This window comes from Polynucleobacter necessarius (assembly GCF_900096755.1).
Taxonomy (GTDB): domain Bacteria; phylum Pseudomonadota; class Gammaproteobacteria; order Burkholderiales; family Burkholderiaceae; genus Polynucleobacter; species Polynucleobacter necessarius_K.
Genome location: NZ_LT615227.1, coordinates 278,619 through 336,289, shown reverse-complemented (window position 1 = coordinate 336,289; position 57,671 = coordinate 278,619). Strand labels below are relative to the sequence as shown.

Genomic DNA, 57,671 nt, shown 5'->3' with positions numbered 1-57,671 from the left:
GTCCACATAGGTCTGGATGATCGGCATTGCTGCCAACATCTTTGGTGTGATGCCAGCAGCGTCCACATTTCTTGTATTGGCTACCACGTACCAATACCTCTAAGCCTTCATTGCTGAGTTCAATATTGGCGCTTGAGGTGATAGTGACAAAGCGTAAATCATCTTCTAGCGAATGCAAAATTGCAAAGTCCACATCCCCTACTTTGATGGTGAGCTCAGCCTGCAAGGATGAACCCACATTGCCTGCTTCACGTTCAACCTCAATGGCTTTAGTAACCTCTGAACGTATTTCACGAATACGAGCCCACTTGGCTAGCAACTCGTCACCATGGGCAATTTGCGGGAACGCGCTAAATTCTTCCATGAAGATAGATTCAGCAGGCTTGCTTCCTGAGCCATGGGGGAAATCTTTCCATGCTTCTTCTGCGGTAAATGAGAGGAATGGCGACAACCACTTCAATAGATTGCGAGTGATATGGAACAAGGCGTTCTGTGCGGCACGGCGATCAGGTGAGTCTGGAGCGCTGATGTAAAGACGATCTTTGAGGATGTCCAAATAGAAGCCACCCAAGTCTTCGGAGCAGAAAGTGAGCATGCGTGCCACTGCCGGCTGGAATTCATAAGCCTTGTAGTGAGCTTGCACATCGTCTTGTAATTGATTGGCAAGCGCAACGGCATAGCGATCAATCTCAAGCCATTGTTCAGTAGGGATGGTGTGCTTGCTAGGATCAAAATCCGAAAGATTGGCCAGCAAGAAGCGCAGGGTGTTACGAATGCGGCGATAGCTCTCGGTAACGCGCTTGAGAATCTCATCAGAGATTGTCATTTCACCGGAATAGTCGGTAGAGGCAACCCATAAGCGAATGATCTCGGCGCCCAACTTATCTGCAACTTGCTGGGGGGCGATTACGTTACCTACGGACTTGCTCATCTTGCGCCCTTGACCATCGACGGTAAAGCCGTGGGTCAAGAGTGCTTTGTATGGCGGCTTGCCGTCTAGCATGGCGCCAGTGAGTAAAGAGGAGTGGAACCAACCACGGTGTTGGTCTGAACCCTCAAGATATAGATCCGCCAGACGACCATTGGGAGTTTCTGCATCAGCAGTTAGGAGTTCATCACGATGTGAGCCTCGAATGACATGCCAATGGGTTGTGCCAGAGTCAAACCAAACATCCAAGGTGTCACGATTCTTTTCGTATTGCGCAGCTTCTTCGCCAAGCAGATCGGCCACTTCTAATTTTTGCCAAGCTTCAATACCTTCTTTTTCTACGCGCTTAGCGATCTCTTCAAGAAGCTCAACAGTGCGTGGATGTGGCTCACCACTTTCTTTATGTACAAAGAAAGCCATCGGTACGCCCCATTGGCGCTGACGTGACAAAGTCCAGTCAGGACGATTGGCAATCATGCTGTTGAGGCGCTGCTTACCCCAAGCGGGGAAGAACTCGGTACTCTCAATGCCTGCTAGCGCAGTTTCACGCAAGCTTGCTTTGCCATCAGATGGTTTCTTGTCCATGCTGGCAAACCATTGTGAGGTTGCGCGGTAAATGATGGGCGACTTATGACGCCAGCAATGCATGTATGAGTGGGTATAGGTTTTATCGCGCAAGAGGCTGCCAGCTTCACGCATGGCTTCAACAATCTTTGGATTTGCTTTCCAGATATATTCATTGGCAAAGAGCGGTAACCATGATGCATATACGCCATTACCCATCACTGGGTTCAGAATATCTTTATCAGCAAGTTTGTTTGCTTTGCAGGACTTAAAGTCTTCCTCGCCATAAGCAGGCGCAGAGTGAACAATACCTGTTCCGGTATCCAGTGTGACGTATTCCGCTGGATAGATTGGGGAGAGGCGCTCATAGCCTTCATGCAGTGGTGCTAGAGGATGCCAGAACGAAATATTTGCTAGCTGAGCGCCTTGGCAAGTTGCAATCACTTTGCCTTCTAAGTTGTAATCCTGCAAACAAGTTTCTACACGATCTTTAGCAAGGATTAATAACTTATCTCCAATATCTACCAGTGCGTATGTAAGTTCTGGGTGAACGTTCATGGCTTGGTTGGCTGGAATGGTCCAAGGTGTTGTTGTCCAAATGACAATTTGCCCTGGCTTATTCGGAAGCTCAGCCAATCCAAATGCTTTTGCTAACTGAGGGCGCTGCGTATCATCAAACGCAAAACCGACATCTACCGTTGGATCAGTTTTATCTTGATATTCCACTTCAGCTTCGGCAAGAGCGGAGCCGCAATCAAAACACCAGTTCACTGGTTTTAAGCCGCGGAAGACATAACCTTTTTCCCAAATCTTCCCAAGGGCGCGGATTTCATCAGCCTCGTTACGGAAGTTCATGGTGAGGTAGGGGTTATTCCAGTCTCCCAATACCCCTAAACGCTCAAAATCTTTCTTTTGTTTTTCTACTTGGACGTGAGCATACGCACGTGCCTTGGATTGAACCTCTGCAGTCGGTAAATTTTTACCAAATTCTTTTTCAATCTGAATTTCAATCGGCATGCCATGACAATCCCAGCCCGGCACATACACAGAGTCAAAACCCATGAGCCAGCGAGACTTCACAATCATGTCTTTCAGAATCTTATTCACGGCATGACCAATATGAATGTCGCCATTTGCATATGGAGGCCCATCATGCAAAATGAATTTCGGTTGATTGGCATGCGCTGCACGAATCTTTTCGTAAAGCTTATTCTTTTGCCATCCAGCTACCCATTGTGGTTCGCGCTTAGCAAGATCTCCTCGCATTGGAAAGGAGGTATCTAGTAGATTGACGGGATAAGAGTTTTCTTTTTCAGACATAAGCTTTTTTCTGGAAATAATTTCTGGCATGCGCTGCATCTGCTGCAATCGCTTTTGTAAGGGTTTCGAGATCGGAGTACTTTGCCTCGTCACGAATTTTTTCTAATAGTTCTACGGTAATAATTTTTCCGTAAACATCTGCGTTGTAATCAAAGATATGGGTCTCAAGTAGCACCCGGCCTTCATCTTCTACTGTGGGCCTAACACCCAGGCTGGCTACTGCTGGAAGGGGTTTATCGGATAAGCCGAGAACTTGAGCGGTAAAGATGCCAGTACTTGCGGGTTTGCGATGATGTAGATGATTTGCCACTGCTAAGTTCAAAGTAGGGAAGCCAAGTTGACGCCCAAGTTTTTGACCATGAATGACATGGCCGGAGATTCCATACGGGCGACCTAATAATTTTTCAGCCTGCTCCATATCGCCATGAGCAAGTGCTGTACGGAGAGCGGAGCTAGAAATGCGTTCTCCATTTTCAGAGATGGTATGAATACTGGAAACTTCAAATCCATATTTTTCACCGGCCACTTTTAGGTTGGAAAAATTACCCGCACGCTTTGCTCCATAGCAAAAATCATCACCAATCAAAATCCATTTAGCATTTAAACGTTTGACAATAATTTCTGAAACAAACTCTTCTGGCGAGAGTTTCGCAAAAGCGGCGTTGAAATGCTCAACCACGACACGATCAACTCCAAGTTGTGCAAGCGCGGCTAACTTATCGCGCAAGTTCAGAATGCGGGGTGGTGCTTGTTCAGGGGAAAAGAATTCTTTTGGGTGCGGCTCAAAGGTCATAACGCAGCTGACTAGACCTCGTTCTTTGGCGCTATCCACCAGCTGCTTGAGCAGGGCGCGATGACCCCTGTGCACGCCATCGAAATTGCCGATGGTTAGGGCACAAGCTGGCCCTGCAGAAAACTGGGTGGGGCCACGGAATACGTTCACAAAATCGCTCTTTCAGGTAGCCATCAATTATATTGTGGGCATGCCTTCTATCGTCACCTTAATCTCGGGCCGCGGATCTAATTTCGAGGCCATTGTCAAAACAGCTCAAAAAGAGCAATGGCCGGTCACATTTGCCGGGGTCATAGCGAATCACTCAGCGGCTAAGGGCCTTGATTTTGCTCGCTCGCAGGGTATCCCGGCCTTTGCTATTGAGCATAAGGAGCATGCCACTCGCGAATCCTTTGATGCTGCATTAATCCAGCAGACTGATGCTTTAGGGGCTGATTTGGTGGTTCTCGCAGGCTTTATGCGAATTTTGACCCCAAGCTTTATCCGTCATTTTGAGGGGCGTTTAATCAATATCCATCCCGCCCTATTGCCTGCATTCCCCGGTTTGCACACCCATGAGCGTGCCTTAGAGGCTGGTGTGAAGAAGCACGGCGCTACAGTCCATTTTGTGAATGAGGGCGTAGATGAGGGGCCAATTATTTGTCAGGCCTCAGTTCCGGTGTTGGAAGGGGATGATGCGGACACCTTGGCAGCCCGTGTTTTGACGGCTGAGCATCAAATTTACCCGCGGGCCGTAAAATGGTTCCTCGATGGACGATTGCGAATAGAAGGTAATCAAGTGAAGCTACAACCCCCAGAGTCGCAATTTTTTAAATTATGAGTGCAGAACGTCCACCCCGCAGATCTGGCAGCAGACTAGCCCCACACAAAAGTTACGCGACGAAATCGAAAGATCCTTTGCGTCGCCCTGAGCGTCGTATCGCCAGCGGAAATTTAATTGCGCCTGAAGGTCAAAAGAATTTCTCCAATGCAAAAGCATTGCCACAGCATGCGATTCATCTGGAGCGTCTGCTCCCTGAATTGCTGAGTTTTGAACAGCCTGCAGACCGAGTAGTCAGTCGTTATTTCAGAGAAGAGAAGCAACTTGGAAATCGTGACCGTGCTTTGATTGCAGAGAGTGCGTTTGCTATTTTGCGTCGTAAAAACGAGTTCTCTCAATTTGCCTCTAGCGGGGAGGGATCCCAGGCTAGACGCTTAGCCCTATTGGGTTTGCTGTCCGCACTATCTGAGGGTGGACTGGGCTCTGCGAATCGTGCTGAGAGTGCAATTGCTGACTTAGCACATGTGTTGAAGTCTGGTGAATACGAGTGGTTGCAACGTTTTGCAACGGTGGATCCAGCCGCTTTAAATCCTCTCGTGCGCAACAATTTGCCAGAGTGGTTGTGGGATGCGTTTGGTCAATATCCGGGCGAAGACACTCGTGAAGAGCTTGCAAAATCTTTAATGCATCCAGCGCTTTTAGATTTGCGTGCGAACACCATGAAAACCAATCGTGAAGAGTTGCTCGCGCAGATGAATGCATTGGGTGGCCGCTATCAAGCAATTCCAACTCCATACGCGCCGGATGGCGTACGCATCATGGGCAAGCCTGCCTTGCAAAATACTACTGGCTTTAAAGAGGGTATGTTTGAGGTGCAAGATGAAGGCAGTCAATTGTTGGCTTACTTGCTCGCCCCTAAACGTGGCGAGATGGTCGTGGATTTTTGCGCTGGCGCTGGTGGCAAGACTTTGGCTATTGGGGCGTTAATGCGATCCACAGGGCGTTTATACGCTTTGGACACATCTGAGCGTCGCTTGGCAAACTTGAAGCCAAGGCAGGCTCGCAGTGGCCTCTCAAACGTGCACCCAGTTTGGATTGATAGTGAGAATGACACGAAGATCAAGCGCCTGGCCGGGAAGATTGACCGCGTGCTGGTAGATGCCCCTTGCAGTGGCATGGGTACCTTACGCCGCAATCCAGACCTTAAGTGGCGCCAGACCCCAACCGGGGTATTGGAGCTGAATCAGAAGCAGATGAGCATTCTGTCTTCCGCTGCTCGACTATTAAAGCCAGGCGGACGCCTGGTTTACGCCACCTGCAGCCTATTGCCCCAAGAAAATCAGGCAATCGCCGAGGATTTTCTGGCAAAACACCCCCAATTTGAGGCTGTTCCGGCGGCAGAAGTTCTTAAACCATTGTTTCCAAAGGAAAAATTACCTTTGGGATGCAGTCTTGATAATCCTTGGTGGCAGCTATGGCCGCACATTCATGGAACGGATGGTTTCTTCGGGGCTGTTTTTCAAAAGAAAGCTGCAGCCCCTGTGCTCGAATCCGAAAAAAGCGAGGAAAAAGAGACTAAGGTCAAAAACAAGAAGACCCCTACCCTAAAGAACTAAAATAGAATTTTAGACCGCTTTAGTAGGGATTCCCTTTTGAATACAGTTTCAGGCTTTGATTTATTCCTCCACTGGCTTGCCAATGGATATTTGGATTGGGCTTGGTGGAAGATTCTTGCTTTCACCCTCGTGGCTACCCACATCACCATTGCTGCAGTGACCATTTTTTTGCATCGCTGCCAAGCGCACCGCGCTTTGGAACTGCATCCAATCATTTCCCATTTCTTCCGTCTTTGGCTGTGGCTAACCACAGGCATGGTTACCAAGGAATGGGCAGCTATTCATCGCAAGCATCACGCTAAATGCGAAACAGTTGATGACCCGCATAGTCCGCAAGTTTTAGGAATTACAACCGTGCTATCTCGGGGCGCTGAGCTTTATAAAAAAGAAGCTGCCAACCAAGAGACCTTAGATAAGTTTGGACACGGCACTCCGGATGACTGGATTGAGCGCAATGTTTACTCCAAGTTTTCTTGGCAGGGCGTTGCCATCATGCTCATCATTGACGTATTTTTATTCGGCGGCATAGGGCTAACAGTATGGGCTGTGCAAATGCTGTGGATCCCAATCACTGCTGCTGGTGTGATCAATGGCATTGGCCACTACTGGGGTTATCGCAATTTCGATTGTGAAGATGCTTCTACCAATATTTTTCCTTGGGGCATTTTGATTGGTGGTGAAGAATTGCACAACAATCATCACACCTTTGCAACTAGCGCGAAGTTATCAAACAAGTGGTATGAGTTTGACATTGGTTGGATGTATATCCAAATCATGAGCGCAGTGGGTTTAGCTACCGTGAAAAAGACTCCACCTAAACCAGTGTTGAGCGATTTACGTCCTGCAGATCAAACAACACTCGAAGCGATCATTGCAAATCGTTATGAAATCATGGCGCGCTATAGCAAGACCTTGCGCAGCTTGTTCAATAATGAGGTTCAGCATATGCAGGTTTTAGCGGCGCATTTAAAAGATGCGCGCACTTGGTTAAGTAAGGATGAATCTCGCTTAACGGAGCAAGAAAAAGCGAACCTCGAAGAGTTGATGGCGAGTAACGCTCAGTTGCGTAAGATGATCGAGATGCGGCGTGATCTGCAAGCAATCTGGGGCCGCTCTAGCGCCACCAGGGAGCAGTTGGTTTCTCAGTTGCATGCTTGGTGTCAGCGCGCTGAAGATAGCGGCTTAACGAGCTTGCGTGAATTCTCTTTGAGATTACGCCGTTACGCTTAACGAATCCCAAGAAAAATAAATAACAAAAGTTCAAAGAAATTTTTGACAATAAAAAACCCGCTGATGTAGCGGGTTTTTTATTTGCTTGAAGTAAAGATTACTTCAACTTTGTTTCTTTATAAGCAACGTGCTTGCGAATGGTTGGATCGAATTTCATGATCTCCATTTTCTCAGGCTTAGTACGCTTGTTTTTTGAAGTTGTGTAGAAGTGACCAGTACCTGCTGATGACTCTAACTTGATTTTTTCTCTGCCGCCTTTAGCCATTTGTGCGCTCCTTAAATTTCGCCACGTGCACGAAGATCAGACAACACAGCATCGATGCCGTTCTTGTCGATAACGCGCAAACCAGCATTGGTTAAGCGCAAGCTAATCCAACGGCTTTCAGATTCAACCCAGAAACGACGGTTTTGCAAATTCGGCAAAAAGCGACGCTTCGTTTTATTGTTTGCATGGGATACATTGTTGCCAACCATCGGCTTCTTCCCAGTTACTTGGCAAATTTTTGCCATAGCATAACTCCACATTAATTGCGAAAAAAGAAGATTGTATCAGTCCCAGTCTATTTTGGGCTAGCCCTAATTGGCTTTAGTTCTCGACTTCAGGGGAATGGGTGGGTGGAAATGCCTCGAAATTTCGATTAAGTTAGTAATTACTATCATTTTTTGTCAATATTCATAAGGCCGGAGTCTGAAAAAGAGAAAAAACCAGTGCCACTCACAATGCAGTGGTCTAAAAGGGCGATATCAACCAGCTGAAGGGCGTTGATGATGGTTTTAGTAAGTTCTTGGTCTGACTCGCTTGGCAGGGGGTTACCGCTGGGGGGGGTGGTTATGGGCCGCGATAAGGGCGCTGGCATTCCTGGCAAGGGCTTCCTTGAGGATTTCTCGGGGGTAGACCGCCGCCTGTCGAATCGACCCTCTAAAGAGCTCCTGGCACTCAATCAGGTGGAGTCGAGAGTCTAAATAAATAAAGGCAAAGAAATACCTCATGAGGGAGTCGCCCTATTTTTGCCTGCAAAAACTCTCTGACATGGCAGGGCGAGGAAAAGATAGGGTCTTGGGTAAGGCCATCCTCAAGACTGCGTTTAACCAATTCATAAGCCGCTTGAATTTGTGACCACTTAGATAGCCCCATTCCATGTATTCGCGTTAGATCCTCTTGGCCACAAGCCAATAGGCGTGGCAGACTGCCAAAGTGATGCAGTAGATCTTTGGCTAGGGCTACAGCGCTTTTGCCTTTAACGCCCACCCTGAGAAAGATGGCAAGCAGCTCTGCGTCAGAAAGTGCTGTGGCTCCATAAATGCGTAGTTTTTCTCGGGGCTGCTCATTTTTCGGCCACCCCGTAATTGGGGAGTGCACAGCAGGCGCAGGCCTAGATACAATCACCTTATGACCAAGCTTACTGTTTTGCCTAACTCCTACTTGACTCTCAATTACCGGCTCACTTTGCCTAATGGGGAGGATTACATCAATACTTTTATCGATCGTCCTGCGACGGTTCTGATGGGCTCTGGACAATTTGCTCCTTGCTTTGAAAAAGTGTTGCTTGGTCTTGAGGTGGGCGAGAAAAAAAGTGCACTACTTGAGCCCGGGGAGAGCTTTGGTGAGCGCAAAAAAGATTTGGTGCAATGGGTTTCTTTGAAGGCGCTTAAAGAAGGTCGCGATGATGATGTGGAATTTAATCTGGGTGATGTGATTGAATTTAATGCGCCAGGTGGCGCACAGTACGCAGGTGTATTGCAATCGATTGATGATGAGGGCGCATGGTTTGACTTTAATCATCCCTTGGCTGGCATGTCCGTTACATTTGAAGCTCAGATAGTTGCCATTCTTTAAAAGATGAGTCAGACCGACAACGCCGAAATTTTGATGGCTCAGCCCCGTGGATTTTGCGCGGGAGTGGATCGCGCTATCAATATCGTCAATGAGGCGCTTGCCCGCTTTGGCGCCCCCATTTATGTGCGACATGAGATTGTTCACAACGTTTATGTTGTTAATGAATTGCGCGATAAAGGTGCTGTATTTGTTGAAGAGTTGCATAAGGTTCCCAAGGGTGGAATCGTTGTCTTTAGCGCGCATGGTGTTTCTCAAGAAGTCCGTAAGGATGCGCAGGAGCGTGGCTTGCAGGTCTACGACGCCACGTGCCCCTTGGTAACCAAGGTTCATCTTGAGGTTGTCAAGATGTGTAAAGATGGATTTACGGTATTGATGATTGGTCACGCAGGTCATCCTGAAGTAGAGGGGACGATGGGCCAAGTGAAAGAAGGTGTCTTCTTGATTGAGAAATTGAGTGATGTGGATTCCTTGTCTTTCGCAAGCGATGAAAAGATCGCCTTTGTTACCCAAACAACGCTATCAGTTGACGAGACTCGAGAAATTGTTGAGGCGCTCACGAAAAAATTTCCTAATATTGTTCAGCCTCGCAAACAAGATATTTGTTATGCCACCCAAAATCGACAGGATGCTGTGAAATTTATGGCCCCGCAGGTTGAGGTAGTGATTGTGGTGGGGAGTGCGACGAGCTCTAACTCCAATCGTTTGCGTGAATTGTCTGAAAAGCTGGGTGTACCTTCTTATATGGTGGACGCCCCAGAGCAGTTAAAGCCAGAATGGTTCGCTGGTAAGAGGCGTGTTGGTTTAACAGCAGGTGCTTCGGCCTCAGAAAGTTTGGCTCAAGCGATTGTTCAGCGTATCCAAGAGTTTGGCCCAAGGCATGTGCGTGCTTTGGATGGTGTTGTTGAGGATGTTACGTTTTCATTGCCTAAAAATTTAGTTGACTGAAATATTCATTCATAACAGAGGAGCTGTACATGAGTAAATCAAAAGTGATGTTTATGAAGAGCGCTATTGCATTGTCAGTGGCGACTTTAATTTTGGCGGGCTGCGGAAAAGGCGGCGATAAAACTGCTGCAGCTCCTGCCGATGGGGTGGAGGTCAGATTGGTCACGTTGCGCCGCTGACCGGTCCTATTGCCCATTTGGGCAAAGATAACGAGAACGGCGCTCGTTTGGCTATTGAAGAAATTAATAAATCTGGTCTAACCATTGATGGGAAAAAGGTTGTGCTCACATTGGTTCCGGAGGATGACGCAGAAGATCCTAAAACTGCAACCCAGGTTGCGCAAAAATTGGTTGACGCAAAAGTAGTAGGTGTAGTTGGACACTTAAATTCTGGCACTAGCATTCCAGCGTCAAAAATTTATAGCGACGCAGGAATTACTCAGGTATCTCCATCTACAACTAACCCTGATTACACTAAGCAAGGCTTTAAAACTACCTATCGATTGGTTGCTACAGACGCACAGCAAGGCCCGGCGTTGGCTAACTACGTTATCAATACATTAAAGGCAAAAACAGTTGCCATCATTGATGACTCTAGTCAGTATGGCAAAGGTTTGGCTGATGAGTTTGAAAAGACTGTTAAGGCTGCAGGTTTGAAAGTAGTTACACGCGAAGCTAGTAATAATAACAAGGACAAGGCGATTTTGACTAAAGTAAAAGGCAGTAAACCAGATAGATGTCATCATGTATGGCGGGATGGATGCTACTGGCGGCCGGCCCATTAACCAAGCAAGCTGCTGAACTTGGCATTAAGTCAAAGGTAGTTGGTGGTGATGGCATGTGCACCGAGAAGCTCGCTGAGTTGGCTGGTGAGGCGGTCGTCAATGTGACTTGTTCAGAGGCTGGTATGGCGCTATCTAAGATGGCCCGGGGCGCCGACTTCCAGAGGCGTTATAAAGAGCGCTTTAACGCAGACGTTCAAATCTATGCATCGTTTACCTATATGATGCGGTTTACGTACTCCTAGACTCCTCCATGAAGCGTGCCAATTCAACTGATTCGGCAAAGATCTTGACTGCGATGCCAGATACCAAAATGAATGGCTTGGTAGGCAATATTGCTTTTGATGACAAAGGCGATATGAAAGAAGGCGTAATCACACTCTATGACTTCAAAGACAAAAAGAAAAACGTTCTTGATGTCATCAAGATGTAAGACTCCTCTGTAAAAAATAGCGCCGCTTTTGCGGTGCTATTTTTTTATCAAGACTAAATACATTTATTAACCCTAATGGATATCCTTCTACAGCAAATTATTAATGGCTTAGTGCTCGGTAGCATTTACGCCTTAATTGCTTTGGGCTACACCATGGTTTACGGGGTTTTAGGCATTATTAACTTTGCACATGGCGAAGTACTGATGATCGGCGCAATGGTGTCATTGTCATTGCTACGTTTAATTTTGAGTCTGACCAGCGACTTACCTGGCTGGTTGACCTTGTTGATCGTTTTACCTGTCACCATGGCCGTATGCGCGGGCTTGAGCTATTGGATTGAGCGCATCGCTGCTTATCGCCCATTGCGCAATGCGCCTCGCTTGGCCCCTCTAATTTCAGCAATCGGCATGTCTATTTTGTTGCAGACGATTGCCATGATGATTTGGTCGCGTAATCCAATGACCTATCCACAATTGCTGCCATCCAGTCCGATTGATTTATGGGGTAGTGGCGCAACAATTACCGGTAAAGAAATTGTGATCATCATGGTCGCTTTGGCAGTGATGTTGGGTCTATTGTTTCTAGTGGAGAAAACAAAACTGGGCAGAGCAATGCGTGCGACTGCTGAGCAAGCTCAAATTGCTGCGCTGATGGGGGTCAATCCCAATCGCGTTATCTCCATTACCTTCATGTTGGGCGGCGCATTAGCTGGCTTAGCTGGTGTCATGATTGCAAGCAATTATGGCAATGTGCATTTCTATATGGGTTTTATCCCTGGGCTAAAAGCATTTACTGCAGCTGTTCTTGGCGGCATTGGAAATTTACAGGGCGCCATGTTGGGCGGCCTTCTCTTGGGCTTAATTGAGTTATTGGGCGCTGGTTACATTGGCGAACTGACTGGTGGGGTGTTTGGCTCAAACTACCAAGACATCTTTGCCTTTTTAGTATCAATTTTGGTATTGGTCTTAAGGCCAACCGGACTATTAGGCGAGAAGGTTTCTGATCGTGCTTAAGGCGATTCGACTCAACTATCTCAGTAGAGCAAGCTATCTATGGCTTGGCGCCATTGCTTTACTCCTCTTGCCATGGATAGTTGGCACAATTGGCGGGCAACTACTGGGTGAGAGTGCTCGATTTTGCTTTGCTCTACATTGTGTTGGCATTGGGCCTCAATGTTGTGGTGGGCTTCGCAGGTCTTTTGGATTTGGGTTATATCGCCTTCTATGCATTAGGCGCCTACAGTTTTGCTTTATTGGCGTCACCACATTTGCCTGCTCAATTTGAAAGTATTGCTGCGGCTTTTCCGGAAGGAATGCATTTTTCACCCTGGATGGTTGCGGTCTTCTCAATTATTTTGGCTGCTTTATTTGGAATTATTTTAGGTTTGCCTACCCTGCAATTGCGGGGCGATTATTTGGCAATTGTGACTTTGGGGTTTGGTGAAATTATTCGCATCTTTATGAATAACCTGGATCGCCCCCTAAACCTCACCAATGGTCCCAAGGGAATTGCGGCGATTGATCCCATTCAATTTTTTTGGAATCTCCTTTGCCAAAACCTTGGACCTGGGCTTTATCAAGATTCCTGGTTTGTATTTGGTGTTCTATTTGTTCTCCTGTTGCTAGCAATTGCCGTTGCGATCGTTTGCATGCATTTGCAGAGTTCAAGAATAGGACGCGCTTGGATTGCAATTCGGGAGGATGAAATCGCCGCCAAAGCGATGGGTATCAATACTCGCAATATGAAATTACTCGCGTTTGCTATTGGCGCTTCTTTTGCCGGCGTGGCTGGCGTGTTGTTTTCCGCTTTTCAGGGCTTTGTTTCGCCAGAGTCCTTCACGCTTTGGGAATCGATTGTTGTATTGGCCATGGTGGTCCTCGGTGGCATTGGTCATATTCCTGGAGTTATCTTAGGCGCGGTGTTGTTGGCAATTTTTCCTGAGGTCTTACGCGGTATTGCACAGCCCCTACAGCAGGCATTATTTGGGCATGTGATTGTGGACGTAGAAATTATTCGTCAATTAATTTACGGCCTAGCCTTAATTCTGATCATGCTGTATCGCCCTGGTGGTATTTGGCAAAAAAGTGGGGCGGCACAATGACGGCACTCCATCTACTTTTAGATGTCACTGATGTATCCAAGCGCTTTGGCGGGGTACAAGCGCTTGACTCAGTGGGCCTTCAAGTTCCTCATGGTGCAATCGTTGGTTTGATTGGACCCAATGGTGCTGGCAAGACAACGTTTTTTAATGTCATCACGGGTTTATACCCGGCAGATTCTGGAATCTTTTTATTTAATGGCAAGTCTTATTTTCCAGAGTCAGTTTCTGAGGTAACAAAATCAGGTTTAGCTAGAACATTTCAGAATATCCGCCTCTTTGGCGAAATGACTGCGATTGAAAACGTCATGGTAGGTTGTCATTGCCGATCTAATGCAGGACTGTTTGGCGCTATTTTCCGTACTCCTTCCGCTAAGCGTGAAGAAAACAGGCTATCCGTGAAAAATCTCTAGCGCTCTTAGATTACGTTGGCCTTGGCGATTTTTCTAATATGCAGGCACGCAACCTTTCCTATGGACATCAGCGCCGCCTGGAGATCGCCAGAGCTTTGGCTACGGAGCCTAAACTCTTGGCTTTAGATGAGGCCGGCAGCAGGTATGAATGCTACTGAGAAGCTGGAGTTACGTGAGCTGCTGCTACGTATTCGCGCTGACGGCAAAACGATTTTGCTCATCGAGCACGATGTCAGTTTGGTCATGGGAATTTGCGATAGTCTGACTGTTTTAGATTATGGCAAGGTCATTGCCTCAGGCAAACCTGCAGATGTTCGTGCGCACCCCGAAGTGATTAAAGCTTATCTGGGTCAGGGGGCGGCATGACAAATGCATTGCTCCGAGTGAAGGGTCTGCAACTATCTTATGGTGGTATTAACGCCGTTAAGGGTATTGATCTGCAAGTCAATCATGGTGAGTTGGTTGCCCTAATTGGCGCCAATGGTGCCGGGAAGAGTTCAACTCTTAAAGCAATTGCTGGATTGCTAAATCCTTCTGCCGGCGATATTCATTTTGCAAATCGTGAAACCAAGAAGCTGCCTGCATATGAATTAGTTCAGCTCGGCTTGGGCATGGTTCCGGAGGGCCGTGGCGTGTTTAAGCGCATGACCATTTTGGAAAATCTCCAAATGGGCGCTTACTTAAAAACAGACGCTAAGGAGATTGAGCGCAAGCTTGAAGAGGTGTACTCGTACTTCCCTAGACTCAAAGAGCGCTTATCTCAATTGGCTGGCACCTTATCTGGTGGCGAGCAGCAAATGGTTGCTATGGGTAGGGCAATGATGGCGCAGCCCAAATTGTTACTTCTGGATGAGCCTTCAATGGGCTTATCTCCCATCATGGTCGAAACCATTTTTGATGTAGTGCGGAGTTTGTCGTCGAGCGGTATGACGATTCTGTTGGTTGAGCAAAATGCCCGCCTTGCATTGCAGATGGCCAATCGGGCCTACGTCATGGAGAGTGGCTTAATTACCCTGAGTGGGTCAGGTGAGGAGTTGCTCGAAGACTCAAGGGTGAGAACTGCCTACCTTGGTGAATAAGTAGGCGGTTGAGTGGCAGTAAGTCTTACGCCACTTCCTTGAGTAGCTCGCGCAGCATATTGCACATCTGACGAATTTCATCATCAGACACATTCAGGGCTGGCATAAAGCGCAACAAGTTTGGTCTTGGAGAGTTAATCAATAGACCATCAGGGTTTCGATCGCGTGCAAGCTCAACCAGTTTTCCGCCGATATCTTTACCTAGCATCAAGGCACGCAGTAATCCCTCGCCTCGTTCACCTTCAAGATTAAATTCAACGCAAAGCTTAAGTAACTCTGATTTCAGAAGTTCGCCTTTTGCTTTAACGCATTCTAAAAATCCTGGGGCTAATAATTGCTCAATGACGCTAATGCCCACCGCAGTAATGAGAGGATTGCCGTTATAGGTGCCACCTTGATCGCCAGGTACAAAGCAAGCCACCGCATCAGTGGCCAGAAGTGCTGCTAGCGGTACTCCACCACCAATACCTTTACCTAGGGTCATGATGTCAGGCTCGATACCGTAGTTTTGGTAGGCAAAGAGACTGCCTGTTCGACCACAGCCTGCCTGCACTTCGTCGACGATGAGCAAAATATTATTTTCTTTGGTGAACTTGCGTAGCTCACGCATAAATTCATGAGTAGCTGGAATGACGCCGCCTTCACCCTGAACAGGCTCCAGCATGACTGCAACCGTCTTATCGGTTACTAGCTTTTTAACGGACTCCAGGTCATTTAAATCCGCCTTTGGGAAGCCTGCTACTTGTGGGGCAAACATTGTGTCCCAGTTTGGTTTTCCGGAGGCGCTCATCGTGGCTAATGTGCGGCCATGAAAGCTGTGATCAAACGTGATGATCTCAAATGCCCCAGACTTGTTGAGTTGCCCCCATTTGCGTGCAAGCTTAATCGCGCCTTCATTTGCTTCGGCGCCGCTGTTGGCAAAGAAGACTTTGTCAAAGCAACTATTGTCTGTGAGGAGATTGGATAAACCAATCATGGGTTCGTTATAGAACGCAGGACTTGGGTTGATTAACTTCTTTGCTTGCGCATTCAGTGCCTCAATCATGCCTTGGTTGCCATGACCCAAGCAATTCACTGCCCAGCCTTGCAAGAAATCTAAGTAGCGTTTGCCATTGTTATCGGTCAACCATGAGCCCTTACCTTCAACCATGATGACTTCTGGGCGTGGGGTAATGAACATCACTGAGTGGGTGTCGATAGCTTGTGCTGGCTTATTCATGCTGGTTTGGGGTGATAAGGTTAATGTGGGTCAATAAGGGTTCTATTATCTCGCTGAATGGATTTTGTCGCGCAGGACTTAGCTCGTAGCCAAATCCGCTGCGCTGGTAAACGAGTCAGCGAAGAATTCTTCTTCTGGCAGCTGGCATTTAGCAGCAAAGTCATTTCTAGCGGCATTAACCATTGCTGGGGCTCCGCAGGCATAGACCTGAAAGTCCTTCAAATTGGGGTGGTCATCAATGACGGCTTGGTGCACAAACCCAGTACGCCCCTTCCAATGGTCTTCGGCTAAGGCGTCAGAAATGACAGGAATGTATTTGAAGTTTGCAATTTCTTTCGCCCAGGACTCGCAAAGCGCATTCATATAGAGATCGTTGGGACGACGTCCACCCCAGTAAAGATGAATGGGGCGCTCAATCTTTTTGATTTGCATTTGTTCAATAATGGATTTGATGGGCGCAAAGCCAGTGCCCGCAGCCAAAAAGATAATGGGTTTTTTGGAATCTTCTCTCAAGAAAAAGCTACCCAAAGGACCTTCAAAGCGGAGGATATCTTTTTCTTTTAAAGCTGGAGTAACGGCGCCAAAAACAAAATCAGTAAATAAGCCGCCCGGCAGGTGGCGTATATGTAACTCAAGCGGACCCTCTTGTTCGGGGGCATTCGCAATCGAGTAAGCCCGGCGCTGACCATCCTTCAATAAAAACTCGAGATACTGTCCAGCCAAGAACTGGAAGCGTTCAGCAGCCGGAAGTTGCAACTTTAAAATGGCAACATCACTGCTAGGTTTGCTAATTGTGTTGACGCGGCAAGGCACTTTACGAATGGCAATATCGCCAGCCCCTTGAACTTCGCGAGCTTCTATTAATAGGTCTGACTGCGGGTGGGCGCAGCAGAATAAAATCCCGCCTGCTGTCTCATCGGCTTTGCTAAGGGCGCGTTCACTATGCTGACCGTGGTTTACTTGACCTTCTAAAATCTTGCCCTTACAGGATCCGCAGGCGCCATTTTTGCACCCATAGGGTAAGTTAATGCCTTGGCGGAGAGCGGCCTCCAGGAGATTCTCATCTGGATTGACGGTAAATTGTTTGCCGCTCGTTTTGAGCGTGACCTGATGAGACACTCTCATTCCTTTCAATAAATCGTTACGATGTTACTTATGCAATCTTTTGGCAAACCTTCAATCCTGATTATTGGCTGCGGAGACATTGGTCTTCGGGTGGCTAGGCAGCTCTCTAGAAGTCATCGTATTTATGCGCTCACTTCTCAACAAGCTCGTTTTCAGGAGTTGAGGGAGGCTGGCGCGATTCCTATTTTAGGTAACCTGGATCATCCAGAGACCCTATGGCGCCTCAGTGGTTTAGCTCAAACCGTCATCCATTTGGCGCCACCTCAAAATGGTGGAAATCGTGATTGCCGAACCCGCAACCTAATTCGAATTTTAGCCCAAGGCTCCAATGCTGTCAGGCGCCTGATCTATATCAGTACTACGGGCGTATATGGTGATCACCAGGGTGGAAGGGTAAGTGAGGTAACTCCGGTCAATGCCCAAAGTGAGCGCGCCAAAAGAAGGGTGGATGCGGAGCGGATGCTGCGTTTATGGGCACCCGCCCATGGCGTTGCTTTAACGATTTTGCGCGTACCTGGAATTTATGCCGCTGATCGTTTACCAATCGATCGCCTTCACGCGCAAACACCTGCATTGTTATCTGAGGAAGATGCCTACTCCAATCACATTCATAGTGATGATTTAGCTAGACTGGTTTGCGCGGCGGTTTATCACGGCAAACCCCAGCGCGTTATTAATGCCTGTGATGGAGGTGAAACCAAAATGGGTGATTACTTTGACGAAGTAGCTGATGCGTTTGGATTGGCAAGGCCGAAACGCTTACCCGGCAGTGAGTTGCAGAAGCTAGTGAGCCCAATGCTGCGGTCATTTATGCGCGAGTCACGCAGAGTCACTAACACCCGCTTGCATGAACTCAAAACATCACTACGCTATCCGAGCGTAGGACATTTTCTGAAAACTATTTCCAAGAATCCTTAAGGCCAACTGTACGGTTAAATACAGGCTTGCCAGGTTTGGAGTCATGCTTATCGGCAACGAAGTAGCCATGACGCTCAAACTGGAAGCGATCTTCCGGTTTAGCATCTTTCATGCAAGGCTCTAGGTAAGCGGCAATGGTTTGCTTGGAGTTTGGATTGATTGCATCTAAGAAATTCTTATCGCCGCTATCTGGATGTGGATCGCTAAAGAGATGATCGTAAAGGCGCACTTCAGTTGGAATGGCTTCTGCAGCGCTGATCCAGTGGATATTACCTTTAACTTTGTAATTATTAGATCCTGGAGTGCCGCTCTTGCTGTCCGGGAAGTGTGTCACATTGACTTGGGTAACGTTACCCTGTGCATCTGTTTCATAGCCGGTGCACTCCACCACAAAGCCATGGCGCAAACGTACACGGCTACCAGGTTGATCGCCAATCGGTGGATACAGTCTGAAGAAGTCTTTAATAGGTTCTTGCATAAAATCATCCGCCTCAATCCACAGCTCGCGCGTGAAATGAAATTCACGGTTGCCCCATTCGGGATGATTGGGATGACGTGGCGCAGAGCAAGCTTCTTTTGCTGATGCATCAAAGTTTTCAACTACGAGCTTAAGCGGTTTTAAAACGGCGGTTGCACGGGGCGCCCTAGCTTCAAGATCATCGCGTAGCGCATGATCTAGCGTACTCATATCAATCCAACTATCCGCTTTAGAGACGCCAATACGCTCACAGAACAAGCGAATACTTTCTGGCGTGTAACCACGACGACGGATGCCGACGATGGTTGGCATGCGCGGGTCGTCCCATCCCTCTACATGGTTTTCTTCCACCAATTGCAATAACTTGCGCTTGCTGGTGATGGTGTAAGTCAGGTTGAGACGCGCGAATTCATATTGGTGTGGGACTGGGTCTTTAAAGACGCCAAGCTCTTTGAGTGAGTTCACAATCCAGTCGTACAACGGACGGCTGTTCTCAAACTCCAGCGTGCATATGGAGTGGGAGACATTTTCTAATGCATCAGAGATGCAATGTGTGAAGTCATAAAGAGGGTAGATGCACCACTTGCTGCCGGTGCGATGGTGATCGGTATGGCGGATGCGATAAACCACAGGGTCGCGCATCACAATATTCGGGTGCGCCATATCAATCTTCAGGCGCAGCACATGCTCACCATCTTTGAATTTGCCATCACGCATATCGCGAAATAGCTGTAGATTTTCTTCTGGGCTGCGATCGCGATAAGGACTATTTTTCCCGGCTTGACCAAAGTTGCCGCGATTGGTGTGAATGTCATCGGCGCTTTGACTATCAACATAAGCCTTGCCATTCTGAATCAAGATTTCGGCAAACTCATAGAGGCGATCAAAGTAATCACTCGCGTGATAGAGGTGAGTGCCCCAATCAAAACCAAGCCACTTCATTGCGTCCAAGATACTATCGGCGTATTCCACATCCTCTTTGACTGGATTGGTATCATCTAAGCGCATATTGCAGCGCGCACCGCCAGCTTGGGCGTTGTAGTCAGCAGCTAGGCCGAAGTTTAGGCAAATACTTTTGGCGTGACCAATATGTAAGTAGCCGTTTGGCTCTGGCGGAAAACGCGTGATGATTGATGGGATAGATTGGCCCGCCAAATTAGTACGCTGTGAAAAAGCTCCGCTTGCTAAATCATGGTCAATGATCTGGCGTAAGAAGTTGGATGGCTCGGCTACAGCGCCGGTATTTGCTTTGGAGGGTTTGCTATCTTGGGGCATAGCCACATTGTAGAGAAAACCCTGTGGCCTATAAAGAAAAAGTCCGCAAACTGCTGCGGGCTTGTTTCTGGGTAGCTCGTGAGAATTAATCCTCTACGAATGCCTCTTCGCGTGTCTTCTTCACTGCTGGCAAGGCCACGATCACAACCAAGAGGGCTGCTGCGATCAGCAATCCCAAGGAAAGTGGGCGGGTTACAAAGGTGGAGAAGTCGCCACGGGATAGTAGTAGGGCGCGACGGAAGTTCTCTTCCATCATTGGTCCGAGCACGAAGCCCAAAAGCAATGGAGGAGGTTCGCAACCGAGTTTGAAGAATAGGTAACCAATCAAGCCGAAACCTGCTGTTACATAAACGTCAAATACAGTGTTGTTCACGGTGTACACACCAATACAGCAGAACACCAAAATAGCTGGGTAGAGGAAGCGATAAGGAATCTTCAAGAGCTTTACCCAGATACCAATCAAAGGCAGGTTCAAGAGGATCAACATCACATTACCGATCCACATAGAGGCAATCAGACCCCAGAAGAGAGCTGGATTGCTGGTCATTACTTGTGGGCCTGGCTGAATGTTGTGAATAGTCATCGCGCCAACCATCAAAGCCATCACAGCATTTGGTGGGATACCCAATGTGAGCAATGGAATAAATGATGTTTGAGCGGCAGCGTTGTTTGCTGTCTCGGGACCAGCGACACCCTCAATTGCACCCTTACCAAATTCGTGGCTGTACTTAGACGATTTTTTCTCAACAGAGTAAGCGCCAAACGCTGCCAAAGCTGCGCCGCCGCCTGGCAGGATGCCCAAGATAGAGCCAATAGTGGTACCGCGCAAAATTGAAGGAATCATGCGCTTCACATCATTTTTGGTTGGAACCATGCTAGTGAGCTTGTTGAGAAAGCCTTCATCCTCGCCGCTCTTCTCAAGGTTGCCCATGATTTCTGCGAAACCGAATACACCCATCGCAACAGCTACGAAGCCGATGCCGTCACTCAATTCAGGAATATCAAACGCATAGCGAGATACACCAGAGTTCACGTCAGTACCGATCAAGCCCATCAAGAGACCCAAGATGATCATGCCAATCGCCTTGATCAAAGAGCCTGATGCCAATATCACTGCACCGATTAAACCTAAGACCATCAAGGAGAAGTATTCCGCAGGACCAAACTTAAATGCGAGTTGTGAGAGTGGGGCAGCAAATGCAGCCAACACTAAAGTTGCTACGCAACCTGCAAAAAATGAACCCATACCTGCAGTAAAGAGTGCAACACCAGCGCGACCATTTCGGGCCATTTGGTAGCCATCGATCGCGGTTACCACCGACGACGTCTCCCCCGGAATGTTCAACAAAATCGCTGTTGTGGAACCGCCGTACTGTGAGCCGTAATAAATACCAGCCAACATAATCAATGCGGCAATCGGAGGCAATGCGTAGGTAGCCGGCAACAACATTGCAATCGTTGCGATTGGGCCAAGGCCTGGCAATACGCCAATCAAAGTACCCAAGATACAGCCGATAAGGCAGTAAAACAGGTTTTGTAATGTGAACGCGGTATCGAAACCGAGAGCTAAGTTAGTAAATAAATCCATTTTTCAGAGTCCCGGTTCGTTATTGTTGTAGGAATACAGGTAGTAATGGGAACTGAAGCTTTAGACCCAATACAAATACTGAATAAGTGAATGCCACCAAAAAGGCCGCATTAATTGCAGTGCCTTTCCAAGTAAATTCTCTACTTGCGCTGGCGGCAACAAAAACCAAAACCACTACGGCAATTAAGAACCCAAGACGTGGGAGCAGCAAGCCATAAAGCACAACTGCACCCGTAATTTGCGTAATGATGCGCCAATTAAACTTAGGAATGGACTCGATGGCTGCTTTAGCGCCAAAGGCCTTAACTGCCACCAGAACGCCTAATAGGAACATTAAAATACCCAAATAGAACGGGAAATAGCCTGGACCCATTTTGGCGGCAGTTCCCATTGGGTAATTTGTAGCCATGATGGCAAAGAAGAGGCCAATGACCATATACATGATTCCGGCCCCAAAATCTCGTTGATCGCGAATTTTCAAGTTGCTCTCCTTATTGGTCGACTTAACTGCCGATTTTTATTGATGTTGTGGGATTGTAAGGCAAGTTTGCGGCTTATTGCCTAGCGTTTGCCCTAGGCTAGTGCCAATGCGATAATTATTGCCATGAAAGTCTCCCAAATTCGCCAGGCATACCTGGATTTCTTTGCCCAAAAAGGCCACCAAATCGTCCCGTCCAGCCCAGTAGTGCCGGGGGACGACCCTACCCTGCTGTTTACGAATGCGGGTATGAATCAGTTCAAAGACGTGTTTTTGGGCTTTGATAAGCGCCCTTATAACCGCGCTACCACCGCCCAGAAGTGCATTCGGGCCGGTGGAAAACATAATGACTTGGATAACGTGGGCTATACCGCCCGTCACCATACCTTTTTTGAAATGCTGGGCAATTTCTCCTTTGGGGACTATTTCAAAAAGGATGCCATTCAATTCGCCTGGGACTTATTAACTCAGGTATTTAAGTTGCCCAAAGAAAAACTCTTGGTAACTGTATATGCCGAAGATGATGAAGTTTATGAGATTTGGAATAAGCAAATCGGTGTGCCTGCTGATCGCATTATTCGGATTGGTGACAACAAGGGCGCGCGTTACGCATCCGATAACTTCTGGATGATGGGTGACGCAGGTCCATGCGGTCCTTGTACAGAAATTTTTTACGATCACGGCGGTCACATTCCCGGCGGCCCTCCTGGCAGCCCTGATGAAGATGGCGATCGTTATATTGAAATTTGGAATAACGTGTTTATGCAATTCAACCGCGATGAAGCGGGCGTGATGCATCCATTACCAAAGCCTAGTGTTGATACGGGCATGGGTCTTGAACGTATTGCTGCTGTCTTGCAGCACGTTTACTCTAATTATGAAATCGACCTCTTCGTCAATCTCCTCAAGGCTTCCAAAGATGCGGTAGACGCTGCTGGCGGCGAAAACTGTGATGCGAACAGTCCTTCATTGAAGGTGATTGCTGATCATATTCGTGCATGCAGTTTCATTGTTGTAGATGGCGTCATTCCTGGTAACGCCGGCCGTGGTTATGTATTGCGTCGAATTGCACGTCGCGCAATTCGTCACGGTTATAAGTTGGGCGCACGCAAACCGTTCTTCTATCAACTGGTTCCTGCGCTCGTTAAAGAGATGGGCGATGCTTATCCAGAATTGCGTGCAGCGCAAGATAAGGTCAGCGAAGTAATCAAGCAAGAAGAAGAGCGCTTCTTCCAAACGATTGCTAATGGCATGGAAATTTTAGATAGTGCTTTAGCAGGCGGTGCAAAAGTAGTCAATGGTGAGACGGCATTCCGCTTGCATGACACTTTTGGTTTCCCATTGGATTTAACGGCTGACGTTTGTCGTGAGCGCGGCGTGACTGTTGACGCAGATGGCTTTGAAGTGGCCATGCAAAAGCAGCGTGATCAAGCAAGAGCTGCCGGTAAGTTCAAGGTAGCCCAGGGCTTGGATTACAAGGGCCAACCAACCCAGTTCCATGGCTATGACACCCTAAAACATGAAGGCGCCAAAGTGACCGCCCTATATGTGAATGGCTCAGCAGTGACCTCTGTAAAAGCAGGGGATTCTGCCGTGATTGTTCTGGATAACACCCCCTTTTACGCTGAATCTGGCGGCCAAGTTGGCGATAAGGGCGAGCTTCGCAACGAAAGCATTCGTTTTGCTGTAGAAGACACCTTCAAGATCCAGGCCGACGTATTTGGTCATCAGGGTGAAGTTCTTGAGGGCGCGCTCAAGGTGGGTGATGTCCTTAATGCATTGGTAGATACGCAGCAAAGAACCGATACGATGCGCAATCACAGCGCTACGCATATTTTGCATAAGGCATTGCGTGAAGTGCTGGGCGATCATGTGCAGCAAAAAGGTTCTTTAGTAGATGCCACTAAGACCCGTTTTGACTTTACTCACAATGCACCGATTACTGCTGAACAAATTCGCCGCATCGAAGATATTGTGAATCAAGAGATTTTGGACAACACTGCCACTTCCGGCAAGGTCATGTCATTGGACGATGCGCAAAAGACTGGCGCCATGATGCTGTTTGGCGAGAAGTACGGCGATGAAGTGCGCGTTCTAGAGATTGGCTCCTCCAAAGAGTTATGCGGTGGTACCCACGTAGGACGCACCGGTGACATTGGTAGCCTAAAGATTGTTTCTGAAGGTGGCGTTGCTGCGGGTATCCGCCGTGTTGAGGCCGTAACAGGCAATAATGCATTGCACTTCTTGCAAGGCTTGGAAGACAAGATCAATGAGGCTGCAGCGATTCTGAAAACCCATCCAGGGGATTTGGTAAATCGCGTAGCGCAGCTCCAAGAGAGTCTGCGTCAAGCTGAGCGTGAATTAGAAAAAGTGAACTCGAAGTTAGCTGCAAGCCAAGGTGATGAGTTAGCCGGCCAGGCAGTTGATGTCAATGGCATCAAAGTGCTTGCTGCTCGTATGGATGGCGCTGATGCTGGTGTCCTTCGCGAAACTATGGATGCATTAAAAGCAAAGCTGAAAACTGCCGCTATTGTCTTGGCATCTGTTCAAGGCGATAAGGTTAGTTTGATTGCTGGCGTTACAGCAGACTCTATTGGCAAAGTAAAGGCGGGCGATTTCGTGAACTTTGTAGCTCAACAAGTGGGTGGCAAAGGTGGCGGCAAACCAGAAATGGCGATGGCTGGCGGAACGGATCCAAGTAAGTTAGGCGCTGCTTTGGCTGGCGTAAAAGACTGGGTAGCAGCCAAATGAGTGAAGCAATCAACATTGCCTTTAATGCAGAAGTAGACGCCATTGGAATGAACTGCCCATTGCCGATTCTGCGCACCAAAAAAGCTTTGGCCACTATGCAGTCGGGCGAAGTCTTAAAAATCAAGGCTACAGATGCGGGCGCTGCCCACGACTTTCCTGCCTTTGCTAAGCAAACCGGTAACGAGTTGCTTGCAAGCACTACTGAAGGTGATGTCTTGGTTTTCTTTATGAAGCGCAGATAGTGGGAGCCCATCAACACTCTGAGTAGTCGATTCAGATGGTGTGCACCAAAAAAAATGGCAGAGACGAATCTCTGCCATTTTTATTTCAACTGAAAACGATTACGTTAAAGAGCGGCTTTTGAGGTAGGCGGCAAAGTCGGCCGATACTTCAGGGTGACGCAGGGCAAACTCAACTGATGCCTTGAGATAGCCAAGCTTGCTGCCACAGTCATAGCGCACACCATCGTACTCATATGCAAATACTGGCTCTTCTTTTAGTAAAGAGGCGATTGCATCGGTAAGTTGGATCTCGCCGCCAGCACCAGGTTTGAGATTGCGAATATGCCTAAAGATATCCGAGGAGAGAACGTAGCGCCCAACAACCGCGAGGTTTGATGGGGCATCCTTTGGTTGAGGCTTTTCTACGATGCCGTTTAAACGGTAGATACCTTTAGCAACCTCATCTCCTGAAACGATGCCGTAAGAGCTGCTCTTTGCAGGATCAATTTTTTCTACTGCAACGACTGAGCCATTTTGCTCATCGAATACTTTGAGCATTTGCTTGAGTACAGGTGGCTGACCATCCAATAAGTCGTCAGCCAAGATGATGGCGAATGGTTCGTCACGTACCAACTTTTCAGCACATAAAACGGCATGACCCAAACCAAGGGCTTCAGGTTGGCGAACATATACGCAATCTACATGGCTCGGTTTAACGCTGCGAACGATGTCTAAAAGGGCCTGTTTATTTTTGGCTTCGAGCTCAGCTTCTAATTCATATGCTTTATCGAAATGATCTTCAATAGCGCGTTTGCTTCGGCCGGTAACAAAAATCATTTCTGTAATGCCGGCGGCAATGGCCTCTTCAACAGCATATTGAATGAGTGGCTTGTCGACCACATTGAGCATCTCTTTTGGGCTTGCCTTGGTTGCTGGCAAAAAGCGTGTACCCAAGCCTGCAACTGGGAAGACCGCTTTGGTAACTGCTTTGGTGCTTAATGGCATATCACTTCCAATCGCTTTTTGGCTGGTATTTATTTGAGACGCTCTAATTGTGCAACAAGCTTCTCATGGTTTTGCTCAAAGCCCGCAAGACGTTGTTTTTCTTGGGCAACCACATCAGCAGGGGCTCGGGCCACAAAGCTTTCATTGGTCAATTTGCCCTTGGCTTTATTAATTTCATTGGCCAAGCGCTCAATTTCCTTCCCAAGGCGAATGCGCTCAGCAGCAACGTCTACCTCAATCTTCAGGAGCAGCTTGATATCGCCTACTAGAGCAATTGGAGCGCCTGGAGCATCTTTTTCTAAGGCGGACTCATCAGCATAGATTTTGACTTCCGTTAACTTGGCCAGTGCCATGAGATAAGGTGTGGCTTTTTCTAGGAAAGCTTGTGGTCCAAAAATCCAGAGTGGCACTTTTTGACCTGGAGGCACTTGCATCTCACCACGTAGGTTACGGCAAGCATCCACAATCGCTTTGATCTGCGCTACCCAGGCTTCACTCTGCTCATCAATCTTTTCAGGCTGAGAGATAGGGTAGGGTTGGAGCGCAATTGTCTGCTTAGTTTGTTTAGCTAATTCTTTTCCAGACTTAGGCCCAACGGTTTGCCATAGGGTTTCAGTGATGAATGGGATCAATGGATGCGCCATGCGCAAAATCGTTTCCAGAACGCGCAATAAGGTGCGGCGAGTAGCGCGTTGTTGTGCTGGCGTTCCGGTTTGTAGCTGCACCTTAGCAAGCTCTAGGTACCAATCACAATACTCATCCCAGACGAACTGGTAAATGCTGCTGGCGATATTGTCAAAGCGATAGTTCTCAAAGCCTTTAGCAACATCGGCCTCAGTTCTTTGGAGTTGAGAGACGATCCATTTATCTGCAGGAGAGAAGTCTAAATACCCTTCAGGTTCACATTGGTTATCGCATGGTGCCAAGCCATTATCTTCATCGCTGCCCGAGCAGTTCATGAGAACAAAGCGAGTGGCGTTCCAAAGCTTGTTGCAGAAATTGCGATAGCCTTCACAACGCTTTTGATCAAAGTTGATATTACGACCAAGTGAAGCTAGCGATGCAAAAGTAAAGCGGAGGGCATCTGTACCAAATGCCGGAATGCCATCCGGAAATTCTTTTTTAGTTTTCTTGCTAATGCTCTCAGCCTGCTTTGGATTCATGAGGCCAGTAGTTCTTTTGCCTACCAACTCCTCAATCTTGATGCCGTCAATCAAATCGATTGGATCCAAAGTATTGCCTTTGGACTTACTCATCTTCTGTCCTTCGGCATCACGAACTAAGCCGTGAACATAAACGGTATGAAACGGTACTTTTCCGGTGAAGTGGCAAGTCATCATGACCATGCGCGCTACCCAGAAGAAGATGATGTCAAAACCCGTAACCAGAACAGATGAAGGTAAAAAATGGTTAAGGGCAGGCGTTTCTTCTGGCCAGCCCAATGAGCTAAATGGCACAAGGGCAGAGCTAAACCAGGTATCGAGCACATCGGGATCGCGGTTGAGTTTGCCGGTATAGCCTGCAGCAGCAGCTTTAGTCTTAGCTTCTTCTTCGGACCGCGCCACAAAGATCTGGCCATCGTCACCATACCAAGCTGGGATTTGGTGACCCCACCAGAGTTGGCGAGAGATGCACCAGTCCTGAATATTTTCTAGCCACTGGGTATAAGTGTTAATCCAGTTTTCTGGAACCAGCTTGATATCACTCTTAGTCACGGCGTCTAATGCTGCGCCAGCAATGGATGAACCGGGTTGATACTTGTTATCCGGACTCGGCTTAGACATCGCCACAAACCATTGATCAGTGAGCATTGGTTCGATGATGGTTTGCGTACGATCGCTGCGTGGCACCATTAATTTATGCGGCTGAACTTTTTCTAGTAAGCCAGCAGCATCTAAATCGGAAACCACTTGTTTGCGTGCTTCAAAACGTTCCATGCCTTGGTATGTGGCTGGAGCATTCTCATTAATTTTGGCATCTAAAGTCAGGATGTTAATGAGTGGTAATTGATGGCGTTGGCCTACTGCGTAGTCGTTGAAGTCATGTGCAGGAGTTACTTTTACAACGCCAGTGCCAAAGTTCAAATCAACGTAGTCATCAGCAATCACCGGAATTTGACGATCACATAATGGCAAATTCACTGACTTACCAATGAGGTGTTTGTAGCGCTCATCTTCTGGGTTCACCATGACGGCAACGTCACCCAGCAAGGTTTCTGGGCGGGTAGTAGCAACCGTTAAGTGACCAGAGCCATCAGCTAACGGATAGCGGATGTGCCACATCGAGCCATCTTCTTCTTCGCTTACCACTTCTAAGTCAGAAACTGCGGTACCTAAAACGGGATCCCAGTTGACCAAACGTTTGCCGCGATAAATTAAACCCTGTTCATGTAGGCGGACAAATACTTCCACCACTGCTTTGGACGTCTTGCTGTCCATTGTGAAATATTCTTTTCCCCAGTCGATCGACGCGCCTAGGCGACGAATTTGTCTGGTGATCGTATTGCCGGAAGTTTCTTTCCACTCCCATACTTTTTCTAAAAACTTTTCACGACCGAGGTCATGGCGGGAAATTTTTTGCGCATCAAGTTGGCGTTCAACAACAATCTGGGTGGCGATACCGGCGTGATCAGTGCCAGGTACCCACAGGGTATTTTTACCTGTCATACGAGCATGACGCACTAAGCCATCCATGATGGTTTGATTAAAGGCGTGACCCATATGGAGGGTGCCCGTCACATTTGGTGGGGGCAGCTGAATAGAAAAATCACCCTTACCCTCATCCATGGTGGAATCAGCAATACCCCGGCGCTCCCACTCTGGACCCCAGTAGGCCTCTATCGGGGCGGGTTCGTAGGATTTGGCGAGCTCATCTGTTGAGCTGGCCGCTGGTGAATTAGGGGTATTTGAGGCATTTGGCATAAGAGGCAAATTATAATTGGGCTGATGTACTCAGACCTGCTCGCGAACCTCAATCCAGAACAGCGCGAGGCAGTGACCCTCCCGCCCGTCAATGAAAATGGCCAAGCCCAATCAGCCTTGATTTTGGCTGGGGCAGGGAGCGGCAAGACCCGCGTCCTCACCACCCGTATAGCCTGGTTGATTCAGACTGGCCAGGTATCCCCTATTGGCGTCCTGGCGGTGACCTTTACCAATAAAGCCGCCAAAGAGATGATGTTGCGCTTAAGTACGATGTTGCCGATTAATACCCGGGGTATGTGGATTGGCACCTTTCATGGTCTTTGCAACCGTTTATTGCGGGCACACCACACAAAGAGGCGGGTTTACCGTCAACTTTCTGCCATTAAACGTTTATTAAAGGGCTTAATAGTTGATGATGAAAAGTATCCGGCCAAGCAGTTGCAATACTTTATTGCCCATGCCAAAGAACGTGGTTAACGTGCAAAAGATTTAGCGGTTGGCGATGACTTCCAAGCCAAGATGGCGCAACTATATGCCGCATATGACGAGCAATGTCAGCGTGAAGGCGTAGTGGATTTTGCTGAACTCTTATTGCGCAGCTATGAATTGCTTAAACATAGCGAAGCCATTCGCACGCATTACCAAGAGCGTTTCCGTCATATTCTGATTGATGAGTTTCAAGATACCAATGCTTTGCAATATGCATGACTCAAATTGTTATCAGGGCATGATGCAAGCCGCATTAATGTTAGCGGTATGGGTAGCAGCTCTGTATTTGCAGTTGGTGATGATGACCAAAGTATTTACGCATTCCGTGGCGCGGACGTAGAAAACATGCGTCTTTATGAGAAGCAATATCACCCCTTAATGGTGAAGTTGGAACAGAACTATCGCTCTCACGGACATATTCTGGACACCGCAAATCATCTCATTGCCAATAACTCAGAGCGTCTTGGTAAAAACCTGCGCACCGATGCTGGTCATGGCGAGCCGGTCCGCATCTATGAGGCTCCAAGTGACCACGCAGAGGCGGCTTGGCTGGTTGATGAAATTAAAGCTCTAGTAAATAGTGGCATCAAGCGTACTGAAGTGGCTTTGCTTTATCGCAGTAATGCGCAGTCTCGGATTATTGAGCACGCCTTATTTTCTGCGGGTATTCCGTATCGCGTATATGGTGGCTTACGCTTCTTTGAGCGCGCTGAAATTAAACACGCACTTGCTTATTTGCGTTTGCTTGAGAACCCAAATGACGATACTTCATTCTCTCGGGTTGTGAACTTCCCAACTCGCGGTATTGGCGCAAGATCGATTGAAGCACTGCAAGATGCAGCTAGAGCGCAGCAATGCTCTTTATATTTAGCGGCCTCCACTTTGGAAGGTAAAGCTGGTGCAGCACTTGGTGGATTTGTGCGTCTGGTAGACCACATGCGAGAGGCTACTCGTCACAATACCTTGCCGGAAACAGTCGAGTTTGTGATTCAGTTCAGTGGATTGATTCAGCACTATCTTTCTGAGCGTGAGGGACAGGATCGCGTAGAGAACTTGCAAGAATTGATTAACGCAGCAACGGCCTTTATTGCAGAAGAAGGTTAAGGCCAAGATGCTGCAGCTGCCATGTTGCCCGGCGAGAATGAGCCTGGCGTAGTCGAAGTGTCACCTTTAGCGGCTTTTTTATCGCATGCCTCATTGGAGGCGGGAGATAACCAGGCGCAAGCAGGTCAAGACGCAGTCCAGTTGATGACTGTGCATTCTGCCAAAGGCCTGGAATTTACATCTGTGTTTATTACCGGTCTTGAAGGGGGTTTATTCCCGCATGAGAACAGTGTGAATGAGCAAAATGGCTTAGAAGAAGAGCGTCGCTTAATGTACGTTGCTATTACACGCGCCAAGGAGCGCCTATATCTATCGCATACGCAATCCCGGATGTTGCATGGCCAAGCGCGCTACAACATGCCATCCCGCTTCTCTTAGAAGAGCTTCCATCTGATTCATTAAAGTGGCTTACCCCCAAAGCGAGAGATGCTCGTTGGGGTGGCGGTAACTCAAGATCAGGATCCATTTGGCAAGATGGTTATACCCGTCAACGCGAATACGAATCTAATGACTTTTTTGATTCAGGCTCCGAACGCCCAAGACCAACTAAGCGAGTTGGCTCAGCCTCTATGGAGGTGAAAAGATTAGCTTCTCCTCCACGTGGAAATTATCCATTCACCATTGGATAGAATGTATTTCACACCAAGTTTGGTGAGGGTCGCGTTACTGGTTTAGAGGGTGTGGATGCGGATGCGCGTGCGCAAGTGAATTTCAAGCGTCACGGTATCAAGTGGTTACAGCTGAGCATTGCGAAGCTGGCTGCGATTGATTGAGTTGTGAATCAAACTAAGCCGAAAGAACTACTTCATCTTCCGTAAAGCAGGCCTTCCAGGTCGCATAGAAAGAGCAGTGCATCACAGTTAAACCCGCCATCGAGATGGGGGCGATGATGAAAGAGGCCGCCTGCCCTAAATCCATTGCATCAAAAATCATTCCTACTGTCAGCGGAACGGCAATCAGAATTGCGCTCCAGATGGCTAGATATAGAAAGAAAGCTCCCTTGTTGGTCCAGCATGCCAGGCAGCTGGAGAAGAGTGCTTGAGGTGCTGACATGTCAGTCCACGCAATCAGGATTGGCGAGAACCACATTAACATAGCCACTGGCACATACAGTATGGCGCCAAAGAATAGAACTAAATACACTTGGCGAAGTGTTTCAGGGGTAATGGTTTTGTCGCTTGTCATCAGCGGAAGAAGTAATTCAAAATCTACTAGCAGACTTAAGATAAAACTTAAGAGCAAAATCATTGCCGTATACACTAAGCCCAATTGCAGAATTCTTTTGCGCACAATGGCGCCAGATTGCAATGCCACCAAATACACCATAGGTTTGATACGTTCTTTTTGGATGGCCTGGCGACAGGCGGTCATAAAACCAACCGCTAAAGTTGGTGTAAGTAGTAGAACTACAAAAACACCGATCACCGGAATAATTACCGCTAGTTGCGCAGCAAATACATACATAAAGACCAGCATTAGAAAACCAATAGGATTCTGCTTAAATAGCCAGATACCTTGTCTTATCCAGGTATAGCCCTCATTAGGTTTTACAGAATTCAGTTTCATAGGCAGCGGCGACTCAAAAGAATTCGCTCAAAGTGCGTAGGATCATGAGGTGTGAGCATTTGCGCATCGCGTGGCAAGTAAAAGTCCCACAATCTGGATACCCAGAAGCGTAAGGCGGCAGCACGCAGCATGAGCGGCCAGCTAGCTTGTTCTTCTTTGGTGAGTGGACGCACCGCTTGGTATGCCTTCATGAATGCATCTAAACGTTCGGGGTCTAAATCCTGTTTGTTATCGGCAAGACACCAATCATTTGCAGTGACTGCGACATCAAATAACCACTTATCTGTGCCGGCGAAGTAGAAATCAAAGAAGCCGCCTAGATGATCTTGGGATGGATCGGCAGAGCCTTTAGGATCAAACAAAACATTATCGCGAAATAAGTCGCAATGACTTGCCCCTTGCGGAAGGGCATCATAGTTGCTGGATGCAAAGAATGCCTCTTGTGTCGCTAGCTCATGAGTGAGCAACTCTTTTTGTGATGTATTTAAGTGTGACAACACTGAAGGAATTGTTTTTTGCCACCAAGCAAGACTACGAAGATTTTCTTGGGCCTTAGAAAAGTCTTTGCCAGCTAAGTGCATCTTCGCCAGCATTTCACCAACCAGTGCGCAATGATTAGTTTCGGGCTGCAGTCTGGAAAGCCCTGGCAGCTTGGTCACAATGGCGGCTGGCTTGCCTTTCAGGGCAAAGAGAATTTCCCCTTGCTTGTTCTCAAGCGGCTTGGGAACGGGAATGCCTTTGTTGGCTAGGTGGCGCATCAACTCTAGGTAGAACGGGAGTTGCTCAGCAGACAATCTTTCAAAGATAGTTAAAACATATTCCTGCTTCTTGCCATCTTTGGTGGTATCTAAGAAAAAGTTTGAGTTCTCAATGCCGCCATGAATGCCACGTATTTCAGTGGCTTGGCCAATATCAAAGTCTTGAGAAATCCAATTGGAAATATCTGCAAGTTCGATCGGAGTAAATACAGCCATAAACCAGGGTGCGTAAATTATTTAAAAGGAATGCTGATGCTTGGCACGCTAATCAAATCTGTTCCTTTTGGCGGTCCAGGCATTACGGATGTAGGCGGCGCCATCTCGTAACTTGTATAGGGAGTTTTTACGTCTGCTTGCGTTGGTGCATTGACATCTCTGTACTCGGTAACTGTAGTGCCATTCTTATCTTTATATTGATAGTTTGGCTTGCGTGTCTCAGGTGCGCTCACCGCGCCAGAGGCGCTCACCACAGGGGCAAGCGGTTGATTATTGATGCGGTTTAATTCTGATGGGCTTAATGCTTGGCTGTTATTCTGGGCTTGGGCTGAAGTTGCTCCAAAAAGACCAAAAACCACCAAAATGCTCATAAGAGCTAGGCTTTGGCCCATTGAGCGATTAATCGAGTTCATTAAAGAATGCATTTTTTCACCTTTTTAAGCCTACTCTCGGGCGGTTCCTTAACCACAGACCTGTAGGCAATTCACAACTAGATTGTACGATTGCGGTATGACTAAACATAGACTCTTGTTGGTAGACGGTTCTAGCTACCTCTATCGCGCCTTCCACGCCATGCCAGACCTCAGAAATGGGGCTGGAGAGCCCACTGGGGCTATTTATGGCATGGTCAATATGATGCGCCGGGCTAGGTCAGAGCTGAAGGCTGACCATATAGCCTGTGTTTTTGATGCCAAAGGCAAGACTTTCCGTGATGAGATGTACTCAGAGTACAAAGCCCATCGCTCCCCGATGCCGGAAGATTTGGTTAAGCAGATTGAGCCAATCCATGCAATGGTCCGGGCATTAGGCTGGCCGGTATTAATGGTTTCGGGTGTTGAGGCTGATGACGTCATTGGCACTTTAGCTTGTCAAGCCACTCAAGCGGGTTGGGAAACAATCATCTCTACAGGCGACAAAGATTTAGCGCAATTAGTAAATCCTTCCGTCACCCTAATCAATACGATGACAAATGAGAAGTTAGATATTGAGGGTGTGAAAGAAAAATTTGGCGTTCCCCCTGAGTTGATTGTGGATTATTTATCGATCATTGGTGATACCGTCGATAACGTACCAGGCGTTCCAAAGGCCGGACCAAAAACCGCAAATAAGTGGTTAGTTGAATTTGGCAACCTCGATAACTTGATGGCCAATGCCGATCAAGTAAAAGGTGTGGTTGGTGAAAACTTACGCGCTACTCTGCCTTGGCTTCCGCAAGCACGCCAGCTCATTACAGTAAAAACGGATTGTGATTTATCGCCACATTTGCCAGGCTTAGATGACCTGCATGCTAAGCCAGAGGATGCGCCTTTGCTGCGCGAGTTATTTGATCGCTACGCATTTAAGACTTGGTTGCGCGATGTTGAGAAGCAGCTCACAAGCCCTGAAAATAAAGGCTCTGAGGTGGCAAGCTTTGATTTGGCGGGCACCCCAATTGCTTCTGCAGAAAATAGTGTGGAGACGGAAAAAAAGACTCGCACCATTGCTAGTTCGCCCACAAAAGATTTATCGCAAGAGATGCGAGATTCACAAGATGCGATTGAGCGTCATTACGAATGTGTGGTCGATGAAGCGGGCTTAGAGAAGTGGTTAAAGAAGATTGAATCTTCTTCACTGACAGCCGTTGATACTGAAACTACGAGTTTGGATGCACTCGCTGCAGAGTTGGTTGGTATTTCTTTATCTGTTAAACCAGGTGAGGCTTGTTATATTCCGGTTGCACATCGCAATGGTGAGGCACAACTTGATCGTGATTTAGTTCTTGCTCGCATGAAGCCCTGGTTGGAAAGTGCGACATATTTAAAGGTGGGACAAAACTTAAAGTACGACGCTCACATATTTGCAAACTATGACATCACCCTAAAAGGGGTCGCGTTTGATACCTTGCTTGAGTCTTATGTGCTCGAGTCGCATCTTCCGCACAATATGGATAGCTTGGCAGAGCGCCACCTAGGTATGAAAACTATCCGCTATGAAGAGGTGTGTGGCAAAGGAGTTCATCAGATTGGTTTTGATCAGGTTGATCTCAAAATCGCGACAGACTATGCGGCTGAAGATGCTGACATTACCTTGCGCCTTCATTTGGAGTTATGGCCGCAGATCCAGGAGAATCCAGGGCTGCTGTATATCTATGAAAAAGTAGAAATGCCTGCCATGCGCGTGCTTGGGATTATGGAGCGCAATGGCATTCGGATTGATTCCGCGCTGCTTGTAAAACAAGGGCAGCAGGTAGGCAAGCGCCTTTTGGAGCTTGAGGGTGAGATTCATAAGCTTGCAGGCCAGCCTTTTAATATTCAGTCGCCAAAGCAGATTGCGGAAATTCTATTTGGCCAGCTTGAACTTCCGGTGATTAAAAAGACGCCGTCGGGAGCGCCATCGACCGACGAAGAAGTGTTGCAGAAGCTAGCTGAGGACTATCCATTGCCAGCGCGCATCCTGGACTACCGCGGTTTGGCAAAACTGATGTCGACCTATATTGAGAAGCTCCCGCGTATGGCAGACCCTAAGACTGGGCGCGTGCATACGAACTTCTCGCAAGCAACTGCAGTGACGGGTCGTCTGGCATCAAGCGATCCCAATATTCAAAACATTCCTGTCCGCACAGAAGAGGGTCGTCGTATTCGGGAGGCTTTTATTCCGGCCGAAGGATGCAAGCTGTTATCAGCCGATTATTCCCAAATCGAATTGCGCATCATGGCGCATATTGCTGAGGATGAAAATTTACTAGCAGCGTTTAGAGGCGGAAAAGATGTGCACCAAGCTACCGCTGCAGAAATCTTTGGCGTTCCCTTGGATGATGTGAACTCAGAGCAACGTCGTTATGCCAAGGTTATTAATTTTGGCCTCATTTATGGCATGAGTGCTTTTGGTTTGGCAGGTAACTTGGGTATCGAGCGCTCTGCAGCACAAAATTACATTGCCAAATACTTTGATCGCTATCCAGGGGTGGCTCAATATATGGAGCGTACCCGTCTTGAGGCCAGAGAGAATGGCTACGTCGAGACTGTTTTTGGTCGACGCCTTTGGCTGCCCGAAATCAAGGGATCTAATGGACCGCGTCGCCAAGGTGCTGAGCGTGCAGCTATTAACGCCCCAATGCAAGGTACTGCCGCAGATTTAATTAAGCTAGCCATGATTGCTGTTGAGGATTGGCTAGAAAAGGAGCAGTTAAAAACCAAAATGCTCCTTCAGGTCCACGATGAGCTGGTATTTGACGTACCCTTGGATGAAATTGAGCTGCTACAGGCAAAGTTACCCGATTTAATGTGCCATGTTGCCGAACTTAAGGTCCCTTTGGCGGTTAGTATTGGGATTGGCGATAATTGGGAAGAAGCTCACTAAGCGGCGCTTAGCGAAGCAATGAAAAAATAGAAACGAGGAGACAAGCCATGGGTAAAGATATTCAAAACGGTCGACGCAATTTTATGAAGACATCTGCGCTAGGTGCAACCGCTATTGGGGTTGGATTTGTGGCTGCATCTGAGCCTGTGATGGCTGCTGCCATTGAAACGGATTTCAAGGGCATTAAAGCGGGCGAGCAAATGATCCCGATTGGCAGCTTTCAGTTGCCAGCATATGTCTCTCGACCAGAAAAGTCGAAGGGTTCTTTACCCATCGTCACTGTTGTCAGTGAAATTTTTGGTGTGCACGAATACATTGCTGACGTGACTAGACGTTTTGCCAAGCTGGGATACCTTGCGATTGCCCCAGAATTCTTTACGCGCGCAGGCGACCCAAATACTTATGGAACGATTGCAGAGATTCAACAAAATATCGTAGCTAAAACTCCAGACGCGCAAGTCTTAAATGATTTGCAGGCTGCTTTGGTATGGGCTGGCAAAAATGATGGCGACCTCAAGAAGGTTGGCGTTACTGGATTCTGCTGGGGTGGCCGTATTACTTGGCTTTCAGCAACCTTGCCGCAAGTGCGTGCAGGCGTAGCTTGGTATGGCCGTCTGATTGGTGAGAAGACAGAAAATAGCCCACGTCATCCTGTAGATATTGCAGCCGACTTAAAGGCGCCGGCGCTTGGTTTGTACGGAGCTGCGGATACTGGAATCTCGCTGGAGAGTATTGATCAAATGCGCGCTGCATTAGCGGCCGCCTCAAAAAATCCTGTAGCTAAGGCTTGTCAATTTGAGGTTTATCCGGATGCGCCACACGCTTTCCACGCAGACTATCGCGCCACCTATCGTGAGGGTCCTGCAAAAGACGGTTGGGAAAAATGCATTGCCTGGTTTAAGAAAAACGGAGCCGCTTGATCTCTATGTCAGTTTTACAAAGCATCCTCTTGGTTACTGCGCTAGCGGGTACCGCTAGCGTATTAGTAGCTGCGAGCTGCTCTTTGGCTATGCTTTCAAAGAYGGTCAACAACATGGTGAGCTTGTCAGTGGGTATCATGCTGGCAACGGCATTACTTCATTCGCTGCCTGAGGCATTTAGCATGGAAGGCGCAAGACCGCAGCTCTTGTTCGCCACTTTGCTTGCCGGCTTGTTGGGTTTTTTCTTGCTGGAGAAGATTGCTTTATTGCGCCACGACCATCATCACGAAGGCGATGGTCATCATCATCATGGCCATGATGCTGAAAATGCTGGCCGTAGCGGCTGGATGATTTTGGTCGGCGATGGTATTCATAATTTTGTAGATGGCATCTTAATTGCTGCTGCTTTTATGGCGGATTACCAAGTCGGCATCTTCACCGCTATCGCTATCATCGCCCATGAGATTCCGCAGGAGATTGGCGATTTCATTGTCTTGCTTAATGCCGGCTTCTCTCGTGCGCGCGCATTGCTTTATAACTTTATCTGCGGCTTGTCAGCAGTAGTAGGTGGCGTGCTTGCCTACTTCTTCCTGGAGCGTGCGCATGCAGCGATGCCTTACTTGTTAGTTATTGCTTCCAGTAGCTTTATCTATATTGCGGTGAGCGATCTCATTCCGCAAATGCACCGACGCCCATACTGGGCGGAGTCTTTACGTCAAACAGTCTTGATTGCTTGCGGCGTAGGATTTGTCATTCTGCTATCCCTGCTGCATTAATAAAGCTTAGAGTTCTACCGGTCTCTTGGTGTCTGCGCACCACTCACTCCAACTTCCAGCATACAGGCGCGAACCTTTAAATCCGGCGAGTTCCATGGCCAGTAAGTTATGACAAGCCGTAACACCTGATCCACATTGATGAATCACTTCAGATGTCTTGATAGGGCCAAGTAATTCTGAAAACTCCTTGAACAATTGTTCTGGGGTTTTGAATGCTGTTGCATTGAGATTATTTTTAAAGAAGCGATTCATCGCGCCAGGAATATGTCCGCCGATGGGATCCAATGTTTCATTTTGACCATGGAAGCGATCTTCTGCGCGCGCATCGAGGATTTTGTTTTTCTGTGTTTGTAGATTGCCAACCACTTCGCCAACTAAGACAAGGCCAGCGTATGGCATCACACCAATATTTTGGGTGCAAGGAGTGGGTGTCCTGGGTGCGCTACCCATTGGGCCATTCCAGGCGCCCAATCCTCCGTCCAGTACGCGAACATTGGCATGCCCCGTGGCTTTCAGCATCCACCATAACCGGCTTGCGTAGACTGATCCTTGTTTGTCATAGGCAACCACGAGGGTATTTGGGTTGATCCCTAGGCGGGCTTTAGTTTGGGCCCAGGCCTCTGGGCTGGGAAGAGGGTGTCGACCGTTGCTGCCAGTCTTTGGCCCGGACAAGTCTTTATCCAGATCAACATAAATTGCGCCTGGGATATGGCTTTCTTCGTAGGATTTTTTGCCAATGAGTGGATCCACTAAATCAAAGCGGCAATCACAGAGCAATACATTCTCACCGCTATTAATGATTTCTTCTAACTGGTTTGCTGAAATTAGAGGAGTCATGGCGCTTCCTATTTTTAGTGATGAGAATGATTAGTGAAAAACGGATGCTTACCTTGATTATGCGCCTTCAAACTTCATCACACGGCGATACCACTCATGAAAATGTTGCATTCCATCTTCCATCGGGCTTTGATACGGACCTACTTCATTGATGCCACGCGCAAACAGTGCTGCACGACCTTGATCTATGCGCTCACCGATTTCATCATCTTCGATGCAGGTTTCCATGTAAGCGGCACGTTCTGCTTCAACAAATTCGCGTTCGAATAAAGCAATTTCTTCTGGGTAGTAGAGCTCCACAATATTGCGGGTTTTGCCGGGCCCCATTGGGTGTAGTGTTGAAACACAGAGAACGCCTGGGTACCATTCCACCATCACATTCGGGTAGTAGGTGAGCCAGATAGCCCCGTGGCGCGGGGCTTTGCCGTCAAACTGACGAAGCACTGCTTCGTGCCAGTTACGGTAAGTTGGTGAGCCTGGGTTTTGTAAGTCTTTATGAATACCTACGGTTTGTACGCTATGCCAATCACCAAATTCCCAGTGTAGGTCCTCACAAGATACAAACTTCCCTAAGCCCGGATGAAATGGCACAACGTGATAGTCCTCGAGATAAACCTCGATGAATGTTTTCCAGTTGTAGTTGCAATCATGTACCTCAACATGATCGAGTACATAACCATCAAACTTCAAGTCATCAGCAACGCCCAGCTTGGCAAGATCGGCACGCACATCGCGTGGGCCTTCAAACAATAGGCCTTGCTAATTTTGTAGGGGTGATTTACCAAGGTTTAAACAAGGCTTATCTTCAAAGTGTGGGGCGCCCAATAAATTGCCACCTAAGTCATAAGGTCCAGCGATGCAATGGGCAAACAATATTGTCGGCTTTGCCGCGACCGTTGAGCATTAATTAATGCTTGACGATGGCGACAAACGTTGGAAAGTAGCTCTACGCCAGATTCATTGCGAACGAGGATGCGACCTTCGATTTCAGCACTTAAAGCTTGATAGGAGCCAACCTCGGGCACCATGAGTTCGTGGCCAACATAGCCAGGCCCCTGCTTAAAAAGCAGTTCAATTTCCCGCTGATACAAGTCAGCGTCAAAATATGCCGAAACCGGCAGTTGTAGATTGGACGGCGCAAGCTTCTGCGCGGTAGCCAGATTAGTCATTCTCCCCACCCCCGAAAACGTCAGCCGAAGCTAAGCGGAATAACCAATCCAACCACATCGACGGATCGATATTGGAAAGGAAGGGGTGGATTATACCCATCCAAAGGGCTTCTCGCTTTAAGATGTAGGGCTATCCGTGTGGGAAATGCGAAGGAAACAAGCTTATGGCAACCAAGAAGTCCGAGAGTCAAAAACCTGGTTTTAGAGGTCCAAATCGACCCTGATCTTCGTTATGAGCAGGCTGTAAAAGAGCTGGAAAAGCTTATTTCTGACATGGAGTCCGGCAAATTTTCCCTGGAGGAAACTTTATTGGCCTATCAAAGAGGTGCAGCCTTGCTAAAACATTGTCAGGGCGTACTCGCACAAGTTGAGCAACAAGTTCGCGTTTTTGAGGCCTAATGTCTAGCGTTTTTCAATTTCAGGAGTGGATCACTTCTCACTCTGAACGAACCGAGCGAGCTTTAGATCGTTTGCTCGATTCTGCGCAGACAACGCCGCATCGTTTGCATGAGGCGATGCGTTATGCGGCGCAAGGTGGTGGCAAGCGTATTCGCCCTCTACTGGTTTACGCAGCTGGTCAGCTTGGCGACAAGACAGACGCAGCTAGAGCTGAGTCATTGGATGCTGCCGCTGTCGCGATCGAATGTATTCATGCTTATTCATTAGTGCACGATGATTTGCCGTGCATGGATGATGATGATTTGCGTCGCGGTCGCCCAACAGTACATAAGGCATATGACGAAGCAACTGCGCTACTGGTTGGTGATGCATTGCAAACTCGAGCCTTTGAAATTCTGGCCAATGCAAGCGGTGATGCGCAGGTACGTCTGAAAATGATTGCAGCATTGGCTGCAGCGTCAGGCTCTCGCGGCATGGCTGGTGGACAGGCAATTGACTTGGAGAGCGTTGGCAAAACCTTGGATTTGTCAGGCTTGCAACAAATGCACGCTATGAAGACTGGCGCCCTGTTGTCATGTGCAGTTGAGCTGGGTGGAATTGCAGCACATCTCAATGCTGCGCAAATGGCGTGTCTCGAGAACTACTCCAAATCATTGGGGTTAGCGTTTCAGATTGTGGATGATGTACTAGACGCTACCGCAGATAGCCAAACCTTGGGCAAGACGCCCGGTAAAGACGCTGCTGCGAATAAGCCAACCTACGTGACCTTGATGGGTTTAGACTATGCGCAGAAGCAGGCAAAAGAATTGCAAGAATTGGCAATTGCTAGCTTAGATAGTTTTGGCGCACAGGCGCAAGCATTAAAAGATTTAGCTCTCTTGGTTGTCAATCGCGGCAAATAAGAAAGACAACGTAGACACGCTAGAGATATTCATTAGTACAGATTATTTAGATTTAATGACTTTACATTCCATCAACTCTCCTGACGATCTCAAAAAACTCTCTCGTGAAGAGCTGCCAGCTTTGGCGGATGAGTTGCGCGAATTTGTTTTGGATTCAGTATCCAAAACAGGTGGGCATCTTTCTTCTAACCTGGGAACAGTAGAGCTATCTATTGCTTCGCATTACGTATTTGATACTCCGGCCGATCGTATCGTCTGGGATGTGGGTCATCAAAGCTATCCACACAAAATATTGACTGGCCGTCGTGAGCGCATGAATACCTTGCGTCAATATAAAGGCCTGTCTGGTTTTCCACATCGCTCTGAGAGTGAATTTGATGCTTTTGGTACTGGCCACTCATCAACTAGTATTTCTGCGGCAATGGGTATGGCACGTGCCTTCCAAACCAAGGGTGAGCGACATGTTGCGGTTGCAGTGATTGGCGATAGCGCCATGACTGGTGGTCAAGCATTTGAGGCGATGAATAACGCAGGTGTCTACGATGACTTGCCGCTAGTTGTGATTTTGAATGACAACGACATGTCAATTTCACCTGCAGTCGGTGCGCTCAATCGCCATCTTGCTAGACTACTTAGCGGCAATATCTACTCTGCTACCAAGAAGGGTATTGATAGCGTTTTATCAATTGCGCCACCATTGCGTGAATTTGCTAAGCGTCTTGAGGATCATGCTAAAGGCATGGTTTCTCCATCAACGATTTTCCAAGAGTTTGGCTTCAATTACTTTGGCCCGATCGATGGCCATGATTTAGATGCACTCATTCCGATGTTGCAAAACGTCCGTCGCTTGGCCTTAGAAGGTCGCGGGCCGCAGTTCCTCCATGTAGTGACTAAAAAAGGTCAGGGCTATGAGTTAGCTGAGGCTGATCCAGTGCTATATCACGGCCCAAGTAAATTTGATCCGCAAGAGGGCGTAAAAAAAGCAGTTGCTAGCAAGAAAACATTTACTCAGGTGTTTGGTGAGTGGTTGTGCGATATGGCGCATGCAGATCCTTTGTTAGTTGGCATTACGCCAGCAATGCGTGAAGGCTCTGGATTAGTTGAGTTTGAAAAGAATTTTCCTAAGCGTTACTACGACGTGGGCATTGCCGAGCAACATGCAGTTACATTTGCTGCAGGCATGGCATGCGAGGGCATGAAGCCAGTTGTAGCGATTTACTCCACCTTCTTGCAGCGTGCTTATGACCAACTGATTCATGATGTGGCATTACAAGATTTGCCAGTGCTGTTTGCATTGGATCGTGCTGGTTTAGTTGGCGCTGATGGCGCTACGCATGCTGGTGCGTATGACATTCCATTCTTACGCTGCGTTCCAAATATGTTGGTAATGACGCCTGCTGATGAAGCGGAGTGCCGCGATTTATTGACAACAGCTTTTCATCAGCCGCATCCAAGTGCTGTTCGCTATCCTCGTGGGGCAGGTGTTGGTGCCATTCCCTCCAAAGAATTGCGCACTTTGCCATTAGGTAAGGGTGAGGTTCGTCGCAAGTCGAATGCGCCTACTGGTCAGCGCGTAGCGATTTTGTCATTTGGCACTTTGCTGTACCCTGCGCTTGAAGTTGCCGAAGGAATTGATGCAACGGTTGTCAATATGCGCTTTGTAAAGCCGCTCGATATTGATTTGATTAAATCCGTAGCGGCTGATCATGATTATTTGGTCACGATTGAAGATGGAGCAATTGCTGGTGGCGCTGGAAGCGCTTGCTTAGAAGTGCTCTCGGCTGCAGGTATTCAGAAGCCCCTATTGCAATTAGGTCTTCCCGATCAATTTATTGAGCATGGTGATTACAACCTCCTGATGACAAAGTGTGGCCTGGATGTAGAGGGCGTCACCAACTCCATCAAACAACGTTTTCCAGCAATATTTGCTAAAAATTCAGTAGCAGCAGGCAAATAAGCCCGTTTTACTTGAAAATAGAGCTATGAATGACATGAACCCTGCCTTTTTGAAGCCTAGCGCGATGCCTGATGCGCAATCCACTTTGGATGAACGCGCCTTGCCAATTGAGCAGGTGGGTATTCGTGGGGTGCGTCATCCACTCACTATTCGCAGTAAGACTGGCAACTTCCCATCAGTTGGTCTTTTTGAAATGGATGTGGCTTTGCCAGCGCACGTTAAGGGAACGCATATGTCGCGTTTCATGGCATTGCTTCAACAACAAGATGTTGCGGTTGATAGCACCACTGTTGTAGCGATGGCGCGCAATATGTTGCCATTGCTAGACGCCAAAGAAGGTCATGTGCAGTTGACTTACACACACTTCGTTAAAAAAGCTGCGCCGGTATCTGGTGTCGAAAGCTTGATGGATTACGAAGTGACCTGGACAGCTACTGCCAAACAAAATACAAGCGGCAATACGGATGTGGAATTAGGTTTGCGTGCTCAAGTTCCAGTGATGAGTTTGTGTCCATGCTCTAAAGAGATCTCTGACTTTGGTGCTCACAATCAACGCTCTCATGTCACGATGTCAGTGGTTCTCGATACAGACACTAAGATGACTGTTGAAGATTTAGTAACGGCAGCAGAGAGTGAAGCATCTAGCGAGTTATGGGGCTTGCTTAAGCGCCCAGATGAAAAGTGGGTTACTGAGCGTTCTTATAGCAATCCTAAGTTCGTAGAGGACTTAGTACGCGATGTGGCCGGCCGCCTTAAGGCTGATGAGCGTATTCGCTCTTTTGTAGTTGACGCTGAAAACTTCGAGTCGATTCACAACCACAGTGCTTTTGCCAGAATCAGTCACACAAAGTAATTGCGCCGAGCAACTACTTTAGGTTGTTGCTCTCCAAATCCCAGCGGGGTTTGATATCAAAGGCTCCTGATGTTGTGGAGCCATTATTTTCTGCCAACATCCGTAGCGCTCCAGTAAAAGCAATCATCACACCATTGTCGGTGCACAAGTCTAAAGGTGGGTAATGAACCTCAAAACCATTTTTCTGAGCTTTGTCATTAAGTGCTTTTCGCAGTTGAGTATTGGCACCCACGCCGCCCGCTAAAACTAAATGCTTGCACCCAGCTTGCTTTAGTGCTTTTTCAGATTTACTTACAAGCACTGCAACAATCGAATCAACAAAACTATTGGCCAAGTCGGCATGAAATTGCGCTACCTCGTTGGTGTCAGTAATTTTCTTTTCTTCAAACTTCTTCACTTGATTTAAAACGGCAGTTTTTAAACCGGAGAAAGAGAAATCAAGATCGCCTGAGTGCAGCATGGGTTTTGGTAAATCAAAAATACCTGGGCGACCTTGTTCGGCTAATTTGGAAATAGCCGCACCGCCTGGGTAATCCAATCCGAGTAATTTGGCGGTTTTATCAAAAGCTTCGCCAGCGGCATCATCAAGTGTTTCGCCCAAAAGTTCATATTGCCCAATGCCCGAAACCTTCATGAGCTGGGTGTGCCCGCCAGACACCAGTAGGGCAATAAATGGAAATTGGGGGGATGTCTGCCCCAAAAGCGGCGAAAGTAGGTGTCCTTCAAGGTGGTGAACCCCGATTGAGGGTAGATTCAGGCCTTGAGCCAGCGCCTTGGCAAAGGCGCTCCCAACCAATAGGGCGCCTGCTAGGCCAGGCCCCTGAGTGAAGGCTATGGCATCAATATCGGCTAATTTAAGGCCAGATTGAGCTAAAGATTGATCTAAAAGGGGTAAAACACGCTGAATATGGTCCCGAGAGGCTAATTCGGGGACAACGCCCCCATAGTCCCGGTGCATGGCGATTTGAGAGTGCAAACCCTGGCCCAGTATGCCCTGGAAGGCTGGTTTACCCTGTTCCCAAGGGCCGGTGTTGTATAAAGCCACCCCGGTCTCGTCACAAGAAGTTTCTATTCCTAAAACAATCATTTTTTTGGCTTGGTCGTGATAGAATCGCAATTCAGTTAATTTTTCGATATTTTTATCGAGCATATACGAGTTAAATAAAGTATGACTACAGTCCGCCTCCGCGAAAACGAACCATTTGAAGTGGCATTGCGCCGTTTCAAGCGCACCATTGAAAAGAATGGCCTTTTGACAGACTTGCGTGCACGCGAGTTCTACGAGAAGCCAACGGCTGAGCGTAAGCGTAAAAAGGCTGCAGCTGCAAAGCGCCATTACAAGCGTATTCGCAGCCAAATGTTGCCTAAAAAGCTTTACTAATAGAATTTAAAAGCTCTCTTCACCGAGAAGCTTTGAAACCCGCTGACGGTGAAACGCAGCGGGTTTTTACTTTTTGAATCGCTAAACGAAAGCTGTACAGCTAGATATATCCAACATCAGGAATAAAGCCATGACTCTAAAAGATCAAATTACCGAAGATATGAAAAACGCTATGCGCGCAAAAGAAGTTGAGCGCTTAGGAACTATTCGTCTTTTGTTGGCAGCCATCAAGCAGCGTGAAGTGGATGAGCGCATTGTTGTTGACGATGCTGGCGTGATTGCAACTGTTGAAAAAATGATTAAGCAACGCAAAGACTCCATCTCTCAGTTTGAAAAAGCAGGGCGCGATGATTTGGTTGCTGTTGAAGCGGCAGGGATGGTAATTTTGCAGGCTTATCTGCCGGCACAATTGTCTGATGCTGAGGTTGAGGCTGCAGTTGCTGCAGCGGTTGCCACTACAGGCGCCGCAGGTCCGCAGGATATGGGTAAAGTGATTGGTGTTCTGAAGGGCCAATTAGCAGGTAAAGCAGATATGGGTAAAGTGTCCGGCTTAGTAAAAGCCGCACTGGCTAAGTAAGTAATTGAAGCTGCTATCCAAGTAAGAAAAATTCTTTCATACTGGCCTTATGGCACTCATTCCACAATCCTTCATTGCCGATCTTTTAAATCGGGTTGACATCGTTGATGTGGTTGGGCAGCACGTAAAGTTAAAAAAGGCTGGCGCAAACTATCAAAGTTTGTGCCCCTTCCATTCAGAGAAGTCTCCTTCATTTTCAGTTTCACCAACAAAACAGTTTTATCACTGCTTTGGTTGCGGAGCCCATGGCTCTGCCATAAGTTTCTTGATGGAATACTCCGGCCTAGGTTATGTCGATGCTATTGAAGATCTAGCCCGTTCTGCTGGTTTGGATGTCCCGCGTGAAGAGCGTACGGCAAACGATATTGCTAGGCAGCAGCAGACAATGGCCTTAAGTGAAGTCATGAGTTCAGCCGCTGACTGGTATCGTCAGCAACTCAAGGGCAATACAAGGGCAGTGGAATATCTAAAAGGGCGCGGCCTTACCGGTGAAATCGCCAAACGCTATGCCTTGGGCTATGCGCCTGATGGCTGGCAGGGTCTAGAGGCGGTCTTTGGTCCTTATTCCAATGATGAGGTTGCTAAGACTTTGCTCGAAGGTGGCTTGCTTATTCAGGGCGAGCAAGCAGAGGGTGGTCAACCAGTCAAACGCTACGATCGTTTTCGCGATCGCATCATGTTCCCGATTCGCAATCCCAAAGGTCAAACCATTGGTTTTGGTGGTCGTATTTTGGATCAGGGTGAGCTTAAGTATTTAAATTCTCCAGAGACGCCCTTGTTCTCTAAAGGTAATACCTTGTATGGATTGTTTGAGGCAAGACAAGCAATCCGCGTTCAAGAATATGTTTTGGTCTGTGAAGGTTATATGGATGTGGTTGCACTCGCACAATTGGGCTTCCCAAATGCAGTGGCAACCCTAGGTACCGCATGTACTGCAAACCATGTGCGCATGCTGCTACGCCAAACTGATAAAGTTGTGTTCTCCTTTGATGGCGACTCTGCTGGTCAACGTGCAGCACAACGCGCACTTGAAGCTTGTTTGCCACTCATGTCTGACGATAAAGAAATTCGTTTCTTATTTCTGCCGATAGAGCACGATCCCGATAGTTATGTCCGGGCTTATGGTGCACCTGCGTTTGAGAGGGTGATTAAAGAAGCGATGTCTATCTCAAGCTTCTTCTTTAAGGTCGTCAGTGAAGACCATGAGCTCACAACTCCAGAGGGTAGAGCCCATACGCATCATGCTGCTAAGCCGCTTTTGTTATCAATGCCGCCGATTGCATTGCGTACGCAAATTCTGCGTGAGTTAGCCATTCGCACCAATACAACTCCTGCGGAGCTGGAGTCCTTTTGTGGGCTAACAGTGGTCCCGGCACCTGCTCAGCAATCTTCGTATTTGGCATCTCAAGCCCGCATGCAAAGCAGTCAAAGTCATCAGGGAAATCAAAACAATTTTTCAAATTCCGGCAATAGGCAAGGCGCACCTTGGCAAGCATCCAAAGGTTCGGCTAAGGCTAAGCGTGTTGACACTCAAAATATTGAACCACCAAAAGCGCCAACAGATTTAGCCGAGCAAATGCTGCGAGTCATCATTCAGTTTCCACATCTAGGAAAAGCGTTAAATGCCAATAAGCGAGCACTTGCTTTAAAAGCAGCAGAACAAAGATCCGTAAAAGCATATGCATTGATGAAAGATCTTTTGGCGCAGTGTGACTTGGTTGAATTGATTCCTGGCGAAGGTAATAAGTCAGCTAGCGTTGGTGCCGGTGCTTTTGCGATGTTCCAAGATCAACTATCCCGCAGCGATCTTGCGCCTTTGTATGAAGTTCTCAGAAACCGTGTGATGGGCTCTGATTTGGAGTTGGAAGGTGCTGCCGCCGATTTGGATGGGGCATTTAAAAAGCTGGAATTAAGTCATCTCAAGCAGGAAATGACGGAAATTGCTCAAAAGATCGCCGGTAGCACTGCAACCGAGCAAGATCGGGCCCGCTATCGGGAATTGGGCGAAAAGCTGAAATTCTCCTAAGAATTTACCGAAACACCCCTAGAAATCCCCTCAAAACAACCCATATTTTTGGGTAGATAGGGGTTAAAAAAGTCGCAATCGACTATAATCCTCTGTTCCCAAGAAAAAAACAAATTAATTCAGCCACTTGCGCTTTATTTTGATGAAATTTGGGGTAAGTGGACAACGGGGCTGTGCTTAATCAGTCGATAACAGTAATGTGAGTAAGTGCTAATAAATGCCGAATACCAAGACCAAAAAACCAGCTCCTAAAGCTAAAACACCAGCTAAACCAGTGAAAGCTGCAGCTAAGCCCGTTGCAAAAGCGAAGACTGCTGCAAAACCTGCGCCTAAGGCAAAGGTCGTCGCTAAGGCTCCCGCTAAACCAGTGAAAGCTGCAGCTAAGCCCGTTGCAAAAGCGAAGACTGCTGCAAAACCTGCGCCTAAGGCAAAGGTCGTCGCTAAGGCTCCCGCTAAACCAGTGAAAGCTGCAGCTAAGCCCGTTGCAAAAGCGCCCGCTAAACCGGTTGCAAAGGCTCCTGCGAAAGCAGCGAAAGCTGAAGTTAAAGTTGAGCCAGTTAAAAAAGGTAAAGCAGTTCCTGCGCCTAAGGCAGAGGAAGTAAAGGCGGCCAAAGAAGTTAAAGAGGCTAAAGGCAAGAAAGCGAAAGTTACTGAAGCGGTAGTTGAAGTAGTTGAGGAAGAGAAGAAGCGTGGCCGTAAGGCTAAAGCTGATGCCCCTGCTGAAGGTGCTGAGCCTGTATTAACAGACCGTCAAAAAGCTCGTGAGCGCAAAGCAAAAGAAAAGGCGCTCTTAAAAGAGTTTGCAGCACAGCAGTTAGGTACCGAAGAGCAACAAGAATTACGTCGTGCTCGCTTGAAGACATTGATCAAGATGGGTATGTCCAAGGGTTACTTAACCCATGGAGAGATGAATGACGTGATGTCTGATGAGTTGTCTGATGCGGATGCATTAGAAACTTTGATTAGTTTGCTCAACGACATCGGTATTACTGTTTACGAACAAGCGCCAGATGCAGAGACATTAATTTTGTCTGACAGCACAGCAGCTGCAGCTTCTGAAGAAGAGGCTGAAGAAGAAGCTGAGGCAGCGTTATCTACGGTAGACTCCGAGTTCGGACGTACAACCGATCCAGTGCGTATGTATATGCGTGAAATGGGTACGGTAGATTTGCTGACTCGCGAAGGCGAGATCGTTATTGCGAAGAAGATTGAAGCTGGCCTTAAAGATATGGTGATGGCCTTGGCTGCTTGCCCGGTCACCATTGCTGAGATTTTGGCAAACGTAGATAAGATCGCTAGTGGCGAGATGGAGATCGATCAGTTTGTGGATGGATTGGTTGATCCAAACGCAGAAGATATTAAGCTTGGACCAGAAGAGCCAGAAGTTGATCCTGATGCCGAGGATGGTGAAGATGAAGGCGGCGGTGGTGCTGCGACAGCAAATGCTAAGCAATTAGAAGAGCTAAAACAAATCTCCCTCGAGAAATTTGCCATTGTTCGCACACAAGCCGACAAGATGCGTCGTGCATTTGATAAAGATGGTTATAACTGCCCAGCTTATGTGAAGGCACAAGATGCTATCCGCGGTGAGTTGCTCGGTTTCCGTTTAACGGCTAAGAGTGTTGAGAAGTTATGCGACACCATGCGTTCGCAAGTGGACCAAGTTTGGAAGCTTGAGCGCGGTATTGTGAGCTTGCTGGTGGATAAAGTTGGCGTGAATCGCGGTGAAGTATTAAAAGACTTCCCTAAGATGTCGATGAATCTCACTTGGACTGATAAGTTGTTAAAAGAGAACAAGCCTTACAGCGCACTCTTGCAACGTAACGTACCGGCAATTCAGGAGCTGCAACAGAAGTTGATCGATATTCAGAAGAATGTCGTTATTCCGTTGCCAGAATTGAAAGAAGTAAACAAGCAAATGATCGCTGGCGAGAAGCGTGCCCGCGAGGCGAAGCGTGAGATGACTGTTGCCAACTTACGCTTGGTGATCTCGATTGCTAAGAAATACACCAACCGTGGTTTGCAGTTCTTGGATTTGATTCAAGAAGGCAATATCGGCTTGATGAAAGCGGCAGATAAGTTTGAATACCGTCGTGGTTATAAGTTCTCTACCTATGCAACATGGTGGATTCGTCAGGCGATTACTCGTTCTATTGCTGACCAAGCGCGTACGATTCGTATTCCTGTTCACATGATTGAGACGATCAACAAGATGAACCGTATCAGCCGTCAAATCTTGCAAGAAACTGGTCATGAGCCAGATGCTGCAACATTGGCGCTGAAGATGGAGATTCCTGAGGACAAGATTCGTAAGATCATGAAGATTGCTAAAGAGCCAATCTCTATGGAAACACCAATCGGTGACGACGAAGATTCTCATTTGGGCGACTTCATTGAGGACGGCAATACCTTGGCACCAGCAGAAGCTGCATTGCATGACTCTATGCGTGATGTAGTAAAGGATGTTCTGGATTCATTGACACCACGCGAAGCAAAAGTATTGCGTATGCGCTTCGGTGTTGAGATGAGCACTGATCACACCTTGGAAGAAGTTGGAAAGCAGTTTGACGTTACTCGTGAGCGTATTCGTCAGATCGAAGCTAAAGCCTTGCGTAAGATGCGTCACCCAAGTCGCAGCGACAAACTCAAGACCTTCCTCGAAGAAGATTGATCCAAGACTAACGGGCCCATAGCTCAGTTGGTTAGAGCAGAGGACTCATAATCCTTTGGTCCCAGGTTCAAGTCCTGGTGGGCCCACCAGAAAAAACCCTCATCAGCAATGGTGAGGGTTTTTTGTTTGAGTACTAATCAATGAATATGCAATTAGAGTTTAGTTTTTCACTGCAAACGAATACAAAATGCAAAGAATAGTAGCTGCAAAACCGGTAGCAATAGCTTCCCCAGTGAAGCCAGCAGAGTGTACAAAATAATCTGATGAAGCGGTAGCTATTCCCGTTAAAGCCCCAGTGGTGTATTTGTTGTGTAGCCAGGTTTTTGGTTCAACATAAGATAAGACGACCATTACAATCCCTGCGGAAGTGCCGGTACGTAAAGCCGTAAACCAATGCCCCCAGGTGATGATCGCTAGGTTACCTTGCACCATTGCGAACAAGCAGGCAGGCACGGCCTTTGATGTGCGACGAAAAAATATGATTAGCTTTTCTTTAAACATGTCATGCCATATCTTTTTATATGGATAACGCTGATTTGATAAATATAGTTGAACTATATTGGTGTTGAAAGATAGTATCAAGCTTAATTAATTCCATGACTTTAGTTTATGTCATCGAGGTACGCCTGTTGTATTAATCTAAACTGATTGCAAGAGGGTCCTTGGGGTTTGGGCATTCAATTAAAAACTTAGGTATTTCACATGAAATTTGATTTCGACGGTATTCAGGCATTTGTGGTGATAGCAGAGCTCGGTGGATTCAATAAGGCGGCAGATCAGCTACATATTACGCAGACAGCCCTAACGCGCCGAGTGCAAAAGCTTGAGTCTTACCTTGGACTAAAGCTTATTGACAGGACTACTCGTCATGTTGAGCTTACTGCAGTTGGTCGTGAGTTCTTACCGCAGGCTAGATCTATCGCAAATGAAATGACCTCTGCGATTGGCCATCTTAAGGATATGTCGGAGCATGCAAAGGGGAGTTTCAGTCTTGCATGCATACCTAGCTTAACTGTCAGCATGGTTCCCCAGCTGATTCGTCAGTATGCCAATCTATATCCCGATAATCGTATCCGCATACTCGATGCAACCTCTAGTGAGGTGCGTAAAGCAGTACTCAATCATCAGGCAGAAATTAGTATTGCATTGCATGGCGAAAAACATCCAGATTTAATTGAGGAGCCTTTATTCGACGATCCTCTTGTCTTCATTTGCCAGGATACTCATCCGCTCCAGGATAAAAAATCGGTTACGTGGTCTGATATGCGCGACGCAGATCTTATTGCGGTCAGCAGCTTTACTTCTACTAGAGTGTTGATGGATTATCAATTTGCCCAACATGGGATTCAGCTCAATGGTAGTTATGAGGTTCAGCATCATGCTACAGCGATTAATTTAGTTGCTGCGCAGGCGTAGGTTGCGCAATATTGCCTTCATCGACCTTGAATGATGGAGAGCGACCTCATATTCGCAAGATCACATTAAAAGATCCCCTAGTTAAACGTAAGGTCACTTTGCTGCGCCATAAAAATACTAGCCTCTCTCCGGCGGCCCAGGCATTTTTCAAGCTGATTCAAAAAAGCGTTTAAGAAGGCTCTTCGATGAAGTATTAGTGCTGGCGTATTATTATTGCTTAAAACGCAATAATATGTATTTATATTGCAGTATCCAATATAAAGGATATATTGGATACTGCCAGCATGAACTCCCAAAGCAAGCTAAATCAACCTGATGTTCTAGTTATCGGCGGCGGTAATGCAGCCCTCTGCGCTGCCCTCATGGCAAAAGAGGCTGGAGCATCTGTATTGGTTTTAGAGGCTGCACCAAAAGAATGGCGAGGCGGCAATTCTGCGCATACTCGCAACATCCGCGCCATGCATGACCAGCCAGAGGATGTGATGCTGGAGTCTTATCCAGAAGAAGAGTATTGGCAGGATGTGCTCAAAGTAACTAGCGGCAAGACCGACGAAAGATTGGCTAGATTTGTCATTCGATCTTCAGCGCAATGTCGCAAATGGATGACGCATCATGGCGTGCACTTTCAGCCACCTTTATCAGGCACTCTGAACTTATCTCGTACCAATGCTTTTTTTATGGGTGGCGGCAAGGCCTTAGTGAATGCCTATTACCGCAGTGCCGAGAAGTTGGGCATACAAATACGTTACAACTCCCCAGTAGATTTGCTAGAAATTCAAGATGGAAAATTCTTAGCTGCATATGTAGGTAATGAGCGTATTGAGGCGAAGACATGCATCTTGGCAGCCGGAGGTTTTGAGTCCAATCGCGAATGGCTTAAGGAGGCGTGGGGCGTTAATGAGTATGGAGAATCTCCTGCCGACAATTTTTTAATTCGTGGAACGCAATATAACAAGGGCGTTCTACTCAAATAGTTAATAGCATTAGGCGCAGATTCCGTAAGCGATCAAACTCAAGCGCATATGGTTGCGATTGATGCACGCGCACCTTTATATGATGGCGGTATTTGTACTCGTATCGATGCGGTTTTATTTGGTATTGTGGTCAATAAAAATGCGCAACGCTTCTCTGATGAAGGAAGGTGAAGACTTTTGGCCTAAGCGCTATGCATTTTGGGGTAGATTAGTTGCTCAGCAGCCTGGCCAGATTGGTTACTCCATCATTGATTCAAAAGTGTTGGGTCGTTTTATGCCGCCGGTATTTCCGGGTGAGAAGGCGGATAAGCTTGGCTTGGATCGAGGCGCATTAGTACAAACTATTAATTCGTATAACGCAGCATGTCGAGTTGGCACTTTTGACCATACGATCATGGATGACTGTCATACCGAAGGTTTGGAGCCACCAAAAACCCATTGGGCACTGCCAATCAATAAGGGGCCTTTTTATGGCTATGCAGTTCGGCCTGGCGTCACATTTACCTATTTAGGTTTAAAAACCGATGAAACTGCAGCGGTTCGTTTTAATGATCTGCCAAGCGAAAATCTTTTTGTTACCGGAGAAATGATGGCTGGAAATGTTTTAGGCAAAGGATACGCAGCAGGTATTGGTATGGCAATCGGTACAGTGTTTGGACGCGCAGCCGGGAGTGAAGCAGCAAAAGCAGCACTACATCAAAAGGGCAATATACATGCAGCAACTTAAATCCTTGATTTTGGAAGCAAGTGCTTTGGGCTCAAATTCGCCAGAAGCAGAGGCTGCTCGCATGCTTACTATTTGTAACTCATGTCGCTACTGCGAGGGGTTTTGCGCAGTATTTCCTGCGATGACACGTAGGATCGAGTTTTTGCCTGCCGATGTTAATTACATGGCCAATCTTTGCCATAACTGTGGGGCTTGCATGCTTGCCAATACGCCCCCCACATGAGTTTGCAGTCAATATCCCAAGGGTCATGGCTCAGGTTCGCAAAGATACCTATATTGCTTATGCATGGCCAAAATCTTTTGGCTCTTTATATAAAACAAACGGGGTGGCTGTCTCAATGGCTGCCTCGCTTTCACTGATTCTATTTTTGCTATTAACGCTGATAGTTAACGGCACCCTAACTTCAGGTCCGCTCAAGGGAAACTTTTACGTAATCTTTTCTCACAATATGCTGGCCATTATGTTCGGAGCAGTTTTTGGTTTTTCAGTGATCGCTTTATTGATTGGTTTGCAGAATTTTTGGCGAGGCATTGCTCCGGGCATGGCCTCGGGTGGGGCTGTAGCTGAAGCGACACATGACGCATTAACCTTGAAGTATCTTGGCGGAGGTCATGGAGAAGGGTGCAATAACGAGGATGATGCTTTTACTCTGTGGCGTAAGCGATTCCATCATTTCACCTTCTACGGTTTCATGCTCTGTTTTGCGGCTACGAGCGTAGCAACTTTGTATCACTACTTGCTGGGCTTGCATGCCCCATATGAGCTCAACAGCTTACCTGTAATTTTGGGTACTCTTGGCGGCATTGGCTTATTAATTGGCCCTGCAGGTTTGTTGTATTTGAATTTCAAGCGAAACTCTGAGCATGGTGATGCAACACAAAAGCCCATGGATAGAGCGTTTATTGTGTTACTGTTTTTAATTAGCGCCTCAGGCTTGGCTTTATTGGCCTATCGGGACACTGGGGCTATTATGCCCGCATTGCTTGCTATTCATTTGGGTTTTGTAATGGGTTTCTTTTTAACAATGCCCTATGGGAAATTTGCGCATGGGTTCTATAGACTTGCAGCGCTTTTAAAGAATGCAATTGAGAAACGCCAGCCGAATAAACTTGGCTTAAGTGGAGATTAATAAATAATGATTGCTATGAAAATGAAAAAATCCTTAATCAATTCCTTTGTATTGCTTTAGGGGCGCTTAGTTACTCAGCGTACTCTCAAGAATTCCCGCCTAAAAAGACGATCACTATGGTTGTCGGATTTGCAGCGGGCGGGGCCGCAGATACAGCGGCTCGGATCATCTCGAAAAAACTGGGCGAGAACATTGGCGCCAATGTGGTCGTCGATAACCGGGGTGGTGCAGGCGGAAATATTGCACATCAATTTGCCGCGACTGGACCGACAGATGGCAGCACTATCCTATTTGGCTCAGCTGGGCCGCTCACCATTGCTCCGCATATGATGAAGTTGCCATACGATCCCTTTAAAGATCTTTCTCCTATTACGATGGGTGTTAACTTCCCAAATATTTTGGTGGTTAATTCTGGAACTGGCATTAAGACATTCGCAGAGTACATTGCCTATGCCAAGAAAAATCCCAAAAAATTAGATTACGCCTCCACTGGGCCGGGGTCAGCCTCTCATCTGGCTGGAGAGTTGTTGGATGAAATGGCCGGTATTGAAACTATGCATGTCCCTTACAAAGGCGGCGCCCCAGCAATGCAGGATTTGCTCGGCGAAAGGGTGGCTGCTTATTTTTCAACCTACAGCACAGCAAAGGCGTACATCGAAAACGGCAAACTCATTCCTCTGGCAGTAACGGGTCCGCAGCGTCTTAAGTCGCTCCCAAAAGTTCCTACTATTGCTGAGTCTGGATTCCCTGGATTTAATGCTACAAATTGGTATGCTTTTGTTGCATCTTCTAAGGTCCCGACCCCGATCCTGGATCGCTGGAATGTTGAGATTGTGAAGGTACTAAAGTCGCCTGATGTTGTAAGCCAATTAAATGATCATGGCCTGACGCCAATGCCCACTTCACGTGAAGAGCTTGCAAAATATATGGCCAAAGAATCTGCCACTTGGGGTAGATTGATTAGAGAGAAGAAAATTACAGGCGAGTAAGGCTATAGCATTCATCAATAAAGCCACCCTTGGGTGGTATTATCGTTTGAGGGCCGCACTAACTAGACGGGGCAGTTTCCGAGAGCCTTTAATTGATTACCAGGGTAATTTTTCACCCGAGTAAGACAAAAAGCTCCCCGAATCTTCTTTATTTACGCCTTCTAAGACATGAAACATGTCACTCACTGCCTCAAGCGGGTCTCTACCTATTTGTTGCCCACGAAAGGGTTGTGACAGTCTGGAATTAACGGTGCCGGGATGAAGTGCAATTAGCGCAATATTCGGCTTTGTTCTTGCTAGCTCAATAGACGCTGTTTTAAGAATCATATTTAAGGCAGCTTTGGAGGCTCTGTAGCTATACCAGCCGCCAAGTCGGTTATCTTCAATGCCGCCAACTTTGGCCGACAGTGTGGCCATCACACCATGTTGTGGATCTAAGAGTTTTGAAAAGTATTTAATCGTTAACGCTGGGCCAATACCATTGATATTGAACATTTCAGCCAATTGCGTTTGGCTTAGGTCATCTAATTTCTTCTCTGGCATCCATTCCTCGGAATGAAGCGCTCCAATAGTATTAATGATGAGTTGAAAGGGGCCCAGCGAAACTTAGGCTATTTGCAGATGCTTCAATGGTTTCAGGCAAGCTGTAGTCAATGGCATGGGTAGAGTTGCGATGAATTCCAACAACTTTTGAGCAAGCGGGGTTGCTTTCCAGTAGCTCTACAAAGCTAGACCCTATAGTCCCTGACGCTCCAATTACGAGAGCGTTTTGGCAATAAGCCCATAAAGCCCTTAACAAGTGTCTATTCAAGAATTACCCAATGTAATAGACTTTATCTCACTTCATGTAAGTTCGTCATGCCAGCGCATATTCAAATTGCTTGCTATTCTTATCCTGTTTTTCAATACTTGAAGTGCAATATATGAATATCAACTCTGATTACAGTAGGCGGGTCGTTATTAACCACCATGACTTACCTTGGTTACCCAGTCCAGAGTCGGGCGTTGAAAGGCGCATGCTTGATCGCGTTGGTGATGAGGTCGCAAAAGCAACTTCAATTGTTCGCTATCAGCCTGGATCCCAATTCCCTAAGCATATTCATGAGTTTGGTGAAGAGATATTGGTTCTTGATGGGGTATTTAGTGATGAAACCGGTGATTATCCAGCTGGCACCTATCTCATGAATCCCCCTGGTTCTTCGCACGCACCATTTAGCAAGTCAGGCTGCACTCTCTTTGTCAAATTGCGGCATCTGGGCCCAGATCAAGTGAAGCGAGAAATCATAGATACCAAAACTGCACCTTGGTATCAAGGGATGGTTCCAGGTCTGAACGTGATGCCCCTAATGCAGCAAGGCAGTGGATTGACTTTAGTTCGTTGGGCGCCTCAAACTTATTTCAATCCGCACAAGCATTACGGCGGCGAAGAAATTTTTGTAGTTGATGGTGTTTTTGAAGATGAACACGGACGCTACCCTGCTGGATCGTGGATTAGAAGCCCACATATGAGCCTACATCAGCCATTTAGCAAAGAGGGTTGCACCATCTTTGTAAAGACTGGGCATTTGCTGGATTAAAAGAGCATTTAGAAGACTTAGGTATAGTTCTAGGCATGGGCGGTTATCGCCAATGAATGATTTATATGAATATGAAAAAACTACTTTCCAGCTTAATTCTTGGCGCTTTCATTGGGGCAATTTCTTAGCAGTTTTTGCCGA

45 protein-coding genes, 1 tRNA gene and 7 pseudogenes (2 of these 53 cut by a window edge) are annotated in these 57,671 nt (G+C 47.4%); 33 read left to right on the top strand and 20 right to left on the bottom strand.

Annotated features, from left to right (window positions below; genetic code table 11):
* Together ileS and DXE27_RS01710 are read right to left on the bottom strand one after the other, a co-directional pair.
* A protein-coding gene (gene ileS / locus DXE27_RS01715; RefSeq protein ID WP_415064457.1) for an isoleucine--tRNA ligase crosses the window boundary here: on the bottom strand, positions 1 to 2,830 show its 5' portion. The gene continues 50 nt to the left of window position 1, outside the view; the window shows 2,830 of its 2,880 coding nt (coding positions 1-2,830); the start codon lies at positions 2,828 to 2,830; its stop codon lies beyond the left edge, outside the window.
* Positions 2,805 to 3,755 (bottom strand): bifunctional riboflavin kinase/FAD synthetase, encoded by a 951-nt coding sequence (locus DXE27_RS01710; protein ID WP_128112648.1) that lies wholly within the window; start codon positions 3,753 to 3,755, stop codon positions 2,805 to 2,807. The genes ileS and DXE27_RS01710 overlap by 26 nt, the downstream gene beginning before the upstream one ends.
* 40 nt (positions 3,756 to 3,795) lie before the next feature.
* Here DXE27_RS01710 and purN point away from each other — a divergent pair, with 40 nt between their 5' ends.
* From purN to DXE27_RS01695, 3 genes are read left to right on the top strand one after another with little or no spacing between them, the layout of a single operon-like run.
* On the top strand, positions 3,796 to 4,425 hold the full coding sequence (purN, locus tag DXE27_RS01705; protein WP_128112647.1) for a phosphoribosylglycinamide formyltransferase: 630 nt from the start codon (positions 3,796 to 3,798) through the stop codon (positions 4,423 to 4,425).
* Positions 4,422 to 5,981, top strand: a complete 1,560-nt coding sequence (locus DXE27_RS01700) for an RsmB/NOP family class I SAM-dependent RNA methyltransferase (protein ID WP_128112646.1) — start codon at positions 4,422 to 4,424, stop codon at positions 5,979 to 5,981. The genes purN and DXE27_RS01700 overlap by 4 nt, the downstream gene beginning before the upstream one ends.
* 36 nt (positions 5,982 to 6,017) lie before the next feature.
* Positions 6,018 to 7,211: a DesA family fatty acid desaturase gene (locus tag DXE27_RS01695; protein WP_128112645.1), complete on the top strand. Its 1,194-nt coding sequence runs from the start codon at positions 6,018 to 6,020 to the stop codon at positions 7,209 to 7,211.
* 97 nt (positions 7,212 to 7,308) lie between these two features.
* Here the strand turns inward: DXE27_RS01695 and rpmG are convergent, their stop codons facing one another.
* The 3 genes and pseudogenes from rpmG to radC all read right to left on the bottom strand — a co-directional run bounded on the left by rpmG (position 7,309) and on the right by radC (position 8,598).
* Complete coding sequence (gene rpmG, locus DXE27_RS01690) at positions 7,309 to 7,476, bottom strand: 50S ribosomal protein L33 (RefSeq protein ID WP_015421876.1); 168 nt, start codon at positions 7,474 to 7,476, stop codon at positions 7,309 to 7,311.
* Positions 7,477 to 7,487: 11 nt separating this feature from the next.
* Positions 7,488 to 7,721: a 50S ribosomal protein L28 gene (gene rpmB / locus DXE27_RS01685; protein WP_128112644.1), complete on the bottom strand. Its 234-nt coding sequence runs from the start codon at positions 7,719 to 7,721 to the stop codon at positions 7,488 to 7,490.
* A 146-nt stretch (positions 7,722 to 7,867) separates the two neighbouring features.
* Positions 7,868 to 8,598 (bottom strand): annotated as a pseudogene (gene radC / locus DXE27_RS01680) (RadC family protein).
* Between the two features lie 3 nt (positions 8,599 to 8,601).
* Between radC and DXE27_RS01675 the strand changes: the two are divergent.
* The 7 genes and pseudogenes from DXE27_RS01675 (at position 8,602) to DXE27_RS01645 (ending at position 14,798) form a co-directional block, all read left to right on the top strand.
* Positions 8,602 to 9,048, top strand: coding sequence for an FKBP-type peptidyl-prolyl cis-trans isomerase (locus DXE27_RS01675; protein WP_128112643.1), 447 nt, complete (start codon positions 8,602 to 8,604; stop codon positions 9,046 to 9,048).
* Between the two features lie 3 nt (positions 9,049 to 9,051).
* Positions 9,052 to 9,993 (top strand): 4-hydroxy-3-methylbut-2-enyl diphosphate reductase, encoded by a 942-nt coding sequence (ispH, locus tag DXE27_RS01670; RefSeq protein ID WP_128112642.1) that lies wholly within the window; start codon positions 9,052 to 9,054, stop codon positions 9,991 to 9,993.
* 47 nt (positions 9,994 to 10,040) lie between these two features.
* Positions 10,041 to 11,207: pseudogene (locus DXE27_RS01665) on the top strand (branched-chain amino acid ABC transporter substrate-binding protein).
* A gap of 75 nt (positions 11,208 to 11,282) precedes the next feature.
* Positions 11,283 to 12,221, top strand: coding sequence for a branched-chain amino acid ABC transporter permease (locus DXE27_RS01660; protein WP_128112641.1), 939 nt, complete (start codon positions 11,283 to 11,285; stop codon positions 12,219 to 12,221).
* Between the two features lie 80 nt (positions 12,222 to 12,301).
* Positions 12,302 to 13,309 carry a branched-chain amino acid ABC transporter permease gene (locus DXE27_RS01655; RefSeq protein ID WP_231969610.1) on the top strand — a complete coding sequence of 336 codons (1,008 nt, stop codon included), beginning with the start codon at positions 12,302 to 12,304 and terminating at the stop codon, positions 13,307 to 13,309.
* Positions 13,306 to 14,085: pseudogene (locus DXE27_RS01650) on the top strand (ABC transporter ATP-binding protein). The gene DXE27_RS01655 and the pseudogene DXE27_RS01650 overlap by 4 nt, the downstream one beginning before the upstream one ends.
* Positions 14,082 to 14,798: an ABC transporter ATP-binding protein gene (locus tag DXE27_RS01645; RefSeq protein WP_128112640.1), complete on the top strand. Its 717-nt coding sequence runs from the start codon at positions 14,082 to 14,084 to the stop codon at positions 14,796 to 14,798. Before DXE27_RS01650 ends, DXE27_RS01645 begins: the two are co-directional and overlap by 4 nt.
* Positions 14,799 to 14,823: 25 nt before the next feature.
* Here DXE27_RS01645 and DXE27_RS01640 read toward each other — a convergent pair whose 3' ends face one another.
* Together DXE27_RS01640 and DXE27_RS01635 are read right to left on the bottom strand one after the other, a co-directional pair.
* The gene (locus tag DXE27_RS01640) at positions 14,824 to 16,017 is read right to left on the bottom strand and encodes an acetylornithine transaminase (RefSeq protein WP_128112639.1); all 1,194 of its coding nucleotides are present in this window, start codon (positions 16,015 to 16,017) and stop codon (positions 14,824 to 14,826) included.
* 78 nt (positions 16,018 to 16,095) lie between these two features.
* On the bottom strand, positions 16,096 to 17,136 hold the full coding sequence (locus DXE27_RS01635; RefSeq protein WP_128113675.1) for a CDP-6-deoxy-delta-3,4-glucoseen reductase: 1,041 nt from the start codon (positions 17,134 to 17,136) through the stop codon (positions 16,096 to 16,098).
* A gap of 27 nt (positions 17,137 to 17,163) precedes the next feature.
* On the opposite strand from DXE27_RS01635, the gene DXE27_RS01630 reads away from it, so the two are divergent.
* Positions 17,164 to 18,060, top strand: a complete 897-nt coding sequence (locus tag DXE27_RS01630) for an SDR family oxidoreductase (RefSeq protein ID WP_231969609.1) — start codon at positions 17,164 to 17,166, stop codon at positions 18,058 to 18,060.
* On the opposite strand, the gene DXE27_RS01625 is transcribed toward DXE27_RS01630, so the two are convergent.
* The 3 genes from DXE27_RS01625 to DXE27_RS01615 all read right to left on the bottom strand — a co-directional run bounded on the left by DXE27_RS01625 (position 18,041) and on the right by DXE27_RS01615 (position 21,882).
* Entirely contained in the window at positions 18,041 to 19,813 is a 1,773-nt protein-coding gene (locus tag DXE27_RS01625) for a glutamine--tRNA ligase/YqeY domain fusion protein (protein WP_128112637.1), read from the bottom strand. The two genes, DXE27_RS01630 and DXE27_RS01625, sit on opposite strands and share 20 nt — an antisense overlap.
* A gap of 85 nt (positions 19,814 to 19,898) precedes the next feature.
* A complete protein-coding gene (locus DXE27_RS01620; RefSeq protein ID WP_128112636.1) occupies positions 19,899 to 21,401 on the bottom strand; it encodes a tripartite tricarboxylate transporter permease in 1,503 nt (500 codons plus the stop codon).
* A 19-nt stretch (positions 21,402 to 21,420) separates the two neighbouring features.
* A complete protein-coding gene (locus DXE27_RS01615; protein ID WP_128112635.1) occupies positions 21,421 to 21,882 on the bottom strand; it encodes a tripartite tricarboxylate transporter TctB family protein in 462 nt (153 codons plus the stop codon).
* Between the two features lie 123 nt (positions 21,883 to 22,005).
* On the opposite strand from DXE27_RS01615, the gene alaS reads away from it, so the two are divergent.
* Together alaS and DXE27_RS01605 are read left to right on the top strand one after the other, a co-directional pair.
* Positions 22,006 to 24,630 carry an alanine--tRNA ligase gene (alaS, locus tag DXE27_RS01610; protein ID WP_128112634.1) on the top strand — a complete coding sequence of 875 codons (2,625 nt, stop codon included), beginning with the start codon at positions 22,006 to 22,008 and terminating at the stop codon, positions 24,628 to 24,630.
* Positions 24,627 to 24,872 carry a sulfurtransferase TusA family protein gene (locus tag DXE27_RS01605; RefSeq protein ID WP_371742983.1) on the top strand — a complete coding sequence of 82 codons (246 nt, stop codon included), beginning with the start codon at positions 24,627 to 24,629 and terminating at the stop codon, positions 24,870 to 24,872. The genes alaS and DXE27_RS01605 overlap by 4 nt, the downstream gene beginning before the upstream one ends.
* 99 nt (positions 24,873 to 24,971) lie before the next feature.
* Here the strand turns inward: DXE27_RS01605 and galU are convergent, their stop codons facing one another.
* Positions 24,972 to 25,856: a UTP--glucose-1-phosphate uridylyltransferase GalU gene (gene galU, locus DXE27_RS01600; RefSeq protein WP_128112633.1), complete on the bottom strand. Its 885-nt coding sequence runs from the start codon at positions 25,854 to 25,856 to the stop codon at positions 24,972 to 24,974.
* 29 nt (positions 25,857 to 25,885) lie between these two features.
* On the bottom strand, positions 25,886 to 28,777 hold the full coding sequence (locus DXE27_RS01595) for a valine--tRNA ligase (RefSeq protein WP_128112632.1): 2,892 nt from the start codon (positions 28,775 to 28,777) through the stop codon (positions 25,886 to 25,888).
* Between the two features lie 24 nt (positions 28,778 to 28,801).
* Here DXE27_RS01595 and DXE27_RS01590 point away from each other — a divergent pair.
* Positions 28,802 to 31,143 (top strand): annotated as a pseudogene (locus tag DXE27_RS01590) (3'-5' exonuclease).
* Positions 31,144 to 31,156: 13 nt separating this feature from the next.
* Here the strand turns inward: DXE27_RS01590 and DXE27_RS01585 are convergent.
* From DXE27_RS01585 to DXE27_RS01575, 3 genes are read right to left on the bottom strand one after another with little or no spacing between them, the layout of a single operon-like run.
* A complete protein-coding gene (locus DXE27_RS01585) occupies positions 31,157 to 31,936 on the bottom strand; it encodes a BPSS1780 family membrane protein (RefSeq protein ID WP_128112631.1) in 780 nt (259 codons plus the stop codon).
* A complete protein-coding gene (locus DXE27_RS01580) occupies positions 31,933 to 32,910 on the bottom strand; it encodes a homoserine kinase (protein ID WP_128112630.1) in 978 nt (325 codons plus the stop codon). Before DXE27_RS01580 ends, DXE27_RS01585 begins: the two co-directional genes overlap by 4 nt.
* Before the next feature lie 17 nt (positions 32,911 to 32,927).
* On the bottom strand, positions 32,928 to 33,323 hold the full coding sequence (locus tag DXE27_RS01575) for a hypothetical protein (RefSeq protein WP_231969608.1): 396 nt from the start codon (positions 33,321 to 33,323) through the stop codon (positions 32,928 to 32,930).
* A 97-nt stretch (positions 33,324 to 33,420) separates the two neighbouring features.
* On the opposite strand from DXE27_RS01575, the gene polA reads away from it, so the two are divergent.
* From polA to DXE27_RS01560, 3 genes are read left to right on the top strand one after another with little or no spacing between them, the layout of a single operon-like run.
* Positions 33,421 to 36,249 carry a DNA polymerase I gene (polA, locus tag DXE27_RS01570; protein WP_128112628.1) on the top strand — a complete coding sequence of 943 codons (2,829 nt, stop codon included), beginning with the start codon at positions 33,421 to 33,423 and terminating at the stop codon, positions 36,247 to 36,249.
* 47 nt (positions 36,250 to 36,296) lie between these two features.
* On the top strand, positions 36,297 to 37,169 hold the full coding sequence (locus DXE27_RS01565; RefSeq protein WP_128112627.1) for a dienelactone hydrolase family protein: 873 nt from the start codon (positions 36,297 to 36,299) through the stop codon (positions 37,167 to 37,169).
* Positions 37,170 to 37,174: 5 nt separating this feature from the next.
* Positions 37,175 to 37,945: a ZIP family metal transporter gene (locus tag DXE27_RS01560; RefSeq protein WP_128112626.1), complete on the top strand. Its 771-nt coding sequence runs from the start codon at positions 37,175 to 37,177 to the stop codon at positions 37,943 to 37,945.
* A 6-nt stretch (positions 37,946 to 37,951) separates the two neighbouring features.
* Here DXE27_RS01560 and DXE27_RS01555 read toward each other — a convergent pair whose 3' ends face one another.
* On the bottom strand, positions 37,952 to 38,782 hold the full coding sequence (locus DXE27_RS01555; RefSeq protein WP_128112625.1) for a sulfurtransferase: 831 nt from the start codon (positions 38,780 to 38,782) through the stop codon (positions 37,952 to 37,954).
* Between the two features lie 57 nt (positions 38,783 to 38,839).
* Positions 38,840 to 39,951, bottom strand: a pseudogene (locus DXE27_RS01550) (aromatic ring-hydroxylating oxygenase subunit alpha).
* A 138-nt stretch (positions 39,952 to 40,089) separates the two neighbouring features.
* On the opposite strand from DXE27_RS01550, the gene xseB reads away from it, so the two are divergent.
* The 4 genes from xseB to folE2 are packed head-to-tail and all read left to right on the top strand — an operon-like array spanning position 40,090 to position 44,062.
* Positions 40,090 to 40,350 carry an exodeoxyribonuclease VII small subunit gene (gene xseB, locus DXE27_RS01545; protein WP_231969607.1) on the top strand — a complete coding sequence of 87 codons (261 nt, stop codon included), beginning with the start codon at positions 40,090 to 40,092 and terminating at the stop codon, positions 40,348 to 40,350.
* On the top strand, positions 40,350 to 41,252 hold the full coding sequence (locus DXE27_RS01540; RefSeq protein WP_128112624.1) for a polyprenyl synthetase family protein: 903 nt from the start codon (positions 40,350 to 40,352) through the stop codon (positions 41,250 to 41,252). Before xseB ends, DXE27_RS01540 begins: the two co-directional genes overlap by 1 nt.
* 55 nt (positions 41,253 to 41,307) lie before the next feature.
* Positions 41,308 to 43,209, top strand: a complete 1,902-nt coding sequence (gene dxs / locus DXE27_RS01535; protein WP_128113674.1) for a 1-deoxy-D-xylulose-5-phosphate synthase — start codon at positions 41,308 to 41,310, stop codon at positions 43,207 to 43,209.
* 25 nt (positions 43,210 to 43,234) lie between these two features.
* Positions 43,235 to 44,062 (top strand): GTP cyclohydrolase FolE2, encoded by an 828-nt coding sequence (gene folE2 / locus DXE27_RS01530; protein WP_128112623.1) that lies wholly within the window; start codon positions 43,235 to 43,237, stop codon positions 44,060 to 44,062.
* Between the two features lie 13 nt (positions 44,063 to 44,075).
* Here folE2 and tsaD read toward each other — a convergent pair whose 3' ends face one another.
* Positions 44,076 to 45,149, bottom strand: a complete 1,074-nt coding sequence (gene tsaD / locus DXE27_RS01525; RefSeq protein ID WP_128113673.1) for a tRNA (adenosine(37)-N6)-threonylcarbamoyltransferase complex transferase subunit TsaD — start codon at positions 45,147 to 45,149, stop codon at positions 44,076 to 44,078.
* Positions 45,150 to 45,230: 81 nt separating this feature from the next.
* Between tsaD and rpsU the strand changes: the two genes are divergently transcribed.
* From rpsU to DXE27_RS01500, 5 genes are all read left to right on the top strand, one after another.
* Positions 45,231 to 45,443, top strand: coding sequence for a 30S ribosomal protein S21 (gene rpsU / locus DXE27_RS01520; RefSeq protein WP_011903537.1), 213 nt, complete (start codon positions 45,231 to 45,233; stop codon positions 45,441 to 45,443).
* Between the two features lie 130 nt (positions 45,444 to 45,573).
* Positions 45,574 to 46,020: a GatB/YqeY domain-containing protein gene (locus DXE27_RS01515; RefSeq protein WP_128112622.1), complete on the top strand. Its 447-nt coding sequence runs from the start codon at positions 45,574 to 45,576 to the stop codon at positions 46,018 to 46,020.
* A 49-nt stretch (positions 46,021 to 46,069) separates the two neighbouring features.
* Positions 46,070 to 48,046, top strand: coding sequence for a DNA primase (gene dnaG / locus DXE27_RS01510; RefSeq protein WP_128112621.1), 1,977 nt, complete (start codon positions 46,070 to 46,072; stop codon positions 48,044 to 48,046).
* Positions 48,047 to 48,263: 217 nt separating this feature from the next.
* Positions 48,264 to 50,717: an RNA polymerase sigma factor RpoD gene (gene rpoD, locus DXE27_RS01505; RefSeq protein ID WP_128112620.1), complete on the top strand. Its 2,454-nt coding sequence runs from the start codon at positions 48,264 to 48,266 to the stop codon at positions 50,715 to 50,717.
* A gap of 12 nt (positions 50,718 to 50,729) precedes the next feature.
* Positions 50,730 to 50,806: transfer RNA gene (locus DXE27_RS01500), tRNA-Ile, on the top strand.
* A 70-nt stretch (positions 50,807 to 50,876) separates the two neighbouring features.
* On the opposite strand, the gene DXE27_RS01495 is transcribed toward DXE27_RS01500, so the two are convergent.
* Positions 50,877 to 51,218 carry a hypothetical protein gene (locus DXE27_RS01495; RefSeq protein ID WP_128112619.1) on the bottom strand — a complete coding sequence of 114 codons (342 nt, stop codon included), beginning with the start codon at positions 51,216 to 51,218 and terminating at the stop codon, positions 50,877 to 50,879.
* 201 nt (positions 51,219 to 51,419) lie between these two features.
* Here DXE27_RS01495 and DXE27_RS01490 point away from each other — a divergent pair, with 201 nt between their 5' ends.
* From DXE27_RS01490 to DXE27_RS01475, 5 genes and pseudogenes are all read left to right on the top strand, one after another.
* A complete protein-coding gene (locus tag DXE27_RS01490; RefSeq protein ID WP_231969606.1) occupies positions 51,420 to 52,133 on the top strand; it encodes a LysR family transcriptional regulator in 714 nt (237 codons plus the stop codon).
* Positions 52,134 to 52,144: 11 nt separating this feature from the next.
* A complete protein-coding gene (locus DXE27_RS10360; protein WP_415064435.1) occupies positions 52,145 to 52,306 on the top strand; it encodes a type 2 periplasmic-binding domain-containing protein in 162 nt (53 codons plus the stop codon).
* 111 nt (positions 52,307 to 52,417) lie between these two features.
* Positions 52,418 to 53,834: pseudogene (tcuA, locus tag DXE27_RS01485) on the top strand (FAD-dependent tricarballylate dehydrogenase TcuA).
* Positions 53,821 to 54,964, top strand: a pseudogene (tcuB, locus tag DXE27_RS01480) (tricarballylate utilization 4Fe-4S protein TcuB). The pseudogenes tcuA and tcuB overlap by 14 nt, the downstream one beginning before the upstream one ends.
* A 29-nt stretch (positions 54,965 to 54,993) precedes the next feature.
* The gene (locus tag DXE27_RS01475; RefSeq protein WP_415064456.1) at positions 54,994 to 55,953 is read left to right on the top strand and encodes a Bug family tripartite tricarboxylate transporter substrate binding protein; all 960 of its coding nucleotides are present in this window, start codon (positions 54,994 to 54,996) and stop codon (positions 55,951 to 55,953) included.
* Positions 55,954 to 56,049: 96 nt separating this feature from the next.
* Here DXE27_RS01475 and DXE27_RS10225 read toward each other — a convergent pair whose 3' ends face one another.
* Positions 56,050 to 56,496, bottom strand: a complete 447-nt coding sequence (locus DXE27_RS10225) for an SDR family NAD(P)-dependent oxidoreductase (RefSeq protein WP_331852053.1) — start codon at positions 56,494 to 56,496, stop codon at positions 56,050 to 56,052.
* A gap of 380 nt (positions 56,497 to 56,876) precedes the next feature.
* Between DXE27_RS10225 and DXE27_RS01465 the strand changes: the two genes are divergently transcribed.
* Together DXE27_RS01465 and DXE27_RS09535 are read left to right on the top strand one after the other, a co-directional pair.
* On the top strand, positions 56,877 to 57,530 hold the full coding sequence (locus DXE27_RS01465) for a cupin domain-containing protein (protein WP_128112617.1): 654 nt from the start codon (positions 56,877 to 56,879) through the stop codon (positions 57,528 to 57,530).
* Between the two features lie 52 nt (positions 57,531 to 57,582).
* Positions 57,583 to 57,671 carry the start of a hypothetical protein gene (locus DXE27_RS09535; protein WP_231969605.1) on the top strand. It continues 619 nt past the right edge of the window, so 89 of the gene's 708 nt are visible here — the first part of the coding sequence; the start codon lies at positions 57,583 to 57,585; the stop codon falls past the right edge of the window.

What these genes read in the sequence shown, in the direction of transcription:
- purN (WP_128112647.1), top strand. Translation starts at nt 3,796, where the DNA reads ATGCCTTCTATCGTCACCTTAATCTCGGGCCGCGGATCTAATTTCGAG.
- DXE27_RS01700 (WP_128112646.1), top strand. Translation starts at nt 4,422, where the DNA reads ATGAGTGCAGAACGTCCACCCCGCAGATCTGGCAGCAGACTAGCCCCA.
- rpmG (WP_015421876.1), bottom strand. Translation starts at nt 7,476, where the DNA reads ATGGCTAAAGGCGGCAGAGAAAAAATCAAGTTAGAGTCATCAGCAGGT.
- rpmB (WP_128112644.1), bottom strand. Translation starts at nt 7,721, where the DNA reads ATGGCAAAAATTTGCCAAGTAACTGGGAAGAAGCCGATGGTTGGCAAC.
- DXE27_RS01675 (WP_128112643.1), top strand. Translation starts at nt 8,602, where the DNA reads ATGACCAAGCTTACTGTTTTGCCTAACTCCTACTTGACTCTCAATTAC.
- ispH (WP_128112642.1), top strand. Translation starts at nt 9,052, where the DNA reads ATGAGTCAGACCGACAACGCCGAAATTTTGATGGCTCAGCCCCGTGGA.
- DXE27_RS01660 (WP_128112641.1), top strand. Translation starts at nt 11,283, where the DNA reads ATGGATATCCTTCTACAGCAAATTATTAATGGCTTAGTGCTCGGTAGC.
- DXE27_RS01645 (WP_128112640.1), top strand. Translation starts at nt 14,082, where the DNA reads ATGACAAATGCATTGCTCCGAGTGAAGGGTCTGCAACTATCTTATGGT.
- DXE27_RS01640 (WP_128112639.1), bottom strand. Translation starts at nt 16,017, where the DNA reads ATGAATAAGCCAGCACAAGCTATCGACACCCACTCAGTGATGTTCATT.
- DXE27_RS01630 (WP_231969609.1), top strand. Translation starts at nt 17,164, where the DNA reads ATGTTACTTATGCAATCTTTTGGCAAACCTTCAATCCTGATTATTGGC.
- DXE27_RS01625 (WP_128112637.1), bottom strand. Translation starts at nt 19,813, where the DNA reads ATGCCCCAAGATAGCAAACCCTCCAAAGCAAATACCGGCGCTGTAGCC.
- DXE27_RS01620 (WP_128112636.1), bottom strand. Translation starts at nt 21,401, where the DNA reads ATGGATTTATTTACTAACTTAGCTCTCGGTTTCGATACCGCGTTCACA.
- alaS (WP_128112634.1), top strand. Translation starts at nt 22,006, where the DNA reads ATGAAAGTCTCCCAAATTCGCCAGGCATACCTGGATTTCTTTGCCCAA.
- DXE27_RS01605 (WP_371742983.1), top strand. Translation starts at nt 24,627, where the DNA reads ATGAGTGAAGCAATCAACATTGCCTTTAATGCAGAAGTAGACGCCATT.
- galU (WP_128112633.1), bottom strand. Translation starts at nt 25,856, where the DNA reads ATGCCATTAAGCACCAAAGCAGTTACCAAAGCGGTCTTCCCAGTTGCA.
- DXE27_RS01595 (WP_128112632.1), bottom strand. Translation starts at nt 28,777, where the DNA reads ATGCCAAATGCCTCAAATACCCCTAATTCACCAGCGGCCAGCTCAACA.
- DXE27_RS01585 (WP_128112631.1), bottom strand. Translation starts at nt 31,936, where the DNA reads ATGAAACTGAATTCTGTAAAACCTAATGAGGGCTATACCTGGATAAGA.
- DXE27_RS01580 (WP_128112630.1), bottom strand. Translation starts at nt 32,910, where the DNA reads ATGGCTGTATTTACTCCGATCGAACTTGCAGATATTTCCAATTGGATT.
- DXE27_RS01575 (WP_231969608.1), bottom strand. Translation starts at nt 33,323, where the DNA reads ATGAACTCGATTAATCGCTCAATGGGCCAAAGCCTAGCTCTTATGAGC.
- polA (WP_128112628.1), top strand. Translation starts at nt 33,421, where the DNA reads ATGACTAAACATAGACTCTTGTTGGTAGACGGTTCTAGCTACCTCTAT.
- DXE27_RS01565 (WP_128112627.1), top strand. Translation starts at nt 36,297, where the DNA reads ATGGGTAAAGATATTCAAAACGGTCGACGCAATTTTATGAAGACATCT.
- DXE27_RS01555 (WP_128112625.1), bottom strand. Translation starts at nt 38,782, where the DNA reads ATGACTCCTCTAATTTCAGCAAACCAGTTAGAAGAAATCATTAATAGC.
- DXE27_RS01540 (WP_128112624.1), top strand. Translation starts at nt 40,350, where the DNA reads ATGTCTAGCGTTTTTCAATTTCAGGAGTGGATCACTTCTCACTCTGAA.
- dxs (WP_128113674.1), top strand. Translation starts at nt 41,308, where the DNA reads ATGACTTTACATTCCATCAACTCTCCTGACGATCTCAAAAAACTCTCT.
- folE2 (WP_128112623.1), top strand. Translation starts at nt 43,235, where the DNA reads ATGAATGACATGAACCCTGCCTTTTTGAAGCCTAGCGCGATGCCTGAT.
- tsaD (WP_128113673.1), bottom strand. Translation starts at nt 45,149, where the DNA reads ATGATTGTTTTAGGAATAGAAACTTCTTGTGACGAGACCGGGGTGGCT.
- rpsU (WP_011903537.1), top strand. Translation starts at nt 45,231, where the DNA reads ATGACTACAGTCCGCCTCCGCGAAAACGAACCATTTGAAGTGGCATTG.
- DXE27_RS01515 (WP_128112622.1), top strand. Translation starts at nt 45,574, where the DNA reads ATGACTCTAAAAGATCAAATTACCGAAGATATGAAAAACGCTATGCGC.
- dnaG (WP_128112621.1), top strand. Translation starts at nt 46,070, where the DNA reads ATGGCACTCATTCCACAATCCTTCATTGCCGATCTTTTAAATCGGGTT.
- rpoD (WP_128112620.1), top strand. Translation starts at nt 48,264, where the DNA reads ATGCCGAATACCAAGACCAAAAAACCAGCTCCTAAAGCTAAAACACCA.
- DXE27_RS01495 (WP_128112619.1), bottom strand. Translation starts at nt 51,218, where the DNA reads ATGTTTAAAGAAAAGCTAATCATATTTTTTCGTCGCACATCAAAGGCC.
- DXE27_RS01490 (WP_231969606.1), top strand. Translation starts at nt 51,420, where the DNA reads ATGAAATTTGATTTCGACGGTATTCAGGCATTTGTGGTGATAGCAGAG.
- DXE27_RS10225 (WP_331852053.1), bottom strand. Translation starts at nt 56,496, where the DNA reads ATGCCAGAGAAGAAATTAGATGACCTAAGCCAAACGCAATTGGCTGAA.
- DXE27_RS01465 (WP_128112617.1), top strand. Translation starts at nt 56,877, where the DNA reads ATGAATATCAACTCTGATTACAGTAGGCGGGTCGTTATTAACCACCAT.